Annotated in this window: 58 protein-coding genes (2 of these 58 cut by a window edge); 37 read left to right on the top strand and 21 right to left on the bottom strand. The window is 63.4% G+C overall.

Annotated elements, in window-relative coordinates:
* Positions 1-2101 carry the 5' portion of a LuxR C-terminal-related transcriptional regulator gene (locus HHL26_RS02030; RefSeq protein WP_237230092.1) on the bottom strand. It extends 581 nt beyond the left edge of the window, so only the first 2101 of its 2682 coding nucleotides appear in the window; it begins with the start codon at positions 2099-2101; its stop codon lies beyond the left edge, outside the window.
* A gap of 222 nt (positions 2102-2323) precedes the next feature.
* On the opposite strand from HHL26_RS02030, the gene HHL26_RS02025 reads away from it, so the two are divergent.
* The 3 genes from HHL26_RS02025 to HHL26_RS02015 are packed head-to-tail and all read left to right on the top strand — an operon-like array spanning position 2324 to position 4658.
* Complete coding sequence (locus HHL26_RS02025) at positions 2324-3325, top strand: zinc-binding dehydrogenase (RefSeq protein ID WP_066562984.1); 1002 nt, start codon at positions 2324-2326, stop codon at positions 3323-3325.
* Positions 3322-4098, top strand: coding sequence for an SDR family oxidoreductase (locus HHL26_RS02020; protein WP_066562986.1), 777 nt, complete (start codon positions 3322-3324; stop codon positions 4096-4098). The genes HHL26_RS02025 and HHL26_RS02020 overlap by 4 nt, the downstream gene beginning before the upstream one ends.
* Before the next feature lie 53 nt (positions 4099-4151).
* A complete protein-coding gene (locus HHL26_RS02015; protein WP_066562987.1) occupies positions 4152-4658 on the top strand; it encodes a nuclear transport factor 2 family protein in 507 nt (168 codons plus the stop codon).
* Positions 4659-4693: 35 nt separating this feature from the next.
* On the opposite strand, the gene HHL26_RS02010 is transcribed toward HHL26_RS02015, so the two are convergent.
* Genes HHL26_RS02010 through HHL26_RS01990 form a run of 5 tightly spaced genes read right to left on the bottom strand, consistent with a single transcriptional unit; the run spans position 4694 to position 10978 of the window.
* Positions 4694-5521, bottom strand: coding sequence for an SDR family oxidoreductase (locus HHL26_RS02010; protein WP_066562988.1), 828 nt, complete (start codon positions 5519-5521; stop codon positions 4694-4696).
* Positions 5518-6396, bottom strand: a complete 879-nt coding sequence (locus HHL26_RS02005) for a MaoC family dehydratase (protein WP_066562989.1) — start codon at positions 6394-6396, stop codon at positions 5518-5520. Before HHL26_RS02005 ends, HHL26_RS02010 begins: the two co-directional genes overlap by 4 nt.
* A gap of 23 nt (positions 6397-6419) precedes the next feature.
* Entirely contained in the window at positions 6420-7577 is a 1158-nt protein-coding gene (locus tag HHL26_RS02000) for an acyl-CoA dehydrogenase family protein (protein ID WP_066562990.1), read from the bottom strand.
* Positions 7574-9742: a 3-hydroxyacyl-CoA dehydrogenase NAD-binding domain-containing protein gene (locus tag HHL26_RS01995; protein ID WP_176598278.1), complete on the bottom strand. Its 2169-nt coding sequence runs from the start codon at positions 9740-9742 to the stop codon at positions 7574-7576. Before HHL26_RS01995 ends, HHL26_RS02000 begins: the two co-directional genes overlap by 4 nt.
* A gap of 33 nt (positions 9743-9775) precedes the next feature.
* Positions 9776-10978 carry an acetyl-CoA C-acetyltransferase gene (locus HHL26_RS01990; RefSeq protein WP_066562992.1) on the bottom strand — a complete coding sequence of 401 codons (1203 nt, stop codon included), beginning with the start codon at positions 10976-10978 and terminating at the stop codon, positions 9776-9778.
* 154 nt (positions 10979-11132) lie between these two features.
* Between HHL26_RS01990 and HHL26_RS01985 the strand changes: the two genes are divergently transcribed.
* Positions 11133-12803, top strand: a complete 1671-nt coding sequence (locus tag HHL26_RS01985; protein ID WP_066562994.1) for a class I adenylate-forming enzyme family protein — start codon at positions 11133-11135, stop codon at positions 12801-12803.
* 43 nt (positions 12804-12846) lie between these two features.
* The gene (locus tag HHL26_RS01980; RefSeq protein WP_102999846.1) at positions 12847-13629 is read left to right on the top strand and encodes an SDR family oxidoreductase; all 783 of its coding nucleotides are present in this window, start codon (positions 12847-12849) and stop codon (positions 13627-13629) included.
* A gap of 7 nt (positions 13630-13636) precedes the next feature.
* Here the strand turns inward: HHL26_RS01980 and HHL26_RS01975 are convergent, their stop codons facing one another.
* Positions 13637-14347: an FCD domain-containing protein gene (locus tag HHL26_RS01975; RefSeq protein ID WP_102999845.1), complete on the bottom strand. Its 711-nt coding sequence runs from the start codon at positions 14345-14347 to the stop codon at positions 13637-13639.
* A gap of 129 nt (positions 14348-14476) precedes the next feature.
* Between HHL26_RS01975 and HHL26_RS01970 the strand changes: the two genes are divergently transcribed.
* The 11 genes from HHL26_RS01970 (at position 14477) to HHL26_RS01920 (ending at position 22675) form a co-directional block, all read left to right on the top strand.
* Positions 14477-15328: a fumarylacetoacetate hydrolase family protein gene (locus tag HHL26_RS01970; RefSeq protein ID WP_066562999.1), complete on the top strand. Its 852-nt coding sequence runs from the start codon at positions 14477-14479 to the stop codon at positions 15326-15328.
* A 54-nt stretch (positions 15329-15382) separates the two neighbouring features.
* Complete coding sequence (locus HHL26_RS01965; RefSeq protein WP_066563000.1) at positions 15383-16339, top strand: VOC family protein; 957 nt, start codon at positions 15383-15385, stop codon at positions 16337-16339.
* 5 nt (positions 16340-16344) lie between these two features.
* A complete protein-coding gene (locus HHL26_RS01960; protein ID WP_102999844.1) occupies positions 16345-17085 on the top strand; it encodes an alpha/beta hydrolase in 741 nt (246 codons plus the stop codon).
* On the top strand, positions 17082-17858 hold the full coding sequence (locus HHL26_RS01955; RefSeq protein WP_066563001.1) for an SDR family oxidoreductase: 777 nt from the start codon (positions 17082-17084) through the stop codon (positions 17856-17858). Before HHL26_RS01960 ends, HHL26_RS01955 begins: the two co-directional genes overlap by 4 nt.
* Position 17859: 1 nt before the next feature.
* On the top strand, positions 17860-18414 hold the full coding sequence (locus HHL26_RS01950; RefSeq protein ID WP_066563003.1) for an NADPH-dependent FMN reductase: 555 nt from the start codon (positions 17860-17862) through the stop codon (positions 18412-18414).
* 62 nt (positions 18415-18476) lie between these two features.
* The gene (locus HHL26_RS01945) at positions 18477-19640 is read left to right on the top strand and encodes an acyl-CoA dehydrogenase family protein (RefSeq protein WP_066563004.1); all 1164 of its coding nucleotides are present in this window, start codon (positions 18477-18479) and stop codon (positions 19638-19640) included.
* A gap of 10 nt (positions 19641-19650) precedes the next feature.
* Positions 19651-20109 (top strand): hypothetical protein, encoded by a 459-nt coding sequence (locus HHL26_RS01940; RefSeq protein WP_102999843.1) that lies wholly within the window; start codon positions 19651-19653, stop codon positions 20107-20109.
* Complete coding sequence (locus HHL26_RS01935; RefSeq protein WP_066563007.1) at positions 20106-20495, top strand: MaoC family dehydratase; 390 nt, start codon at positions 20106-20108, stop codon at positions 20493-20495. Before HHL26_RS01940 ends, HHL26_RS01935 begins: the two co-directional genes overlap by 4 nt.
* 18 nt (positions 20496-20513) lie before the next feature.
* Positions 20514-21068, top strand: a complete 555-nt coding sequence (locus tag HHL26_RS01930) for a VOC family protein (protein WP_226869702.1) — start codon at positions 20514-20516, stop codon at positions 21066-21068.
* 15 nt (positions 21069-21083) lie between these two features.
* On the top strand, positions 21084-21923 hold the full coding sequence (locus HHL26_RS01925) for an alpha/beta hydrolase (protein ID WP_226869703.1): 840 nt from the start codon (positions 21084-21086) through the stop codon (positions 21921-21923).
* The gene (locus HHL26_RS01920) at positions 21920-22675 is read left to right on the top strand and encodes an SDR family oxidoreductase (protein WP_066563013.1); all 756 of its coding nucleotides are present in this window, start codon (positions 21920-21922) and stop codon (positions 22673-22675) included. The genes HHL26_RS01925 and HHL26_RS01920 overlap by 4 nt, the downstream gene beginning before the upstream one ends.
* 22 nt (positions 22676-22697) lie before the next feature.
* On the opposite strand, the gene HHL26_RS01915 is transcribed toward HHL26_RS01920, so the two are convergent.
* On the bottom strand, positions 22698-23756 hold the full coding sequence (locus tag HHL26_RS01915) for a hypothetical protein (protein WP_066563014.1): 1059 nt from the start codon (positions 23754-23756) through the stop codon (positions 22698-22700).
* An 87-nt stretch (positions 23757-23843) separates the two neighbouring features.
* Complete coding sequence (locus tag HHL26_RS01910; protein ID WP_066563017.1) at positions 23844-24368, bottom strand: ester cyclase; 525 nt, start codon at positions 24366-24368, stop codon at positions 23844-23846.
* Positions 24369-24523: 155 nt separating this feature from the next.
* Between HHL26_RS01910 and HHL26_RS01905 the strand changes: the two genes are divergently transcribed.
* The 5 genes from HHL26_RS01905 (at position 24524) to HHL26_RS01885 (ending at position 29682) form a co-directional block, all read left to right on the top strand.
* Positions 24524-24979 (top strand): nuclear transport factor 2 family protein, encoded by a 456-nt coding sequence (locus HHL26_RS01905; RefSeq protein WP_066563020.1) that lies wholly within the window; start codon positions 24524-24526, stop codon positions 24977-24979.
* Positions 24980-25022: 43 nt separating this feature from the next.
* Positions 25023-27362 (top strand): membrane-bound PQQ-dependent dehydrogenase, glucose/quinate/shikimate family, encoded by a 2340-nt coding sequence (locus tag HHL26_RS01900; RefSeq protein ID WP_066563022.1) that lies wholly within the window; start codon positions 25023-25025, stop codon positions 27360-27362.
* A gap of 128 nt (positions 27363-27490) precedes the next feature.
* Entirely contained in the window at positions 27491-27940 is a 450-nt protein-coding gene (locus HHL26_RS01895; RefSeq protein WP_226869704.1) for a nuclear transport factor 2 family protein, read from the top strand.
* Positions 27933-28934 (top strand): NADP-dependent oxidoreductase, encoded by a 1002-nt coding sequence (locus HHL26_RS01890; RefSeq protein WP_066563024.1) that lies wholly within the window; start codon positions 27933-27935, stop codon positions 28932-28934. The genes HHL26_RS01895 and HHL26_RS01890 overlap by 8 nt, the downstream gene beginning before the upstream one ends.
* Before the next feature lie 22 nt (positions 28935-28956).
* Positions 28957-29682: an SDR family oxidoreductase gene (locus HHL26_RS01885; RefSeq protein WP_066563026.1), complete on the top strand. Its 726-nt coding sequence runs from the start codon at positions 28957-28959 to the stop codon at positions 29680-29682.
* A gap of 30 nt (positions 29683-29712) precedes the next feature.
* Here the strand turns inward: HHL26_RS01885 and HHL26_RS01880 are convergent, their stop codons facing one another.
* A complete protein-coding gene (locus HHL26_RS01880; protein ID WP_082749139.1) occupies positions 29713-30861 on the bottom strand; it encodes an NADH:flavin oxidoreductase in 1149 nt (382 codons plus the stop codon).
* A gap of 115 nt (positions 30862-30976) precedes the next feature.
* A complete protein-coding gene (locus HHL26_RS01875; protein WP_066563029.1) occupies positions 30977-31183 on the bottom strand; it encodes a ferredoxin in 207 nt (68 codons plus the stop codon).
* Between the two features lie 99 nt (positions 31184-31282).
* On the opposite strand from HHL26_RS01875, the gene HHL26_RS01870 reads away from it, so the two are divergent.
* From HHL26_RS01870 to HHL26_RS01830, 9 genes are all read left to right on the top strand, one after another.
* A complete protein-coding gene (locus HHL26_RS01870) occupies positions 31283-32668 on the top strand; it encodes an aromatic ring-hydroxylating dioxygenase subunit alpha (RefSeq protein WP_066563031.1) in 1386 nt (461 codons plus the stop codon).
* Between the two features lie 28 nt (positions 32669-32696).
* Positions 32697-33272: a 3-phenylpropionate/cinnamic acid dioxygenase subunit beta gene (locus HHL26_RS01865; RefSeq protein ID WP_066563033.1), complete on the top strand. Its 576-nt coding sequence runs from the start codon at positions 32697-32699 to the stop codon at positions 33270-33272.
* 14 nt (positions 33273-33286) lie between these two features.
* Positions 33287-34456: an FAD-dependent oxidoreductase gene (locus HHL26_RS01860; RefSeq protein ID WP_066563038.1), complete on the top strand. Its 1170-nt coding sequence runs from the start codon at positions 33287-33289 to the stop codon at positions 34454-34456.
* Entirely contained in the window at positions 34453-35265 is an 813-nt protein-coding gene (locus HHL26_RS01855) for an SDR family oxidoreductase (RefSeq protein WP_066563040.1), read from the top strand. Before HHL26_RS01860 ends, HHL26_RS01855 begins: the two co-directional genes overlap by 4 nt.
* The gene (locus tag HHL26_RS01850; RefSeq protein WP_066563041.1) at positions 35262-35894 is read left to right on the top strand and encodes a TetR/AcrR family transcriptional regulator; all 633 of its coding nucleotides are present in this window, start codon (positions 35262-35264) and stop codon (positions 35892-35894) included. Before HHL26_RS01855 ends, HHL26_RS01850 begins: the two co-directional genes overlap by 4 nt.
* A gap of 4 nt (positions 35895-35898) precedes the next feature.
* Positions 35899-37125, top strand: coding sequence for an acyl-CoA dehydrogenase family protein (locus HHL26_RS01845; protein ID WP_206377303.1), 1227 nt, complete (start codon positions 35899-35901; stop codon positions 37123-37125).
* 101 nt (positions 37126-37226) lie between these two features.
* The gene (locus tag HHL26_RS01840) at positions 37227-38147 is read left to right on the top strand and encodes a zinc-binding dehydrogenase (protein WP_066563045.1); all 921 of its coding nucleotides are present in this window, start codon (positions 37227-37229) and stop codon (positions 38145-38147) included.
* A 4-nt stretch (positions 38148-38151) separates the two neighbouring features.
* On the top strand, positions 38152-38736 hold the full coding sequence (locus tag HHL26_RS01835) for a gamma carbonic anhydrase family protein (protein ID WP_066563047.1): 585 nt from the start codon (positions 38152-38154) through the stop codon (positions 38734-38736).
* 10 nt (positions 38737-38746) lie between these two features.
* Positions 38747-39346 carry a malonic semialdehyde reductase gene (locus HHL26_RS01830; protein ID WP_066563049.1) on the top strand — a complete coding sequence of 200 codons (600 nt, stop codon included), beginning with the start codon at positions 38747-38749 and terminating at the stop codon, positions 39344-39346.
* Between the two features lie 44 nt (positions 39347-39390).
* Here the strand turns inward: HHL26_RS01830 and HHL26_RS01825 are convergent, their stop codons facing one another.
* From HHL26_RS01825 to HHL26_RS01815, 3 genes are all read right to left on the bottom strand, one after another.
* The gene (locus HHL26_RS01825) at positions 39391-40614 is read right to left on the bottom strand and encodes a cytochrome P450 (RefSeq protein ID WP_066563051.1); all 1224 of its coding nucleotides are present in this window, start codon (positions 40612-40614) and stop codon (positions 39391-39393) included.
* Between the two features lie 80 nt (positions 40615-40694).
* Positions 40695-41858, bottom strand: a complete 1164-nt coding sequence (locus HHL26_RS01820; protein ID WP_066563055.1) for an acyl-CoA dehydrogenase family protein — start codon at positions 41856-41858, stop codon at positions 40695-40697.
* Between the two features lie 2 nt (positions 41859-41860).
* Positions 41861-42604, bottom strand: a complete 744-nt coding sequence (locus HHL26_RS01815; RefSeq protein ID WP_066563056.1) for a GntR family transcriptional regulator — start codon at positions 42602-42604, stop codon at positions 41861-41863.
* 175 nt (positions 42605-42779) lie between these two features.
* Here HHL26_RS01815 and HHL26_RS01810 point away from each other — a divergent pair, with 175 nt between their 5' ends.
* On the top strand, positions 42780-43136 hold the full coding sequence (locus HHL26_RS01810; RefSeq protein ID WP_066563057.1) for a hypothetical protein: 357 nt from the start codon (positions 42780-42782) through the stop codon (positions 43134-43136).
* Positions 43137-43191: 55 nt separating this feature from the next.
* Here the strand turns inward: HHL26_RS01810 and HHL26_RS01805 are convergent, their stop codons facing one another.
* From HHL26_RS01805 to HHL26_RS01795, 3 genes are read right to left on the bottom strand one after another with little or no spacing between them, the layout of a single operon-like run.
* Positions 43192-43899 (bottom strand): TetR/AcrR family transcriptional regulator, encoded by a 708-nt coding sequence (locus HHL26_RS01805; protein WP_066563063.1) that lies wholly within the window; start codon positions 43897-43899, stop codon positions 43192-43194.
* Positions 43900-43906: 7 nt separating this feature from the next.
* Positions 43907-44272, bottom strand: a complete 366-nt coding sequence (locus tag HHL26_RS01800; RefSeq protein WP_066563922.1) for a hypothetical protein — start codon at positions 44270-44272, stop codon at positions 43907-43909.
* A gap of 14 nt (positions 44273-44286) precedes the next feature.
* Complete coding sequence (locus tag HHL26_RS01795; RefSeq protein WP_206377302.1) at positions 44287-45537, bottom strand: acyl-CoA dehydrogenase family protein; 1251 nt, start codon at positions 45535-45537, stop codon at positions 44287-44289.
* Between the two features lie 226 nt (positions 45538-45763).
* Here HHL26_RS01795 and HHL26_RS01790 point away from each other — a divergent pair, with 226 nt between their 5' ends.
* The 5 genes from HHL26_RS01790 to HHL26_RS01770 all read left to right on the top strand — a co-directional run bounded on the left by HHL26_RS01790 (position 45764) and on the right by HHL26_RS01770 (position 51769).
* On the top strand, positions 45764-46600 hold the full coding sequence (locus tag HHL26_RS01790; protein WP_066563066.1) for an SDR family NAD(P)-dependent oxidoreductase: 837 nt from the start codon (positions 45764-45766) through the stop codon (positions 46598-46600).
* Positions 46601-46626: 26 nt separating this feature from the next.
* Positions 46627-48204 (top strand): NAD(P)/FAD-dependent oxidoreductase, encoded by a 1578-nt coding sequence (locus HHL26_RS01785; RefSeq protein WP_066563924.1) that lies wholly within the window; start codon positions 46627-46629, stop codon positions 48202-48204.
* 12 nt (positions 48205-48216) lie between these two features.
* The gene (locus HHL26_RS01780) at positions 48217-49311 is read left to right on the top strand and encodes a phosphotransferase (protein ID WP_066563067.1); all 1095 of its coding nucleotides are present in this window, start codon (positions 48217-48219) and stop codon (positions 49309-49311) included.
* A 16-nt stretch (positions 49312-49327) separates the two neighbouring features.
* Positions 49328-50470: an epoxide hydrolase family protein gene (locus HHL26_RS01775; protein WP_066563068.1), complete on the top strand. Its 1143-nt coding sequence runs from the start codon at positions 49328-49330 to the stop codon at positions 50468-50470.
* Between the two features lie 150 nt (positions 50471-50620).
* Positions 50621-51769, top strand: a complete 1149-nt coding sequence (locus HHL26_RS01770) for a phosphotransferase (RefSeq protein WP_102999824.1) — start codon at positions 50621-50623, stop codon at positions 51767-51769.
* 81 nt (positions 51770-51850) lie between these two features.
* Here the strand turns inward: HHL26_RS01770 and HHL26_RS01765 are convergent, their stop codons facing one another.
* Positions 51851-53065 (bottom strand): aromatic ring-hydroxylating dioxygenase subunit alpha, encoded by a 1215-nt coding sequence (locus tag HHL26_RS01765; protein ID WP_066563070.1) that lies wholly within the window; start codon positions 53063-53065, stop codon positions 51851-51853.
* Between the two features lie 143 nt (positions 53066-53208).
* On the opposite strand from HHL26_RS01765, the gene HHL26_RS01760 reads away from it, so the two are divergent.
* Positions 53209-54303, top strand: a complete 1095-nt coding sequence (locus HHL26_RS01760; protein ID WP_066563072.1) for a phosphotransferase — start codon at positions 53209-53211, stop codon at positions 54301-54303.
* Positions 54304-54318: 15 nt separating this feature from the next.
* On the opposite strand, the gene HHL26_RS01755 is transcribed toward HHL26_RS01760, so the two are convergent.
* The 3 genes in view from HHL26_RS01755 to HHL26_RS01745 are tightly spaced (at most 59 nt apart) and all read right to left on the bottom strand, a layout consistent with a single transcriptional unit that may run on beyond the window.
* Entirely contained in the window at positions 54319-55146 is an 828-nt protein-coding gene (locus HHL26_RS01755; RefSeq protein ID WP_066563074.1) for an SDR family oxidoreductase, read from the bottom strand.
* Positions 55147-55205: 59 nt separating this feature from the next.
* A complete protein-coding gene (locus HHL26_RS01750; protein WP_066563076.1) occupies positions 55206-55586 on the bottom strand; it encodes a VOC family protein in 381 nt (126 codons plus the stop codon).
* Between the two features lie 16 nt (positions 55587-55602).
* A protein-coding gene (locus HHL26_RS01745) for an SDR family NAD(P)-dependent oxidoreductase (protein ID WP_226869983.1) crosses the window boundary here: on the bottom strand, positions 55603-55856 show its 3' portion. It continues 559 nt past the right edge of the window; 254 of the gene's 813 nt are visible here — the last part of the coding sequence; its start codon lies beyond the right edge, outside the window; it ends in the stop codon at positions 55603-55605.

The raw sequence follows: 55856 nt of genomic DNA, 5'->3' as shown, positions 1-55856 counted from the left end.
AGGCGATCGCGATGCTTTCGTTGCGCCGCGTCGGGTGCAAGGTCGGAATGGGTTCGCCGTCCAGCTGCGGATCGCCCGCCAGAAAATGCTGCTCGGCCTCCTCAATCTGCCCCGCCTTGATCAGCAGCCGCACTTCCTCTGCCACGATGAAGGAGCGCAGGCGATCAAGTCCACATTCGATCGCCACGAGATGGGCGTCGTTGAGCGTCGAAAGCGCTCCGGGCAAATCGCCCCGTGCCGCCCGCAAACGCGCGCTGACCAGATAGCCGGACGCCATCTGATCGGAAAATCCCCATTGCCGCACGACCGGCAGATACTGCTCCGCCAGATCCGCCGCCTGTTCAAGATCGCCTGCATCGTAAAGCAACTCGGCCAACGGCAAGGCAGGAAGCGCAGCCAGGCCGGAACCCGGACCATGGATCTCAACCGCAAGCGCAAAGGCTTCTTCCAGAAACCGTTGGGCAAAGGGGGTCTTGCCCTGCGCCATCATGGTGGGCGCGACTGAGGCCTTCAGCGCGATGGACGCAAAAGCCGATCCGGGGCGCGAGAGGGCGCGGCTGGTTTCCGCCTCAAGCTTGAGCATGTCCTGAAAATGATAAAGTTCCCGCCGCGCCGACATGAGCTGCGCCAGCAAGGTGCAGCTGAGGTAGGCGTGACTGTCGGCCAGTTCGGCGAGCAGCGGCTCGGAGTCCGCCTCGACCCTGACCATGTCGTCGCGCGCCGCCGCCAGCATCACGAAGCGATGGCGGATCAGCAGGTCAAGCTGCTCGATTTCATGTGCGGGCAGGGACTGCGCCTCGCGCCGGGCTTCACAGGCCTGCCTCGCGGCGGAAATCAGTCTGTCCGCCGAAGAAAATGCCAGTTGGCGGATACGTCTCCACGCCAGCGCCAGCAGCAGGTTGGGACGTTCGGCCAGGATCGGCCAGGGCAGTTCCGCGCCCAGTTCGTCGATGCGATACAGATATCCCGAATAGGTCAGTCCTTCGGCCAGACGATCCAGCTGGTCGGCGAGAAACGCCTTATCGCCGCTCAGCCGCGCATGTTCGATCGCCATGATAAGCTGCCCATTTTCCGCAAAATGGTCGCTCGCCCGTCGATGCATGACGGCGGCACGGCCAGGCGCGCGTTCCATGAGCCTGCCGAGGACCATTTCACGAAACAGCCGGTGATAGGAATAGCGGCTATGTTCCTGATCGATGGCATGCAGAAACAGACCTTCGCGGAAGACATGGTCCAGCATCGCCCGGGAATTTTCATCCTCCATTACTGCCGCGCAGGCGGATGGGGTCAGTTCGTCGAGTATCGAGGTGTCGACCAGAAAGCGACGGACATCGTCCGGCTGCAGGCTCAATACTTCATCATGAAAATATTCGGCGAATTCCGGCCGGAGGCCCGTCAATCGAAGATTTCCAGCGCCTTCGCCGGCACGACGATAGAGGTCGCATGCGATCACAATACCGGAAACCCAGCCCTGTGTATCACCCACTATGTCCTGTAGATCGCGCGAATCCACCGGCGTTCCGATCGACCGGGTGACCAGCTCGGTCGCTTCGGTCAAAGTGAAGGACAGGTCAGCGACCCCCACTTCGACCAGAAATCCGAGCGCGCGCATGCGCGCCAGCGACAGTCCGACCGTCCCACGCGCGGCAATGATGATGGTGAGCGCATCCCGCGCGCTGGACGACAATTGCGCCACAAATTCAAGGATCGGTTTGGCCAGCAACTGCGCGTCATCAATGATGATGACGGGTCGCACATCCCCCATCATCGCGATGATGGACAGCCAGCTTTCATCGGATGCATTACTTTTCAGGTCTTCCCACGGCAGGCCCGCGACGATCCCGGCGGCCTTCAATGCCTGGAGAAACGACTGCTTGCTTCCTAATCCCGCCCGCGCCGCCAGCCAGAGAACGGGACGCCCCCGGGCCTTGAGTTCATCCGCCCAGAACAGCATGGCCGTTGTCTTCCCGCTTCCGGCGGGGGCGGACACCGCCGTCATGCGCGACTGAGCCACTTTGTCGGTCAACGCCACCAGCGCGGCGCGCCGGATTGGGCTATGCGTCGACCGGGGCGGCAAGATGGTTGTCGGCACAACGGTCATGCTGTTCTCTCCTGAGCACGCGCCTTCGCACGATTCGTTTTATTGTGTGAAATATATTCTGAGCGATGAATCTATAAACGCAATCCCTTTTTCCTATCCACAGATAGGTTCCCAATGAGCCGGAAAAATGTCCAGCTTCGGAACGGAAAAGCCGGGGCCGTCACGCAAGGGTTGTTGCCACGCAGCTCGCGGCGCCAGGCAGGATATTAGGAAAGGTTGACCATGAAGGCCCTTTATCTCGAACGGACCGACGGCCCTGAATCCGTTGCGGTGACGGAAGTCGAAACGCCGGTGCCCGGTCCGGGAGAGGTGCGCGTCGCACTGCGGGCGGCGTCGATCAACCATCGCGAACTGTTCATCACGCATGGTCAATATCCCGGCATGACTGTGCCGATCACGCTGGGCTGCGATGGCGCGGGCGTCGTCGACATGATCGGTGAGGGCGTGACCGGCGTCAGCGAAGGCGATGAGGTCGTTCTGTATCCCGCGCGCAACTGGGGGCCGAACCGCCATGCGCCGGCCGCCGATTTCGGCCTGCTCGGCATGCCCTTTGCCGGCACGATCGCTGAATATATCTGCGTGCCGGTCGACAATCTGGCGCCCAAGCCCGCCTTCATGAGCTTCGAGGAAGCCGGGGCCATGCCCCTGACGGCGTTGACATCCTGGCGCGCGCTGATGTTCAAGGGCCGGCTGGAGGCGGGGGAAACCTTGCTCATCAGCGGCGTGGGCGGCGGCGTTGCGACATTCGGCCTTGCCTTCGCCGTCGCCAAGGGCGCCAATGTCTATGTCACCGGCGAAAATCAGGACGTGATCGATCGGGCCGTGGCGATGGGGGCCAAGGGCGGCCTGCTCTACACCGATCCCGACTGGCGCAAGCAGGTCGGCAAGCTGACCGGCGGCATCGATGTGGTGCTGGACGGTGCGCCCTCGCCCAGCTTCGCCAATTATGTCCGCGCCATCAATCCGGGCGCGCGCATCGTCATCTATGGTTCGACCGCCGGCAATGAGATCAAGTTCAACGCGACCGACATCTTCCTGAAGAGCGCCAGCATCGTCGGCAGCCAGGTCGGCGACCCGCAGGACTTCAAGGACATGCTCGCCTTTGCCGAGCGATATGAAATCAAGCCGGTGATCGAGGCGACCTATCCGCTCGCACAGGCGAAGGAAGCGCTTCTGCATCTGCGCGACCAGCATAAGTTCGGCAAAGTCGTGGTGACGATGTGAGCGATCTGTTCAGCCTGACCGGCAAGAAGGCGCTGGTCACCGGCGGCGCACAGGGGCTGGGCCGCATGATCGCCGAAGGTCTGCTGCGGGCCGGGGCGACGGTCGCGATCACATCGCGCAAGGCCGACATCTGCGAAGAGGCCGCCCGGGAAATGGCGGCGCTGGGACCGTGCATCCCCCTCCCCGCAGACCTGTCGACACCCGAGGCGGCGGTCGATCTCGTCGCCCGTTATCGCGATGCGGTCGGCGCGTGCCACATATTGGTCAATAATGCGGGCAAGACCTGGGGCGGGCCGATCGACAGCTTCCCCGACAAGGCCTGGCCCGGCGTGATGGCCGTGAATGTCCAGACGCCCTTCACCATGATCCGGGAACTGCTGCCTGAACTGGGCGCTGTCGGGACGCTGGGCGATCCGGCGCGGGTGATCAACATCGGTTCGGTCGCGGGCATGAAGACGGAGCGGCTCAGCGCATACAGCTATGCCGCGAGCAAGGCCGCGGTCCATATGATGACGCGCGATCTGGCGGGCGATCTGGCGGAACGCAACATCACCGTCAATGCGGTCATTCCCGGCTTCTTCCCAACCAAGATGACGGCGCATATGCGGGACGAGGATCAGGTCGATCCTGCCCTGCTGGCGCATATTCCGCTCAAACGTCTGGGTTCGCCGGACGATATTGCCGGCATCGTCATTTTCCTGTGTTCGCGCGCGGGCGCCTATGTCACCGGCGCCCAGATTCCGGTCGACGGCGGGGTGGTCGGCTGCGGTTGAAAGGAACCAAAGATCACGACCACCCTCGCGGTCGGTAAAGAAGGGTATTTGCCATGACGATCGACCTCCCCATGCTGGCGGATCGCCTCGCGATCGAGGAATGCATCTACCGCTACGCCCATCTGGTCGATTCGATGCAATATCATCGCATCGCGGAGGAAATATTCACGGAAGATGGCTCGATCGACTTCGGCAGCGCGCGATCCGTAGGGCGCGAAGCCATCCATGCCCAGTGCATGGGCTATCAGGGCGCAATGATGGGCTGTTCGCATAATATCACCAATCTGGTGATCGAAGTGCAGGGCGACGAAGCCCGCGCGGCCAGCCGCGTCATGGCCTGGCAGTGGTTCGCGATCCCCGGCGCCGATCCCCTGCGCCCGACAGACCTTCTGGCGGTGGGCGGCTATGAGGACAGGCTGCGGCGCACGGCCGAGGGATGGCGGATATATGAGCGACGGGGCATCAATTTCGGCACCGGCATCGGGGCGGGATCAGTGCCCGATCCGATGCGTCCCATCTTCGAAGGCATGCAGGGCCGAACGCCGAGCTGGCCCGCCTGAACAAGGGCGGGCGCAAGGGCCCGCCCCGCTTCCACTCAGAGTTTCCAGCCCCCGCCCGCGACAATCACCTCGCCCGTGATATAATCCGCTTCGGGCAGGCACAGCAGGTAAACGGCCCCGGCCGCTTCTTCCGGTGTTCCGGCACGGCCCAGCGGGATGCCCTTTTCCATGGCTTCCAATATTTCGTCGCTGACGCCGGCCTTGATGTCCCGGCCCTTGACGTTGATGGTCGAGCTGCCCGCCTCGCCGGCGGTCATGCGGGTCATGATGGCGCCGAAAGCCACGGCATTGACGGTGACATTGTACCGCCCCCATTCCTTCATCACCGTCTTGGTGAGGCCGACAATCCCCGCCTTGCCCGCCGCATAGCCCGACTGCCCGGCATTGCCGCCAAGCCCGGCGACAGAGGATATATTGATGACCGTCCGGCGCTTGGCCCGGCCGTGCTCCGCAATCTCGTTCTTCGCCGCGGCGGCGATCACCGGCTGCGCGGCGCGCAAAATGCGGAATGGGGCATTGAGATGCACGTCGAGCATGGCCATCCACTGCTCGTCGCTCGTCTTCTGAAGCACGGAATCCCACGCATATCCCGCATTGTTCACGATGATGTCGATCGTTCCGAAATGCGCGATCGCCGTTCCAACAAATTTGTCGCCGAAATCGGCTTCCGTCACATCGCCCACGCACACCACGGTGCGGACGCCCAGGCTTTCGATTTCGCTTGCCGTTGCCTTCGCCACATCCTCGTCCAGGTCGTTCACCACGACATGAGCCCCGGCGCTTGCAAGTTTCAGCGCAATGGCCTTGCCAATGCCACGCCCAGAGCCGGAAACCAGTGCAATCTTACCGTCCAATATCTTCACTTCAATGCGTCCCGTTCTTCCTTGAAACCACCGATGCGCGCATGTCCGCCATCGATCACAATCCTGTTCCTGTCGGGCACGCTCGCCCGGAACGATATTTCGTCGCCGTGGCGCCAGACCTCCGTCCGGACCGTTTCCCCCGGCCAGACCGGCGCGGTAAACCGGACCCGCATTTCGGTCAATGAAGCCGGATCGCCGTCACAGCACAGATGGGTCAATGCGCGGCCGACCAGCCCCATGGTGGCAAGCCCATGCAATATCGGCCGATCGAAACCGGCCGCCTGCGCCGTGCCCTGATCAATATGCAGAGGATTGCGATCGCCGGTCAGGCGATACAGCATTGCCTGATTGGACGCCGTCGGCAGGTCGAGGAACGCGTCCGCTGGCCGCTCCGGCATGACGACCGGCTCCGACCCGTCAAGATTGCGCGCGCCGCCAAAACCACCTGCATCCCGCAAGACCCACACTTCCTCCATTTCGGCGATCAGCCGGTCGGTGGGCGTGGTGAGCACGCGTTTCGCCCGCACAAGCGCGGGCTTGCCCACCCCCTTGTCTGCGAGACCGATAATCTCGATCCGGCCATTGACCAGTTGCCCCAGTTCGAGTGGACAAAACAGTTTCAGCGTCTGCTCGCCATGCAGAATGCGCGGCCAGTCCCAGCCAAGTTCCGGCGCCATGGGCCAGAATCCGGGTGTCCCCAGAACCAGCGCCATGGTCGGCAACACGGCCAGATCACGCTCGAAGATCAGATGCTGCTCGGCTATGGCTCCGAGCCCCGCGCCGACCCCCAGCGCATAGAGGATCGCCCCGCGCGGATCGCAGACATCCTGTGCTTCGGGCACCCGGAAACGGCGCAATTGTTCGACGTTCAGCATCCGACTTATCCCCGGTTCAGCCGTCAGGACAGCTTGCGCTCGTCAAGCCCCAGCCCACGACCGATGATTTCGCGCATGATTTCCGAAGTGCCGGCAAAAATGCGACTGATGCGTGCGTCGGTATACATGCGGGAAATGCGATATTCCTCCATATAGCCCGCGCCGCCGTGCAGCTGAACACACTCGTCCATCACCCGGCCTTCCAGTTCGCTCGCCAGCAGCTTGGCCGAAGATGCGTCCTCCGCCGTCAGCTCCCCGGCATTGAGCAGCAGCACACACTGGTCGACATAGGTCTGGATCGCGTCCAGTTCGGCCCGCATCGACGCCATCTTGAACCGGTTGTTCTGAAAGGCCCCGATCGGCTTTCCGAACGCCTTGCGCTCCTTCACATAATCCAGCGTGATGTCGAAGGCTGTCTGCGCAGTCGCCATGAATCCGATCGCGGCCACCAGCCGTTCCTGCGCAAGAAAGCGCGCCAGATATTTGAAGCCCTGCGTCGGATCGCCCAGCACATTCTCCTTGGGCACCTTGACGTCGTTGAAGAAAAGCTCCGCGGTGTCCTGCGCCTTCATGCCCATCTTGGCGAGCTTGCGGCCGCGCTCGAACCCTTCCATGCCGCGCTCGACGACGAAGAGGCCGAGGCCGTGACGGCTGTTCGGGTCGGTCCGCGCGGCAACGATCACCAGATCGCTGAGGATGCCGTTGGAGATATAGGTCTTCGCGCCATTGAGCAGCCAATGATCGCCCTTGTCGATTGCGTTGCTGCGCATGCCCGCAAGGTCGCTGCCGGTCGACGGTTCGGTCATCGCGACGGCGAGGATCTTCTCGCCGCTGACGATGCCGGGCATCCAGCGGTCCTTCTGCTCCTCGGTTCCCAGCTTGGCGATATAGGGCGCGACCAGATCATTATGGAGATTGATGTAGAAGCCTATGTCGCCATGGCGCATATTCTCCTCGATGATGATCTGTTCGAAGCGGAAATCGTCGATACCCGCCCCCCCATATTTCTCATCCGCCCAGGTGCACAGCAGCCCCTGCTCGCCGGCCTTCAGGAACAGCTCCCGATCGACCATGCCCTGTTCACGGAAGCGTTCGGCATGGGCGCCGACTTCGGCGCTCATGAACTTGACGACGCTGTCACGGAATTGCTCATGTTCCGGCTCGAAAATCAGGCGTCTCATGCCGGGATCGGCTCCTTGGCCGTCGCGCCCTTGGCGGACGCATAAAAGGGTTCGGCTTTCGCCGCCTTGTCGCGCAGCCATGCCGACGGCAGGAAGCGCGGGCCATAGAGCTGGGCGAGACGGTCGGATTCCTTGACGAAGGCTTCGATCCCCACCGTATCGATGTAACTGATCGTGCCGCCGGTCCAGCTCGGGAAACCCCAACCATAAATGGCGCCCAGGTCGGCATCCTGCGGCGTCTCCAGCACATTTTCCTCAAGACAGCGCGCCGTTTCCATTGCCTGGGCGTAGAGGTAGCGCGTCTTGAGCTCCTCGACATCCCAGCCGTCCTTGACCGGGAAATGTTCGGCCAGCCCCTTCCAGAGATGCTTCTTGCCGCCCTCGGGATAGTCGTAAAAGGCGCCGCCGGTCTTGCGCCCCGACCGACCGATCTCGTCCTTCATCCGGCGCATCACGGGGACGCCCGCCGGCGGCGTATATTTCTCACCTTCCTCGGCGATCGCCTGATCCACGATCTTGAGCGGCAGATCGAGGGTAAGTTCGTCCAGCAGCGCCAGCGGGCCGACCGGCATTCCGACCGCCTTGGCGGCATTTTCGATCACCGCCGGCGGCACGCCTTCCGCCAGCATGGCTGCGCCTTCGTGGATCAGCATCTGGAAGACGCGGCTCGTGTAGAAGCCACGGCTGTCATTGACGACGATCGGCGTCTTGCGCAGCTGCGCGATGAAGTCGAGCCCCTTGGCCAGCGTTTCCTTGCTGGTCTGCTTGCCCATGATGACTTCGACCAGACCCATGCGGTCGACCGGCGAGAAGAAGTGCAGACCGATGAACTGGTCGGGGCTCCGCGACGCCTGGGCGAGCTGCGAGATCGGCAGGGTCGAGGTGTTGGACGCGAAAATGGCCTGCGTCGGCAGCACCGCTTCAGCCTTCTTCGTGGTTTCGGCCTTGATCGCCGTATCCTCGAACACGGCTTCGACCACCATGTCGCAGCCATCGAGCAGCGCGAAATCGTCGGTCGGGGTGATGCGGGCGAGAACGGCGTCCGCCTTGTCCTGCGTCAGCTTGCCCTTTTCGACCAGCTTGCCCAGCACCTTGGCCGAATAGTCCTTGCCCTTCTGCGCCGTCGGGACGTCGCGGTCGATCAGCACGACCTCGATGCCCGCATTGGCCGACACGAACGCTATGCCTGCCCCCATCATGCCCGCGCCCAGCACGCCAATCTTCCTGGCTTCGAACTTGGGGAAGCCTTCAGGGCGACGCGCGCCCTTTTCGGCCGCCTGCTTCGAAATGAAAGTGGTGCGGATGATGTTGCGTGCGACCGGATCGGTCAGCAGCTTGGCGAAATATTTGCCCTCGACCGCGAGCGCCTTGTCGAAGGGCAGTTGCATTCCGTGGAACACCGAGTTCAGGATCGCGGCCGGCGCGGGTTGGTTATAACCCACCTTGGCGAGACCGCCGGTATACATCATGTATGCGCCGGAATCCTCGGGCACGGTCAGGCCCTTTTTCTGCGGCGGCGTCCACCCCTTGACGTCCCAGGGCTTGACCGGATCCGGGCCGGTGGCGAGCCAGCTCTTGGCCGTGTCGATCAGCCTGTCGGCGGGGACAATCTCATCCACGATCTTGAGCTTGAGCGCTTCCTGCGGACCGACCGAGCGCCCCGACAGCAGCAGGTCGAGCGCGGTCTTCATGCCCGCGATGATGCCGAGCCGCACCGTACCGCCCGATCCGGGCAGCAGGCCGACATTGACTTCGGGCAGGCCGACCTGCGCCTTGGCATCATCCACCAGGATGCGGCGGTGGCAAGCCAACGCCAGCTCGAACCCACCGCCCAGCGCCAGGCCGTTGATCGCCGCCACCCAGGGCTTGCCTGATTGCTCGATGGCGCGGTGCATGTCGGTCGCGCGCTTTGAAAAGGCATAGGCTTCCTGCGGCGTCAGCGTGCCGAACCCGTTCACCAGTTGCTTGAGGTCCGCACCGGCCATGAACGTCTTCTTGCCGGACGTCAGGATGACGCCCTTGATGCTGTCGTCCTCGGCAATCTGCTTGGTCGCCGCTTCCATGTCGGCGATGAAAGCATCGTTGACGACGTTCATCGAGCCTTCGGCGTCGAGGGTCAGGATCGCAAAGCCGTCCTCGGCCTTTTCCAGTCGCATAGTCTTCATGGGATGTCCCGCTCTATAGTTTGGTGTGCGCGCTCAGACGCGCTCGATGATGGCAGCCGTGCCGAGGCCGTTGGCCGCGCACAGGGTGATGAGGCCGGTTTCCGCGTTCCGCCGCTCCAGCTCGTCCAGCACGGTGCCCAGAATCATGGCGCCGGTCGCGCCCAGCGGATGGCCCATCGCGATTGCACCGCCATTGACGTTGATCTTGTCGTCGGGGACGTTCAGTTCCCGCTGGAAGCGCATGACGACACTGGCGAAGGCTTCATTCAGCTCCCACAGGTCGATGTCCTTCTCGGTCATGCCGGCCGCCTTGAGCGCCTTGCGCGACACCGCCCCCGGCGCCGTCAGCATGATCGTCGGCTCCGACCCGATATTGGCGTAGGAACGGATGCGACCACGCGGCTTGAGCCCAGCCTTTTCCCCAAATTCCTTCGACCCGACGAGAACCAGGCCCGCGCCGTCGACGATGCCCGAGCTGTTGCCGCCATGGTGGACATAGTTCAGATCTTCGATTTCGGGATATTTGGCCTTCGCCACCGCCTCGAACCCGGCCTTGCCGAACCCTTCGAAGGCGGGCTTGAGCTTGGCAAGGCTTTCCACCGTGGTGCCGGGGCGCATATGCTCGTCATGGTCGAGCACGACTTCGCCCAGCACATCCTTGACCGGCACGATCGAGTTTTTGAAAAAGCCGTTTTCCCACGCATGGGCGGCCTTGCGCTGGCTCTCGACGGCGAAATTGTCGACATCCTCGCGCGTGTAGCCATCGAGCGTCGCGATCAGGTCCGCGCCGATGCCCTGGGGCGCATAATAATTGCTGAAGGCAACCGACGGATCGGACGTCCACGCTCCCGAGTCATAGCCCATGACAGTGCGGCTCATCGACTCGACGCCGCCGCCGATACCCGCCTGGATCATGCCGGAATGCACCTGCGCCGCGATCAGGCTGACCGCATCGAGACCGGTTGCACAGAAGCGATGGATCTGCTGCCCCGCGACGGTCTGGGCATAGCCTGCCTGCAACACCGCCGCGCGGGCCAGCACCCCGCCCTGCTCGCCGACCGGCTGGGCCATGCCGATGATCACATCGTCGAGCAGCCCGGTGTCGAGATCGTTGCGGCTCTGAAGCGCCTTCAACAGCTGCGTCGCCATTTCGACCGAGGTGATCTCATGCAGCGCGCCATCAGGGCGGCCCTTGCCGCGGGGCGTCCGTACATGATCGTAGACATAGGCTTCCATCGTGAATTCCCGACCAGTGATGCAAAAATCTCTGCACCTGCTCTTGGAGCCGGAAGACAAAGCTGCACCTATCCAACGAAAGGCGCAGACAGGAGCGATGGCTGCAATCTGATCGTCATCGACAGCTGACCGGCATTTTTAGGAGCGGACATCCGTGGTCACACAAGGCGAAGATTGCGCCCCATTCCGTATCTCTGCAACCACCCTGGGCGATCTGCTTCTCAAAGGATGGGACAAGGCGCCCGACAAGGAAGCATTGGTTTTTCCGGGGGAACGCAAGACATATGACGATGTCGTACAAAGCGTCCTAAGACGCGCGCGCGGGCTGAAGGCGCTCGGCATCCAGCGCGGCGACCATGTCGGCATCCTGCTGCCGTCGAGCATCGAATTTGTCGAAACGCTGTTCGCCAATGCGATGTGCGGCGCCGTCTCCGTGCTGATGAACGCGCGCTACAAGGCGCCCGAAATGGCCTATGTCGCGGAAAATGCCGATCTGGCCGCGATCATCACCAATGACATGGTCAGCGAGCATATCGATTTCGGCCACCGGCTGGTGGAGGCCTTCCCCGACCTGCCCGATGCCACCGACCCTGCCGCCCTGACGCTCGCCGGCGCGCCTCTGCTCAGGCGGATCGTCATGCTGGGCGGGCGTTCGGTCCCCGGCTTCATCGATCAGGCAACCTTCGACGCGGCGGTGCAACAGGTGGACGAGGCCGATATCCACGCCTCCCGCCTGACCGTCAGAGTCCGCGATACCGCGATGATCCTTTATACGTCGGGCACCTCGGCCAATCCCAAGGGGTGCCTGCTCAGCCACGAGGCCGTCACCCGGGAGGCATCGAATCTCGCCCGCTATCGCTGGTCCTTCCAGCCCGACGAGCGCGCCTGGTCGCCGCTGCCGCTGTTCCATATCGCCGCGATGCTGTGCATGCTCGGCGCGATCGACGTGGGGGGCACGTTCATCGGCCAGCCGCATTTCGATGCCGGAGAGAGTCTCAGGCAGATCGAGGAAGAAGGCGTGACGATGATGTTCCTGCCCTTCGTCACCTTCCATCAGGCCATGATCACCCATCCCGATTGGACCAGGACCGACATGTCGTCGGTGCGCCTGCAAAACAGCTGCTTCGCCTTCATGCCGGATCGCGTGGGTCAGGCCTATCGGGAGAAGGCGCCCAACATGCTTCAGGTCGGGACCATGGGCATGACCGAGGCGGCCGGCATCGTCACCACCGGCGGCTATACGATGGACCCGGAAATGGGCTTCAGGAAGCTCGGCTTCCCCCTGGCCGGTATAGAGATGAAGATCGTCGATCCCGAGACCGGCGAGGAAAAGGGCGTGGACGAGCGCGGCGAAATTCTCATTCGCGGCTACAATCTGTTCGACGGCTATTACAAGGATCCTGAAAAGACGGCGCAGGCGCTGGACGCCGACGGCTGGTATCACAGCGCCGACATCGGCTCGATCGACGAACATGGCCATGTCATGTTCCACGGCCGGTTCAAGGATATGTTGAAAGTGGGCGGGGAAAATGTTGCCGCGGCCGAAGTCGAGGCGGTGCTGGCGACCCATCCGGCGGTCCGTCTGGCGCAGGTGGTCGGGCTGCCGGACGAGCGGCTGGCGGAAATCCCCGCCGCCTATGTCGAACGCGAAGGCGATGTCGAAGTCGAGGCGGAGGAACTCATCACCTATACCCGCCAGCGCCTCGCTTCCTTCAAGGTCCCGCGCCATATACGTTTCATCGACGAATGGCCGATGTCGGCATCGAAGATCCAAAAGTTCAAACTGCGCGGTGCGTTGATGGACGAACTGGGCCTGAAGGACTGAAACACTGCGCATCGACGCCATGGATCTATGTAGGGAGAGTGACATGCGGGTGATCATTACGGGTGCTGCAAGCGGCATCGGCAGGGCCTGCGCCGAACTGCTGGCGGCCGGGTCCGTGATACCGGGCGAACATCAGATGCTGCTCGCGGATCGCGATGCGGCCAATCTGCAGGTCGTGGCCGATGCGGTCGGCCCCGCCGCTGCGACCTGCGTGGTCGATCTCGCCGAACCGGATTGCGGCGACAGGATCGTGGCTGCCGCGCTCACCCATATGGACGGGATCGACGCCGTCATCAGCAATGCTGGCGTCATCATGGGCGGCGCACTGGCCGAACTGCCGATCAGCGATTTCGACCGCATCTTCGCCATCAACACCCGCTCGTCCTGGCTGCTGGGAAAGGCTGCCCATCCGCATCTCAAAGAAAGCAGGGGCGCCTTCGTCGCGACTGCATCCATGTCGGCCACCCAGCCCACGCCCGCGCTCGGCTTCTATTCCTCCAGCAAAGCCGCGCTGCTGATGATGATCCGTCAGCTCAGCATCGAATGGGGTCCGGACGGCATCCGGTGCAATACGGTGTCGCCCGGCCCCACTTACACGCCGATGACCGCTGCGGGATATAAGGACCAGTCGCGGCGCGACCAGCGGGAAGCCAATATCCCCCTGCGCAAATTAGGCGTGGCCGAGGATGTCGCTCAGGCGATCCTGTTTCTGATCGGCCCTCATGCTGGCCATATCAGCGGCGTCGACCTGCTGGTCGATGGCGGCATGAGCAATATGCTGATGCCTGCCAGCGGCGGTGGGACCGGTCAGAACAGGCAGAGCTGAAATGGGATCAAAGGGCCTGATCCGCGACGACAGCCAGTTCGGCATGGGTTCCGCTCTGGCCATTTTGCGGGTCGATAAGCATCCGCGCGGTAGCCATCAGATGGTCCGTCAGCAGCGCCACGGCGCGGTCGGCGTCCCGCGCAAGCGCCGCGTCGACGATCTGCGCATGTTCGTGAACCAGGTCCCGGTCACGATGGGCCAGAGGCACGGTGAGATAGCGGTAACGTTCCGACTGGGCATAGAGCCAGTCGCGCATTTTGAGCAGCCATGGACTGTCGCACGCAGCGACCAGGGCGTGGTGAAAGGCCGCATGCGCGTCGGCATAATCTTCGTTCAGACGGGCCGCCTCCTGCGGGTCGCGCGTCGGGGTCTTGCTCAGCCTATGGGCCGCGCTGACGATGGAAGTTTCCCAGTCCAGGCCACCTTTCTCGATGGCGCGCCTGAGGCATTGTCCCTCAATGTCGCTGCGGACCCTGACCAGATCGGTCAGATCGCTGATCGATATCGGCGTCACCCGGAATCCCCGGGCATCGTCCTGCGTCACAAAGCCTTCGGACGTCAGCCGGGACAGGGCTTCACGAACAGCCCCAAGGCTGAAGCCCTGGGTTTCGGTGATATCCTTGATGTTGATCTTCGCGCCGGGCACCAGCCGGCAGGTCAGAAGATCGTCGCGCAACTGCCGGTAGGCGCGTTCGGTCAGGCTCAGCTTCTTCGTCATCGAATGAACTATATCAGCTTCGCTACCTGTGGCAATTCGATTGAATGTATTTTGTAACTTGAAATATATTTCACCATGACCCATGCCATCGGCTCAGCGGTTTGAAAAAGATTCTCAGGAGGTTTGAATATGCGGTTGGCCAAGGTGACAAGGAATGGCGCGGTGGGTCTGGCAGTGGACACGGGCGCGGGCGTCAAGGCGCTGTTCGGTGACGCTGCGCTCTATGATCTGGACGCGCTGATCGCCAGCGGCGGCAGTGCCCTGACGGACGCTGGCGCCAAAGTCAGCGGCGAGGGCGAAGATGTGAAGGTGGAAGACCTCATCTTCCTACCGCCGCTGGTCAAGGCGCCGAAAATTCTCTGCCTGGGTCTCAATTACAAGGATCACGCGGCCGAAGGCGGCTTTGACGTGCCGGAATTTCCGACCGTGTTTGGCCGATTCAATTCGAGCCTCATCGGACATGGCGCGCCGATCATCAAGCCGGCCTGCTCCGATCAGCTCGATTATGAAGCGGAAATGGTCGCGGTCGTCGGCAAGGGCGGGAAGAATATCAGCAAGGACGACGCGCTGTCGCATATCGTCGCCTATTCGGTGTTCAACGACGGTTCTGTCCGCGACTATCAGCTCAAGACGCCGCAGTGGACGGTCGGCAAGAATTTCGACGATACCGGCGCCTTCGGCCCCTGGCTGGTCACGGCCGATGAACTGCCGGCGGGCGGCGCCGGTCTCAAGATCGAAACCCGCCTGAACGGTCAGGTGGTGCAGAGCGCGAACACCTCCGACATGGTGTTCGACGTGGTCGACACGGTCGCCCTGCTCTCCACCTGCTTCACGCTGGAGGCGGGCGACGTTCTGGTGATGGGAACGCCGTCGGGCATCGGTCTTGCCCGCAATCCTCCGCTGTTCATGAAGGATGGCGATGTGTGCGAAGTGGAAATCGAGAAGATCGGCCTGCTTGTGAACCCCATCAAAGCAGCCTGAACGAAAGGCCGGGTGCCGTCCCATGTCGGCGCCCGGCCAGCCAAGGAGGGAAGGATGAACCAGAAAAGCCCGTCGGGACGCCGCGCCAATGTTTTGGGCGTCCATTCCATCGATCATTTCGCGGTCGAAGTGCCCGATCTGGAGGCAGCGCGGACATTCTACACGCTCTTCGGGCTTGAAGTCCGGGACAGAAATGGCACGCTGGAATTATATGCAGCCGGCAATCCGCATCGTTGGGGCGTGCTGAGCCAGAGCGGCGACACCAAGCGCCTGCGCTATCTGAGCTTCGGCATCTATCCCGATGAGATGGAAGCGTTCGCCGCCCATCTCGACAGTTGCGGCGTCACCCGCATCGACGCGCCCAAAGGCGCCGAAACCGGCGGCATCTGGTTCGCGGGCTTTGATGGCCTGCCCACCAATGTCCGCGCCGCCGACAAGGCGACGCCATCGGAAAAAAGCCATTTCACCTTCACCAGCGCGGCGCCCGGCCAATCCGGCGCCATTCCCAACAGCAAGGCGCCGAAGGTCCACCCCCGCCGCCTTTCGCATTTCGCGATCTTCACGACCGACGTGAATGCCGCGATCGATTTCTATGAAAAAACGCTGGGCCTGCGCCTGTCGGACAAGAGCGAACCGGCCGTCGCCTTCCTGCATGGCGTCCATGGCAGCGACCATCACCTGCTTGCCCTCGTCCTTTCCGATCGGCGGGGCATGCATCACAATAGCTGGGACGTCGGGTCTGTGATGGAAGTGGGGTTGGGCGGCGCGACCATGGCGCGGGCGGGCTATGGTCCCAATTGGGGCGTCGGCCAGCATGTGCTGGGCGCCAATTATTTCTATTATGTGCGCGATCCGTGGGGCAGTTTCAGCGAATATTCGGCCGATATCGATTTCATCCCGCATGATGTCGACTGGCCGGCCGCCAATCATGCGCCGGAGGATAGCATGTTCCTGTGGGGGCCGGACCCATTCCCCGAATTCATCCAGAACACAGAACCGGCGGAGGCCTGATCGTCATGACCACATTCCTACTTCTCCATGGCGGCGGCATGGGCGGCTGGACATGGAAATATGTCCGCGAACTGCTGGAGGCCAGGGGACACAAGGTCTACACCCCGACATTCACCGGCTTTGGCGAGCGCGAACATCTGATCGGCCGCGATGTCGGCAATGCGACCCATGTGCGCGACATCGTCAATGTCTTCAAATATGAGGATCTGCGCGACGTTGTGCTGGTGGCGCACAGCTATGCCGGAACCGTCGCGCCCGGCGTCATTGCCGAGGTGGGCGACCGCATCGCCAGGATCATCTATCTCGACGCCATCGTGCCCCGGTCGGGGGAACGGATCGCGTCCCTCATGGGCTATGTTCCCGAAGATCAGCTCGCCGCGCTGGATGCGATGCTCGAAGCGGGCGAAGGCCCGATCGGTTCGGGCGTGCATGACATGCAGCGCGCGGCCGCCAAGGACCATCCGCATCTCATGGACCCGGCGCGGGAGAAATGGCTGCTCGACAATCTGTCGGACCAGCCGATGAAGGCAACCGCCTGTGTCATCCCCGTGGGTGCCGAGACGATCACCCAGCCCGTCGACTATATCGCGGCGGCCGTCACGGTGATGACCGCCATGCACGACCGGGCGCGCGAACTGGGCTGGACCATCCATGACCATCCAGGCGATCACGCCCTGCTGGTGGGCGATCCGGAGGGTACGACCGACCTCATTCTGAAGATTGCCGCCGCGGGAGCAAAAGCATGAATGCGGCCGAACTGTTCTCGGTAAAGGACCGCGTCGCCATCGTCACGGGCGGGTCGACCGGCATCGGCCGCCATATCGCAACCGGCTTTGCCGCTGCGGGCGCCAAGGTCTATATCTGCGCCCGGACGGAGGCCAAGGTGATGGCGGCCGCGGCGGAGATTGCGGCCACGACGGGCGGCCACTGCACCGGCCTCGTCGCCGACCTGTCGACGCTCGTCGGGATAGAGGCTCTGGTCGCGGCGGTGTCCGCGCGGGAGCAGGCCGTACACGCCCTCGTGAACAATGCAGGGACCATGGCGGACGCGCCCATCGACGAATATGGCGAGGGCGAATGGGACCCGGTCATCGACCTGAACCTGAAGGCACCCTTCTTCACCCTCCAGAAATTCCTGCCCCTGCTCCGCGCGGGCGGCACGGCGGACCGCCCCGCATCGATCATCAACATCGGGTCGGTCGGCGCGCTCAAGGTGGGGCCCAAGGAAAATTACGCCTATCAGGCCTCGAAAAGTGCCATCCACTGGATGGCCAAGAGCCTCGCCAAGCGGCTTGGCCGCGACAATATCACCGCCAATGTGATCGCGCCCGGATTCTTCGAATCCGAGATGACGGTCATCACCTCCGACGAGATGCGCAGGATGGTGGAATCGATGGTCCCCCGCGGCCGCGTCGGCACGCCGGAGGATCTGGCGGGGGCAGCCATCTATCTCGCCTCGCGCGCGGGCGCCTATGTCACCGGATCGGTCATTCCGGTCGAGGGAGGATTGTCGATCTGATATGACCCAGCTTCATGTCGTCGCCATTGGCGGCACCATGCGCGCCTATTCCTCCACCGAGCGGGCGCTTCGCAAGGCGCTTGCCATCGCAGAGGAACGCGGCGCGCGCACGACGCTGCTGGCCGGGGAGGATATCGACTTCCCGTCTTACGCGCCTGAAAATCCGGACCGTTCGGATGCGGCGCGACGCTATGTCGACGTCCTGCGGTCGGCGGATGCCGTCATCATCGGCTCACCGGGTTATCATGGCGCGATCTCCGGCTTCGTGAAGAATGCGCTCGATTATGTCGAGGATATGAGCCGCGACGAGCGCTGCTATTTCGACGGCCTTCCCGTAGGCTGCGTGGCAACGGCGGCCGGCTGGCAGGCAGCGGTCGCCACGCTCCAGCAACTGCGGGTGATCACCCACGCGCTTAGGGGCTGGCCGACGCCGCTGGGCATCGCCATCAATACCATCGGCGGTGAAGGCGACCCGATCGAAAACGCGCCTATCCCCGATCAGTTGGGGATGATGGTGGGCCAGCTGTTCAGTTTCTGCCGACGGCCCGCCCTATAGTTGGATAGGTTCGCAACGCGTCCGACAGGCGCTTAGTCGTAGGGCCACTAACGGGAACGACGATGGATTTTTCACTCACCGAGGAACAGCAGGCGTTCAGGGACATTGTCCGCCGCTGGGTCGATGCGGAAGCGCCCAAGGACTGGATGCGCGCGCTGGAAGCCGACGAAGAAAATTATCCCTACGCGCTGTGGGACAAGATCGCCGAGCAGGGATTTTTCGGGATAGGCATTCCGGAGGAATATGACGGGCTGGGCGGCGACGTCATGATGCAGATGATCTTCGCCCGCGAATTTGCGCGAACGGCCGGTGGCCTGCTGTGGGTCTGGGGCCTCACCTCCTTCGGCGGCGCGAAGACGATCGGCGCGGTCGGCACGGAGGAGCAGAAAAATCGCTGGCTGCGTCCCATGGCACAGGGCAAGCTGCGCGTCTCGCTGTCGATGACCGAGCCCGATGGCGGCACCGATGTTCTGGGCGCGATGAAAACCCATGCCGAAAAGGTCGAGGGCGGCTGGAAGCTGAACGGCGCCAAGATGTGGACGACCGGCGCCAAGGCCGCCGACAGGCTGCTCGTCCTCGCCCGCACCGACAAAAATGTCGAGAAGAAGCATCATGGCCTTACCATGTTCTTCGTCGACGCCAAATCGCCCGGCATCACCGCCTCGCTCCTGCCCAAGCTCGGCATGCGCGCCATGGGCTCGTGCGAGGTCCATTATGAGGATGTCTTCGTCCCCGACGAGGACGTGCTGGGTGAACCCGGGCAGGCCTGGTACGCGATGCTGCCCACGCTCAACAATGAGCGGATCATGGTCGGCGCGCAGTGTCTGGGCGCGATCGACGGGGTACTGGAAGACGCGCTGGAATATATGCTGCAACGCAAGGCGTTCGGCGGCATTATCGGCCGCTTCCAGATTTTGCAGCATTATGTCGCGGACATCGCGACCTGGCAGAAGCTCACCGAATTGCTGCTCTACAATGTCGCCTGGATGCAGAGCAACGGCATGCCATGCGGAACCGAGGCGAACATGCTCAAGATGGTCGCCACGGAAAATGCCGTGAAGGCTGCGGACCTCGGCATCCAGATATTGGGCGGCATGGGTTATTCGGCGGAAACCGACATGCAGCGTTACTGGCGCGATCACCGCATCCTGCGGATGACCCCGATCAGCAACGAAATGGTGCGCAACACGATTGCCGAAAGCCTCGGCCTGCCGCGTTCTTTCTAAGGGACCCGCCATGAGCGATCTTGACGATCTTCCACCCGCACCCGACGCCGCCGGCACATCGCTGGACGGCACCAGGGTCTTTACCATCACGGCTGAGGAAAATGCCGCCCTGTGCCGCTCGACCGGGATCGAGCCGGCCGGGGACGGAAGCGCGCATCCGATCTATTATTATATCGCCACCCAGGTCGCGATGGGCAAGACGGTGGCCGGCGTGTGCGAAGCGTGCGAATTCGATGTCGAGGATGGCCCGATGATGGGCAGCAGCGGCGTGCGGTTCTATGCGCCGCTGAAGGTCGGCGAAAGCTACAGAGTGACGGGAGAGATTCTCAGCCTCGTCCGTAAGCGCAGCCGCAAGCTCGGCGTCATGGATGTGATGACCTATCGCCTGCGCCTGCACCTGCTCGATGGAACGCAGGTGCTGGAAACCGATAATGTGTGGGTTCTGCCCCGCAAGGAGTTCGCCGCATGAGCTACGCCATCGGAGATGCGCTGCCGCCCTTCACGATCGAGAGCGTCAGCCCGCAAGCCATGAAGCAGTGGGCCGTGTTTCTCGCCGATCCCAACCCCATCCATCTCGATGTCGAGGTGGTGAAGGCGAAGGGGCTGGGTGACCGGGTCATCAACCAGGGTCCGATCAACGTCGCCTATATGATGAACATGCTGATGCGCGCCTTCCCCGGCGGACGGATCAAGGCGATGGATTCGCGCTTTCTGGACAATGTCTATGGCGGCGACCGGGCGGTGGTGACGGGCAGGGTCGCGGCGATCGAAGGCAATGTCGTCACCTGCGAATTCTCGCTGGATGTGGATGGCCGGGGCACGGTCAATTCCGGCACGGCCACGGTGGAATTATAAGAGATGAGGAGAAAGTAAATGCCTAGCGGACCTTTTGCCCATGTATGCATGGTCGTCAGCAATCTGGAAAAGGCGATCGAAGACTGGACCAAAATCCTGCGCGTGCTCGATCCGGCATCGCTGGAAGAACGTCTTGTCAAATATGATGAATTTTCCAGCGGTGCCGATGCGGGCATGAAGTGGGCGACGTTCGTCAACAATGGCGGCACGGAAATCCAGTTCATTCAGCCGGCCCCCGGCACGCCCATGGGCGATCGCCTCGAAAAGGTCGGCGAGCATGTCCATCATCTTTGCTATGCCACCGACGACGTGCCGGGCGCGATGGAGAAATTGCGCGCCGAAGGGCTGCACCTGCCCGGCGGCGGTCAGACCTTCAACGATCCGGACATGACATGGCAGAAGTGGAGCTGGGTCGGCCATAAGAGTACCCATGGCTGCCTGATCGAGGTCGCCTCGCCCTATGAGAGCCGCAACGACGGCAAGTGGCACCACGCGCCGGGCAAATTCGCCTATAAGGGCCCCGGCGAACACCCGTCTTTCGCGGAAATGGTGCCGCCGGTGGCCGCCGGGTAAATGCATGGCTCCGGCATGACGCCCCCCACACAGATAAGCCTGCCGGGTGACGGGCTGGAGATGGTCGCGGACGCCTATGGCGACCCGGCCGCTCCGCCTGTCTGCTTCTTCCATGGCGGCGGCCAAAGCCGTCGTTCCTGGGCGGGTTCGGCCCGGCGAGTGGCGCAAGCCGGCTATTATGGCCTGACCTTCGATCTGCGGGGCCATGGCGACAGTGGCTGGGCCAGCGACGGCGACTATCTGCTGGAAGCTTATGGCCGCGATGTCGAAGCCATCATCCATGCCCTCGGCAGGCCGATCGCCCTGGTGGGGGCTTCGCGCGGCGGGCAATCGGCGCTGGTGGGCGGGTCGCGCCACGCCGATCTGGTGCGCCTCATCATGCTGGCCGACGTCGCGCCCTATATGGTCGATACGGGGGTGGAGGACATTCGCGGCTTCTTCCGCGCCAGCGATTCCGGTTTCGCGTCGCTGGAGGAAGCGGCCGATGCGCTGCACGCCCATCTTGGCCAGCCCCGCCTGCCAGACGTTTCCGGCCTCGCCAAATCGATGCGCGAGGAAGATGGACGCCTGTTCTGGCACTGGGACCCGCGCACGACGGCGCCGGAATTTCTTCATCCCCCCTCGGAAGGGGAAGCGCTCATTGCCGCGGCCCGGCGCGTAAAATCACCGCTTGTCCTTGTGAAGGCGGAACTGAGCGAGATCGTTTCGGACGAGAGCGTCAGGCAGTTTCGGGCACTGGCCCCGCAACTGGAGATCGAGATCGCCCATGGTGTCGGCCACATGTTCACCGGCGACCGCAATGATGCCTTTGCCGATCGCCTGCTCCACCATCTGGCTCATCATTTGCCGTTATGATGAAGGGCGCGGCCTTCGTCGTCGGTGGCACCGGCGGCCTTGGCAGCGCGATCTGCCGACGGCTGTCGACCGAATGGGATCATCTAACCATCGGCTACCGGTCCAGCCGTGAAAAGGCGCTGGCGGTCGCGGCGTCTCTGCCCAATAGTTCTTGTGAGACGCTGTCCGTTACCTGCGATCTTTCCGATCGCGCCTCGATAGAGACCGGCATTCGCGAGACGGTCGAGCAATTCGGCGCCATCGGCACGATGGTCTTCGCCAGCGGGGTCGAAATAGCCCAGCCCTTCGTCAGCCAGATCAGCGAAGACCAATGGCGCGAAGTCATCGAGATCGAACTGGTCGGCTTCACCCGCATCGTATCCGCCACGCTTCCTCATTTCCGCGCTCAAGGCTTCGGCAATTTCGTTACCGTCGTTTCGGTCGCGAACTACTGCTTCCCACCCGGCGACGCCCTCTCCTCCGTACCCAAGGCGGGGATGGAAGCCCTGGGCCGCGCGATCGCCAAGGAGGAAGGCCGCTACGGCATCAGGGCGAATATGGTCGCTCCGGGAATCATCGATGCCGGCTTGGGCGCCGACTTCCTGAGATCGCTTTATTCGCCTGAAATCTGGGAAGCACAGCGCAAACGCATTGCCCTGCAACGCTTCGGCAGCGGCGAGGATATCGCCGAAGCCGTGGCCTTTCTGGCCTCGGAAAGGGCGCAATATATGACCGGCCAGACCTTGATCGTCGATGGGGGCTTCAGCCTCTAAAAGTCGGCGGTAAGGGTTCCGCTCAGCCCAGCAGGCGCTGCGCCGCCACGCCATCGCCCCAATTATGGATGCGCTCCCAGAAGCGGACGCGGGTGGGCGCGAAATTGTGCATATGCGCCATGCGGGGACACACGAAGAGTTGAATGTCTTCCGCGCTCTTATAGGCTCTGGGTTCGGCTAAAGGGTCTGGCACGACATCGCGTTCGCCCATGGCGATCAGCACAGGCACGCGTATGGCGGCCGCTTCCAGCGCCACCGCGCCCGGCGCGACCATATATACACCGCATGGGGGCGTGGTCGCCGAACGCCATTCGGGCAGCGGATCGACCAGCCCTGCGGACGCCATCATGTCGAGCGTGACGATGTCCGCAGGTTCATCATCATGGTGAAAAGACCATTGAAAGGGATGCTCACCTGCCCGTGCCGCCGCCTGAAGCGCCTCGGCGTCGCCCAGCGTCACGCCCGGCGCTTGCGCCAGCGCGGCCGCGTTCAGGACATGCGGCGCGTCGAGCGATGAGCGGCGCGAAATCCAGGGCCATGCGGCCGGAGGCTGTCCCGGCCGGGTCGGCACGACGGTATGGATGCCGCTATAGCCCAGCACGCCGATGCCGTGAAATGTGTCGTGATTGCCCTGCGCCACGATGGTGAAGCATCCGCCCATCGATTGGCCTATGCCAAGGCATGTGGCATCGACGACCGGGGGCAGCCCATCGACGAGGGTGCCCGCTTCCAGCCGTCTCATGACCTGCCGCACCATGGCGTCGTTGGCCGCCGAGACATTATCGAGATTGAGGGCATTGCCTTCGGCGATGGTCGACTCGCCAAATCCCAGATGGTCGCAGGTGACGAAAATCCATCCGCGGTCGCAATGGAAACCCGCCTGTCCGCCGCCGGACCCATCCGGCATGTCGAAACTGAAATAGCGTCGGCAATAGCCCCCGCCGGGGAAGGCGAAGCAAACGGTCATGCGGTTGGTCAGTGTCGCAAGGTCCGGCAGATGGACCGTGACCGCCATGTGCGCCGCCATGCCGAGGTCCACTGCATCGCTGACATCGATCCTGAGGTCGACAGACCGCTTCATGCCCTTATCTTCCCTTTCCGGCCGAATTCCAGACCAGCCCCCTTCATCGATCCGGCGCGCCCTCGCCGCGCCGGATCGGCCTGTTGGTCACTTATAGGGATCGACGGGCTGGGGAACGTCGATGACTTCCAGATCCTTCAGCATCGTCAGCACGTCGGAGATCGAATAGATGTGATCGATCTTGTCGCCGCGGAATCGCAGCCACGAGAACCACAGCACGTTCAACTCGTTCCCGGTCGGCTGGACACCCATATAGGGACCGCCGGTATGCTTGCCATGATGGTGACACAGGACGCAGATCTCGTCCTCGCCGCGGCCCCAGGCCTTCAGCGTGCGATAGATGCTGGGCGGAAAAGTCGTGTAGAGGCCCTGCGGCGAGGTCTTCCAGACATGATAGGTTCCCAGGTCAGGCCGGTTGGGATTGTCATAGGTCATGCTGTCGGTGTTGAAAAACTGGTCCATGCCGTCCCAGTCGCCGCGGTTGATGACCTCGTGCAGGTCCATCCAGTGATTGACCATGTACGCCTGCCGCTCGGTCAGCCCGGCGGTGATTTCTGCCCGCTTCTCCTTCGACAGGACGAAATCGGCTTCCGTGAACGGGGCGAGGCCCATAATAGTCTCCTTGATTAAAAAACGGTCCACGGGATCGATCCCGGGAGTGACGTTTCATTCCCCTTAGCCGCCGCGCTCGGCACCTACCCAATGGAAGGCGGCGCGCCTTCCGCACTGTGTCAGCAGCCATTCTATAGAATGAAGGAGGAGAGGCCATGACACTGACCCTGCAGGAAATGTCGGACAGGTTCGAGATTCAGGATCTGATCGTGGGCTATTGCTACGCGGTGGATACACGCGACTGGGACGCACTGGACCGCTATTTCACCGAAGACGCCGTGATCGACTATTCGGAAATGGTGGGCGTCGTCGGGGGCCTTGCGGAGATAAAGTCCTTCCTGGCGGAAAGTCTGACGCTGATCCTCGCCTTTCAGCATGCCGTGTCCACCACCCAATATCAGATCGCGGGCGACCGGGCGAAGACCAAAACCGCCTGCTATAATCCGATGACGGTCAGCAACGGCGAAACGGCCGATACGCTGGTCTTCGGCCTCTGGTACCATCATGATTTCGTCCGCACCGGGCAAGGCTGGAAGATCAGCCGACTCTATGAGCAGAAGTGCTACCGGATCAATGTACCGGACTGGCTTGCGGCACAATTGCCTGCCTGATTCTCCCCTCACAGCTTTTGCCGGATTCCAAGGGGGGAGCCTGATGCGCCGCTTTCTGAACATGATTTTCATCCTGTCGATGCTTCTTGCCGGCCTGTCGCTGCTGTGGCTGGGGGGACGGCTCGCCCTGCTCGGCGGGTCAAGCTGGTATTGTGTGTCCGGCCTCATGATGGTGAGTGCGGCCTGTCTCGGCTGGCGCCGTTCGCCCCTCTCGGTCACCCTCTATTGGGCCTTTCTCGCGGCCAATCTCTGCTGGTCGCTTTGGGAGGTCGGACTGGACGGCTGGGCTCTTGCGCCCCGGCTGGCCATGCCGGTCGCCATGGGCCTCTACATGTTCACCCCCTATTACCGGCGGCATGTCGGCCTTGACCGCCCCCTGCCCGGCGCACGCATGCTGTGGCCCGGTCTTCTGCTGCTCCTCGTCGGCGCGATCGGCGCCGCCTTCTGGGCGGATCGTTCGCCGCCGGCGGGCAGCGCTCTGTGGGGCGCGGGACCGGCCCGCGCCGCCGATGGCGACTGGGTGGCCTATGGCAACGACCGGGGCGGATCGCGCTATTCGCCGCTGGCGCAGATCACGCCCGCCAATGTCGGCCATCTGGAAAGGGCATGGACGTACCACACCGGCAAACTCACCGATGGCAAGCAAGGCACGGCCTTTCAGGTCAATCCGCTCAAGGTGGGCAATCGCCTGTTCCTGTGTGCGGGCAATAATGATGTGATCGCGCTCGATCCGGAAACGGGGCGACAATTATGGCGGCACCGGCCCAAGACCGATCTCGCGGGTGTCTATGGCCTCGTCTGCCGCGGCGTCACCTATTATCGCATCCCGCAGGCCCATGGCTATTGCGCCGAGCGCATCTACACCGCGACGCTCGACGCCCGGCTGATCGCGCTCGATGCGGTGACCGGCGGACTTTGCCCCGGATTCGGACAGGGCGGTCAGGTGGATCTGAAGGCGGGACTGGGAACGGTCGACAAGGGCTATTATTTCGTCACCTCGCCCCCCGCCCTCGTGCGCGGCCGCCTCGTTCTGGGCGGCTGGGTGATGGATGGTCAGAAAATCAGGGAGCCTTCCGGCGTCATCCGGGCGTTCGATGCCGTCACGGGCGCTTTTTCCTGGGCCTTCGACATCGGTCGCCCCGACGATCACGGGCTGCCGCCGCGCGGCGGCGTCTTTACGCCGGGCACGCCCAATAGCTGGGCGCCCATGAGCTCGGACGAAGCGCTGGGCCTCGTCTATGTGCCGACAGGGAATGCAACGCCCGATTATTTCGGCGGGCATCGCACCGTCAATGATGACCTCTATTCCAGTGCCGTGCTGGCGCTGGACGCGGAGAGCGGGGCGGTGCGCTGGTCCTTCCAGACGACCCATCATGACCTGTGGGACTATGATGTGCCCGCCCAGCCCACGCTGGTCGATCTTCCCGGCGGCGTGCGCGGCCTGCTCCAGCCGACCAAGCGCGGGGAGATATTCTTCCTCGACCGGGCGACCGGCAAGCCGCTGTTGCCGGTCGAGGAACGCCCAGTCCCGCAGGGCGCCGTTCCCGGCGAACGCCTGTCGAAGACCCAGCCCTATTCGGTCGGCATGCCCAGTTTCGGCGGGCCGCGTCCGGCGGAAAAGAGCATGTGGGGTCTGACGCCGATCGATCAGGCGATGTGCCGCATCCGCTTCCGCCAGGCCCGCTTCGACGGGGACATGACCCCGCTGTCGACTGAGCATCCCACCCTCACCTGGCCCGGCTATCTCGGCGGGATCGACTGGGGTGGGGTATCGGTCGATCCCCGGCGCGGGTTGATGATCGTGAACAACAACCAGGTCGGCAATTACAATCGCCTGATCCCCAGAGCCGTCGCGGACCGACAGGGCATCAGGCCGATGAACGCCGCCCATATGAGCGATGTCGGTGGGCCGGTCGCCCAGATGGGCGTGGCCTATGCCGCCCATATCGCGCCCTTCCTCTCCCCGCTCGCCATTCCGTGCCAGCAGCCCCCCTATGGCCGCATCAACGCGGTGGACCTCAAGACCGGAAAACTGGTCTGGAGCAGGATATTCGGCACCTCGCGCGACAGCGGCCCGCTGGCCCTGCCAACGTTCGTGCCGATTCCCATGGGCGTGCCCAATATCGGCGGGTCGGTGGCTACCGCGAGCGGCGTCACCTTCATCGGCGCGACGCAGGAGCATATGTTCCGCGCCTATGAGACGACGACCGGCCGGCTGCTCTGGAAGGCGCGACTGCCCGCCGGCGGCAATGCCTCTCCCACCACCTACTGGTCGAACGCGAGCGGACGCCAGTTCGTGGTGATCGCGGCGGGCGGACATGGCGCAATGCTGTCAGGTGCGGGCGACGCGTTGATCGCCTACGCACTGCCCAACCGGAAATAGAGGCGGCCGCCCGTTGGTGGCTGGGCCTGCCGAGGCTATAAATCGCCGGAAGATGACAGTCGATCCTATCCTTTGGCGGGCAAGTTTAGCCGGCGCCTCTTTATGTTTTCAGCCGAAACTAGGGGAGGATGAACATGCCCGCACATGGCAGTCTGGTGAGACGCTTGCCCGTCGGCGCCGATGATGAACGTGCGATCGAACATGTGTTGCTGCGCTACGCCACCGGCATCGACACGCGTGACTGGCCGCTGTTCCGGACCTGCTTCGCGCAGGATTGCGAGGCCGATTACGGCAGTTTCGGGCATTGGCGCGGCCCGCGCGAAATCGCCGAATATATGGCCGACGCCCACCGCCATATGGGGCCGACGCTGCACCGGATCACCAATATCGTGATAGAGAAGCGCAACGATGAGGTGCACGCGCGCAGCTATGTCGATGCGCTCCTGCCGGAGGCGACCCAAGGCGGCGTGACCCATCGCGCGGCGGGCTATTATGAGGATTGCCTGGTCCGCACCTCGGACGGATGGAAGATTTCCCGCCGGAAATTCACCATGGTCAAAGCGGGGCTGGATGGCTGATCTCAACCGCCAGGTCCTGTTGACCTCCCGCCCGTCGGGAATCGCGCAGGCGGAAAATTTCGCGATCCGGCAGGCGCCGGTCGAACCGCCTGCGCCGGGTCAGATTCTGGTGCGCAATCACTATCTTTCGATCGAACCGGCGATGCGCGGCTGGATCGCCGATGCGGGCAACTATGCCGCGCCCGTCGCCATCGGTTCGGTCATGCGCAGCCTTGCCGTGGGCGAGGTCGTGGCCTCCGCGCATCCCGACTATGCGGTGGGAGAGCATGTGTCCGGCTGGTTCGGCTGGCAGGACTATGCCTGCCTCGCAGCCGATCAGGTCGTCCAGCGCACCACCGCGCCGGAGATGCGGGCATCGCTCGGCATTCTGGGCATCAACGGCATGACGGCCTATCTGGCCCTTACCCTGATCGGCCAGCCGCGCGCGGGTGAGACCATCGCGGTATCCACGGCGGCCGGCGCGGTCGGTTCGGCCGTCGGCCAGATCGCCCGCATCCTTGGCTGCCGCACGATCGGCATCGCGGGCGGGCCGGTCAAGGCGCGACGCTGCGTGGATGAGTATGGCTATGACTGCGCCATCGATTATCGCGCCGGGAACATAAGCGCGGCGATCGCCGAGCATGCGCCCAAGGGTATCGACATTTATTTCGACAATGTCGCCGGGGCGATCAGCGACTCGGTTCTGCCGCATCTGGCACAGCGCGGGCGCGTCATTGTGTGCGGAACGGCATCGATCGACCGCTGGGAGCCATGGCCCACCGGGCCGCGCGTCGAACGCCATCTTCTGGTCAAACGCGCCCGTATGGAAGGCTTCGTCATCTTCGACCATGCCGATCGCTATGCCGAAGCGACAGCGCAATTGCGGACATGGATCGCGCAGGGCCGGCTCACATGGCGCGAGGATATATTGGACGGCATAGAATCCTGCCCCGACGCGCTCGCTGGTCTCTATCGCGGCGAAAATGACGGCAAGAGGCTGATCCGTCTTATCTGATCTGAAAAGAGGAAGTCACGTCATGGATCATCTGGAAGGGCAGATTGCCATCGTCACCGGCGCATCGTCGGGCATCGGCGCGGCCAGCGCCCGCACGCTTGCGGCAGCGGGCGCGACCCTGGTGCTGGTCGCCCGCCGCGCCGACCGCCTCACCGAACTGGCAGAGGAACTGGGCCGCGGCAGCACGGCCTTTGCCGCCGACATGGCGGACCCGGACGCGCCGCAAAGGCTGCACGATTTCGTCCTCGACCGCTTCGATCGGGCCGACATATTGGTCAACAATGCCGCCATGTTGCACGCCGCGCCGATCGACGCGTTCGACCTCGATCAGTTGCGCCCGATGATCGCGATCAACTATGAAGCGGTGGTGCGCGCCAGCACCCTTTTCGCGCGGACGATGAAGGCGGCCGGCAGGGGCCAGATCATCAACATATCCAGCATCGGCGCGAACATCACCGCCCCCGGTGTGGGTGTCTATGGCGGCCTCAAGCGCGCGCTGGAGGCGTTTACCGACTGCCTGCGGGTCGAACTCGCCGGGTCGGGCGTCAAGGTCGGCATTGTCGCGCCCGGCACGACCAGCACCGAGATTTTCGAGGATATGAAGGCCAGGGGGCAACCGTCCTGGGACAGCTTCATCCCGCCGATGCTGCCCAGCGACATCGCCGACGCCGTCGCGGTCATCGCGCAGCAGTCCGAACGCACCAACATCGCCCGCATCCAGGTCTATGCCGCAGCGGACAGCCATTGACGCCCCGGCCGGAGCCGGAGTGTCCGGCGATCAGTCCAGCGTGGCGTAGGCGTCCAGCCGGAACGGATTGACGTCGCCGCCATTGCGCATCTTGGCCACCCATTGGGCATCCATCAGCAGCGCGCGGCCGACCGCGATCAGGTCGAATTCGCCGCGCACCATCCTGTCGGCCACCAGCGCCAGATTGTCGGTCATGACGGTCGGCTGCGCGAAGGAGGATTGCAAATCCTTGCTAAGGCCCACCCCGCCGACCGCGATGGTCGGTTTACCGGTCAGTTTCCTGACCCAACCCGCCAGCCCCATGTCGGAGCCTTCGAAGGCCGGTGCCGTGAAGATGCGCGTGCTCGCGTCGAATATGTCGACCCCCGCCTCGACCAGGGGAGCCAGCATCGCTTCCAGCTCGCCGGGCGTTTCTGCATTGCGTGCCTCATAATCCTGAAGCTTCCACTGGGAGAAGCGGAAAATGACCGGAAAATCGGGCGCGGTCGCGGCCCGGATCGCCCGCACCAGCTCGACCGCGAAGCGCGCGCGCTCGGCAATCCCGCCGCCCCAGCGATCTTCCCGCATATTGGTATGACGCCACAGGAAACTGTCGATCAGATAGCCATGCGCCCCATGCAGGGCCACGCCGTCGAAACCCACCGCCTTCGCATTGGCCGCGCTGCGGGCGAAGGCGGCGATCAGGTCGCCGATTTCGCTGTCGGTCAGCGGCGCGGTGGGTGCCCGCACCTGTTCCAGATAATCGGGCGGCACGATCGCTTTGTCGGTCGGGCCCCAGATGCCGGACGGACGGGCTGATGGCGCATCGGGATGATAGCCCGTGCCCGGCACGCGAATGACGCCCTGATGCCATAGCTGGGGGATGATGAGGCCGCCAGCGTCATGCACGCCGGCCACGATGTCGCGCCAGCGCGCCAGCGCTTCCTCGCCATGCAGGACGGGCGAAGCGCCGCCGCCCATGGTTTCGCGTCCCACTGCGGCGGGATGGTCGACCCCCACCCCTTCGGTGATGATCAGCCCCACATCGGCTTCGGCCCGCCGCCGATAATAGCCGGCCACCCCTTCCGAGGGGATGCCGCCCGGCGAGAAATTCCGCGTCATCGGCGCCATCACGAACCGATTGCGCAGGTGGAGCGAGCCGATCGTGAACGGTGTATATAAAATCTCGGCCTGCCCCATCAACGCGATCCTCTCATCTGCCTGTCAAACGACCGTGCCGCAGGGAACGAGCGCCAAAAACCTATCGAGCGACAGGATATCCGCCCCCCCGGACCCGCGCATGGTCACGCCGACTTCAGACTTCTTCGATGGCAAGGGCGGACTGCGGACAGGCTTCGGCCCCTTCCCGGGCCAGTTCCTCCAGTCCTTCGGGGACGATCTCGTCGTCCACATACACGATACCATTGGCATCGAGCTTGTAAATTTGGGGGCATATCTCGGCGCAAACGCCATAGCCACAACAGGCCGCCTTATCGATCACAACTTTCAGTTTCTGGCTCATCCAGCCTCTCCTTCCTCTTTAAGCGACATTACACCTTGAACAGATTTAGTTCAATATGTATAACACGACTCAATCAAGGAAATCCTCCAGGAGAGCAAGATGCTGCACAATGCCGGGCTGACGCTGAGCGACGGAACGACGCTTGACGACCTCATCGACCGCGACATGAACGAAGTGTCGTTGCGGGTGATGAACGACAAGGAACTCTATGAGCTGGAGATGGAGCGCATCTTCGCGCGCACCTGGCTGCTCCTTGGCCATGAGTCGGAAATTCCCAAGGCGGGCGACTATGTCATGCGCGACATGGCGGAAGATAATGTGATCGTCTCGCGCGACCGCAGCGGCGAAATCCACGTCATGCTGAACGTCTGCCCCCATCGCGGCATGAAGGTCTGCACGGCGGAAGCGGGTAATGCCCACGCCCATCGCTGCATCTATCATGGCTGGGCCTTCCGCGCGGACGGCAGCTTCATCGGCGCGCCGATCGAAAAGGAGCAGATGCACGGCAACAAGCGTTCGAAGGACGAGCTGGGCCTCAAAAAGGCCCGCGTCCATCTCTATGGCGGCCTGATCTTCGCCACCTGGAACAAAGATCTGTCGTTCGAGGATTATCTGGGCGACGCCAAATTCTACCTCGATCAGCTTTTCTGCCGCACCGACAATGGCCTTGAGATGCTTGGCCCCCCCCAGCGCTTCGTGCTGCCGTGCAACTGGAAGATCCCCGGCGAACAATCCGGCTCGGACGGCTTCCACACCCTGACGCTGCACCGTTCGCTGATGGAAGGCGGGATCATGGGCGGCACCGCGGAGTCGATCTACGACACCGCGCCGGGCATGTATGGCGTCGACCTTTCTGTGCCGCAGGGCCACACGCTGCGTTGCCTGGAAGCGGCGCAGACCTTCAAGATGTTCGCAGACGTCAGCTTCGAGGGAAAAACCACGGAAGAACGGCTGCATCTGCTGCCGCCGCCCGGCATCACCAAGGAATTGATCCCTCAGCTGTTCGAGAATCTGTCGGAAGATCAGGTCAAGCAGCTGGCGAACATCCCGCCCCAGGTCGGCGGCATGTTCCCCAACATACTGATCGCCTTCATCTTCGCGCCCCGCACGGATGGCGGCGCTTCGGGCGCCCTGTCGCTGCACACCTATGTCCCCAAGGGGCCGGACAAGGTGGAGTTCGTGAACTTCATCTTCGCGGAAAAGGACGCGCCGGAAGATGTGAAGCGCGACATGCTCCAGAACGCCATCTGGTCGACCGGCACGTCGGGTACGATCGAGCAGGACGACGCCGACACCTGGCCGCAGATCATGCGCAATTCGCGTGGCCATATGAGCAAGACCATCACGCTCAAATATCAGGCGCTGCACGGCCATGAGCGTCCCGAAGGCTGGGTCGGCGGCGGCGATCTCTATCCCGGCTTCACCAAGGACGACACGCAATGGGCCTGGTGGATGGCCTATTATAATCTGATGGCCGAAGCCTGAGCCGCGGCGACGAGAGAGGACAGATATCATGGTGAACTACGCGACCGCCGCCATCGACAAGACCAGCGTCCTGCGCGGTCTTGTCTCCACCAAGCGAGTGCCGCTCGGGTCGGAAGTCTATAACCGCCTGCTCGAAACCCTCTATGACGAAGCCGCCGCGCTCGACGAACGCCGGTTCGACGACTGGGTGGCTTATCTGGAACAGGATTTGAGCTACACCGCTCCCCTCCGCCTCACCCGCAACGGTCCGAACAAGGACCGGGACGTGGTGCGCACGATGAAGCATTTCGACGAGAATTACGGCTCGATCCTGATGCGGACCGGCCGTCTGGCGAAGAGCGCCTGGGCCGAAGATCCGCCGTCGCGCACGCGCCGCTTCGTCACCAATGTCCGCATCGCCGAAAGCGAAACGGCCGGCGAATATGAGGTTGTGAGCTACCTCTATGTCGAGCGCAGCCGCATGGACAATCCGGAGAATGAGACGATCAGCGCCGAACGCCGCGACATCTGGCGGCTGGTCGACGGCGCGTACAAGCTGGCGAGCCGGGAAATCATCGTCGACCAGTCGACGCTCGGCATGTCCAACTTCGCCATCTTCCTCTGACCGGAGCGGCTTCGGTGACGGAAACCCCGCATATCGTGGTCGTCGGCAGCGGCCTTGCCGGCTATGGCGTCCTGCGTGAGCTTCGCAAGCTTGCGCCGGACGCCCGGCTGACGCTGGTCACGCAGGATGACGGGCATTTCTATTCCAAGCCCGCTTTGTCGACCGCGCTCGCCAAGGGCAAGGTTGCCGATACGCTGATCACCACGCCGGCGGAAAAGATGGTCGCGCAGCTGAAGCTCGATCTGCGGGCCGGCCGTATCGTCGAAGCGATCGACCGGCAGGACAAGGCCGTTCTGACCACCGGCGGGCCGATCTTCTACGACCGGCTGGTGCTGGCGATGGGCGCCGATCCGGTCCGGCCGCCGATCGACGGGGACGCCGCGCACCGCGCGCTCGCGGTCAACAATCTCGACAATTATCGCGACTTTCGGGAGGCCTTGCCAGATGGCGCCCGCGTGCTCGTCATGGGCGGGGGCCTTGTCGGCACCGAATTTGCCAACGACCTTTCCGCAAGCGGCTATCAGCCGGTGGTCGTCGACATGCTCGGCCATCCCCTGGCCCAGCTCGTGCCGCCGGGCGTCGGTCAGATGATCCGCGACGCGCTGTCCGAAAAGGGCGTGGAATGGCATCTAGGCCGCAAGGTTCTGGCCATCCATAAGGGCGAAAGCGGAATCAGGGCCGAACTGGACGACGGCTTGGTGATCGAGGCGGCGGCGGTTCTTTCCGCCGTCGGGCTGCGTCCGCATATCCAGCTCGCACAGGAGGCGGGGCTGGAGGTCGCGCGCGGCATCAAGGTCGATCAGACGGGCTGCACCAGCGATCCCGCCATCTATGCGATCGGCGATTGCGCCGAATATCCGCAGGGACTGGCGGCCTATGTGACCCCGATCATGGCCGCCGCCCGCGCCATCGCGCCCAGCGCGCTCGGCACGCCGACGGATATCCGCTTCCCGCCGCTGTCCGTACAGGTCAAGACCACCGCCTATCCCGTCGTCCTGCTGCCCGCGCCCATGGGCGTGGAAGGACAGTGGCAGGAAATCGCCAATGACGAGCGCGGCATCAAATATCATTATCACGACGCGGACGGGGCGATCCGCGGCTATGTTTTCACAAAAGACTATTGCCAGGAACGCATGGACATGGACCGTGCCCTGAGCGAGCAGATGACAGGAGCGGTAGCGTGACGGGATTGGTGAAGGACAAGGTCGCAATCGTCACCGGCGGCGCCAAGGGGCTGGGCTACGGCATTTCCCGCTGCCTTGCAGAGGCAGGCGCGCATCTGCTGATCACCGGCCGGGACGGGGCCGCCGCTGAAACCGTCGCGGCGGAAATCACGCAAAGCTTCGGCGTCCGCGCCGTCGGCATGTCGGCCGACATGGGCGTCAAGACCGAAGTGGAGGCGATGATCGATCGCGCCGTCAGCGAATTTGGCGGGCTGGACATATTGGTCAACAATGCGTCGCAGCTTTCGCCCAATGTGCTGCTGGAGCAGAAAACGGACGAGATGCTTCAGCGGACACTGGAGATCGGCACCTGGGGGAGCTGGTGGGCCATGCGCGCCGCCTTCCCGCATATGAAGGCGCGCGGCGGCGGCTCGATCATCAATTTCTATTCGATCGACGCCCAGACCGGCGCATGGCTTCACGCCGACTATAATATGAACAAGGGCGCGATTCTGGGGCTTACCCGGACCGCGGCGGTCGAATGGGGCCGGTTCAACATCCGCACCAACGCCATCGCGCCGACCGGCATGGGGCAGGTGTTTGCGGACCTAGCCGAAAACGTCCCCGGCTTTCTTGAGATGGCGACCGCCAGCAACCCGCTCAAGCGCGCGGGCGACCCGGAAAAGGATATCGGCCCGGTCGTCCTGTTCCTCGCGTCGGAAATGTCGCGCTTTGTGAATGGCGAGTTGATCAATGTGGATGGCGGTCAGCATCTGCCGGGCTATGTGAGCGTTCCGCACAATCTGGCAGAGATGGAAGCCCAGACATGAAACTGATGCCGCACGCCGACTGGAACGAAATCGTCGCCACCGATCAATCGGGCAGCGTCCAGAAGATCATGGACGGCACGTTGCGCGCGATCAACTCTATTGGCGCGCGCCGCCTGTCGATGAGCGACATCAGCGAGAGCAGCGGCGTCTCGCGCGGCACGCTCTACCGCTATTTCGCCTCCAAGGAGGAAGTGCTGGCGGCCTTCAGCGAATATATCTGCAGCAGCTTCGAAAAGGGCATTGTGGAATCGGGCGAAAGCATTGTTGAGCCGATCGAGCGCTTCCGCGCGGTGATGCGTTTTTACGGCCGCTTCACGATCGAACGCTCGCCCGAAGGCATTTTCGAGGTCGAACCGGCCTTCCATCTCAATTTCCTGCGCAGCCATTTCGGTCGCCATAAGGCCGCGGTCCAGCGTGCGCTGGATCCGGTACTCGACTATTTCGACATGCTCATCGACAGCCGGATCAACCGGGACGCGTTCTGCGACACGATGGTCCGCCTGCAACTGAGCACTCTCATCATTCCCGCCACTCCGGAGTGGCTGGCGATCTGGAACAGCGCGCCCGATCGGTTGTGCGAATGGGCATTGCAGATCGCCGGGCACCATAGCGAACATAAGAAAGGATGAACTGATGGCTACTGCCCCCAAGGTGGATAATGAAATCCAGTGCGGCTTTGCCGAAAAGGCTGTCGCTGACGCGATGGTGGAAAAAGCGCGCGGCTTTCGCGCCTTCCTGCAAAGCGAGGCGCCCGAGGGCGAGAAGCGGCGCAATCCTACCCCCGCCGTGGACAAGATGCTGAAGGAAGAAGGATTCCTGCGTATGCTCCTGCCGCAGCGGCTGGGCGGCATGGGCCTCTCCCCCACGGATTTCTGCCGGGTGCAGATGGAAATCGCCAAGGGCGATCCCGCTATCAGCTGGGTGATCCAGATCGTCAACGGAACGAGCTGGATCACCAGCCTCGCGCCCGATGGCGTGCAGGACGCGGTGTTCGGCGGCAGTCCGCAGTCGGTCTGCGGCGCCTACAACCCTCCCGGCAAGGCGCGCAAGGTCGACGGCGGCTGGATCATCAACGGCAAATGGCCCTATATGTCCGGTTCGCGGCAGTCGAACTGGGCGCAGCAGGGCGTGGTGCTGGAAGGATATGACGGTCCCGTCGTTCCCGGCATCAGCATGTGCTATCTGCCGATGGACAGCATGACCATCGAAGACACATGGTTCGTTTCCGGCATGCAGGGCACCGGGTCCGACACGGCGGTCGCCAAGGATGTTTTCATTCCCGACGCCCAGATGGTGCTCATGGATGAGCGCGCCGGACAGATCGACCGGACGAAGCGCCATTTCGGCGCCCCCTCCGATCTGCTGCCCGCCGTGCCCGTCGTCCGCACCACCGGCATCGCCCAGCTGATCGGCGCGGTTGAGGCCATGCTGGAAATCGTCACCGCCGAGGCCCCCAAGAAGCCGGTGCTGACGACCATCATCGGCCCGCGCACCAGTTCGGGCGCCTATATGCGCGATCTGGGCGAAGCGGCAGCGATGATCGATACCGCCAAGCTGATCCTGTTCGACCTGACCGCCAAGCTGGACCGCGTCGGTCTGGGCGAGGAATTCACCCTTGCGGAGAAGGCGAGGCAGCGTGCAGGCGGCGCGCAGATGATCGAACTGGTTCATGGCGCCAGCGAATCGCTGATGTTCCAGGCCGGGTCCTCTGGCTTTGCGCTGGACAAGCCGATCAACCGCTACTGGCGCGACATTTCGATGGCGCTGCGGCATATCCAGAATATCCCGACCATCGGCTATGAAATCTATGGCCGCAACCTGACCGGCGCCGATCCGATCTCGCCGCCGGGCGCCTATTGAGGTCGATAAGCCATCGAAAGGAGGGTTGCCCGGTCGAAAGAATGGGCAACCCTCCTTCCTCCGCGGCCCGGCCGCATCCATCACGACCATAGGGGAACGCCATGCGGACCGCCCTGATCGACAGCGATGGCGGCTTCGCGCTGGCCGATCATCCCGAGCCAGCCGCCCAGCCCGGCTGTCGCGTCATAGAGGTTGCGGCGGCCGGAATCGGCCCCACCGACCTCATGCGCGCGAAGGGCTTTTTCGGCCCCGTCAGCGCGCCCTATGTGCCGGGCGGCGAGGGTGTCGGGCGCCTGGATGACGGCAGGCGCGTCTATTTCGGCCATAGCAGAGCGCCCTTCGGTGCCATCGCGGAACGCACGCTCGTGGCCGAAGAGGAAATCTGGCCTGCCCCCGACGGCCTTTCGGACGACCAGTTGATCGCCCTCGCCATCTCCGGCACCGGCTCACTGATCCCGCTGGAAGAGGCGCGGATAGCCAGAGGCGAGTCCGTCCTCATTCTCGGCGCGACCGGCCCGGTCGGGCAGATCGGCGCGCAGGTCGCGCGGCTGCTGGGCGCGGGCCGCGTCGTGGCGGCGGCGCGCAGCCGCGAACGGCTGGAGGCCATGCAGGCCGCCGGTCATGCCGATGCGATCGCCCTATTGGGCGAAGGCGATGATGACGCAGCGCTGAAGGCGGTTTCGCAAGGCGGCTATGATGTCGTGCTCGACATCATCTACGGTCCGCCCGCCGAAGCGGCGATGCGCGCCACCCGGCCCGGCGCGCGCATGATGAGCATCGGCGTGCAGGCCGGGCCAACGGTCACGCTGTCCCTGCGCGATCTCGTCTTCCGCAGCCATATCGGCGTCGGCACCGGGCAACGGCCGGCCAGCGAGCGCCGCGCCGCCTATGACCGGCTGATCGACATGGCAATGACCCAGGGCCTGACCGTCGACACATGCCGCTATGCCTTTGCGGATGCGGCCGACGCGTGGGCGGCGCAGGCCGGCAGTCCCCATGGCAAGATCGTCATCACCCGCTGATCGCATGGGAAGCCCCGCTTATATCGACCCCACCGTCCGCATCTTCGGCGATGTGCGGCTGGGCGACGATTGCAGCCTCTGGCCCTATGCCGTCGTCCGTTCCGAACGAGCGCATGTATCGATCGGGCGCTGCGCCAGCGTGCAGGACCATGCGATGGTCCATATCGGATGGGATGATCCCACGATCATCGGCGACTATTGCACTATCGGTCATGGCGCAGTGGTCCATGGCTGCATCATCGAACCCGCCTGCCTGATCGGCATAGGCGCGACCATCATGGAACGGTGCGTCATAGGGCGCGGCTCGATCATTGCCGGACACAGCTTCCTGCCGCCCGACAGCGTGATCCCGCCGCATTCGCTCGTCATGGGTACGCCCGGCCGCGTGGTGCGCCGCATCGACAAGCTGCGCGCGAACATCGTCGACGCGCTGCTCTATCGGGACAATGGGCGCGCCTATGCCACAGGCGGCCATCGCATCTGGGAAAATGCCGACATGGCGAAGCTGGGTGAAGAGGCCGACGCAATCCTTGCGCAGGACGCTGCGGGCTGGAATGACCGGGGCATCGCCCAATCCAACGCAAAATAAGAGAGCGATCATGCCCGACACGCCCGTCTTGACCGAAGATGCCATGCTGGACCTGCTGTTCCGCGACGCCCGCACCCATAATCAATGGAGCGACCGGCCCGTCACCGCTGAGACTGTCCGAACCCTTTACGACCTTGCCAAATGGGGACCGACGACCGCGAACAGCAACCCCGGCCGCTTCGTCTTCCTGCGCTCCGCCGCCGCCAAGGCTCGCCTGAAACCCCATCTGAGCGCGGGCAATGTCGACAAGGTGATGCAGGCGCCCTGCACCGTGATTATCGCGGGCGACACCCGATTTTACGAATTTTACGGCAAGCTTTTCCCGTCGCGTGACATGCGCAGCACGTTCGAGGGCAAGGACGCGCTGATCGCGGACACGGTGGCGCGTTCCTCGACGCTTCAGGGCGCTTATCTCATCATGGCGGCACGGGCGCTCGGGCTCGATTGCGGCCCGATGTCGGGCTTCGATCAGGCGGGCACCGACGCGGAATTTTTCCCGGACGGCCGGTGGAAAAGCAATTTCCTGTGCAATATCGGCTATGGCGATCCGGCAGGACTCTATTCCCGCAACCCCCGGCTTGATTTCGAAGAGGCCTGCCTCGACCTATGATGCGGGGTGAGGCGTCCGCCACAAGGCGAACGCCCTCCCATTTTTCAGCTTGCGGGCGTCCACACCAGCGGCAGTGCGACCGGCTGGATCATCCCCAGATGGCATTCCACCTGATGGCCGGGTGCGATGCGGAAGTCGGGAATGCGCGAGAGAAATTCCTCCATCGCGATCCGCAGCTCGCGCCGCGCCAGATGCATGCCCACACAGGTATGGATGCCGAAACCGAAACCGACATGACGCGGCCGCCGGTCGAGCCGGACCTCGGCAGGCGCGTCGAACTCGGCCGGATCGCGGCCGGCGAGCGTGGTGGACATCGCCACCTTGTCGCCGGGCATGAAGCGGATGCCCGCCACTTCCGTCTCCTTCTTGCATGTTCTGAAGGTGGTGACCGCACCATAGGCCCGCATCAGCTCGTCTATGGCGTGCGGGATTTCCGACGGATTGGAGCGCAGATAGGCCTGATCCTCCGCATGGCTGCCCAGATGCCGGAATTGCAGGCCCATATTGGTCGAAACCGTATCCAGCCCGCCAATGAACAGATTGAACATGAAGCCCAGCAGTTCATCGTCGGTCAGCGCCCGGCCATCGATCCGCCCCTGCACACCGAAGGTGATGAGGTCATTGCGTGGGTTGGCTCGCCTGTCCTCTATCTCCCCACCCAGATAGGCAAGCACGCTGCGCGTCGCCTCGGCAATCTTGGACAGGTCGTGATTGTGGAGCAGGTTCATTTCCCACTCCATGAACTCGCTCACCCGGTCGTGCGGCAGGCCCATCAGTTCCATGAACACCTTGATCGGAAATTCAAAGGCGAATTCGCTCATGAATTCGCACTGGCCGCGTAGGGCGAAGGCGTCGATATATTCCACCGCATAGTGCCGGATCTTGTCTTCCAGCGCCGCCATCGCCTTGGGCGTGAAGGCAGGATTGACCATCTGGCGAAAGGGGCCATGGGCGGGCGGATCGAGCTCCGCTGGGGAATTGATCCAGTTGCCCCCCACCAGCTTGGAGAAAGGCGAAAAGTCGGTCGAGGAAAAATGATCGGTGTCGAGATAAATTTCGCGCAGATGCGCCATGCGCCGCGGCACCCAGGCGCCGGTTCCGCCGGGATAGGCGTGGGCGGCATAGATGATGTCAGGCCCCTCATGCACCTGCATCGCCAGATCGTCGAACGGGTCCTTTGCCGTCGTCATGCCGAAGATGAAGGGAAAATCCTTGCTCACCAGCTCGGGCGGCACATGATCGGGAATCGGCTGCTCCGGAAACATCATCGCACTTACTCTCCTTATATTTTTTGCCGGGAATTTCGGGTGGACATTGGGACACCGTCCACCCGCCAGGCACCTGTCTTTCAGAAGGATCGCGGCAGGCCGAGGCTCTCCGCAATGCCATTGCGCACCATTTCGTTGGTGATGGGGCCAATGCGCCACAGGCGGCTGTCGCGCCAGTAGCGCTGCATGTCGGTTTCCGCCGAATAGCCCATGCCGCCCAATATCTGGATGCCCATATCGGCTGCGGCATTGGCGTTTTCGGACGCCATGAGCTTGAGCATATTGGCCTCGACGCCGACATTCTCGCCCCGGCTCTGCTTGTCGGCGCAGTAATGCAGCATCAGTTCGGTCGTCTTCTGCATGGTCGCGATGTCGGCGATATAATGTTGCAAGCTCTGGAACCGGCCGATGATCCCGCCAAAGGCCTTGCGCTGCTTCATATAGTCGAGCGCGTCTTCCAGCACGCCGTCGATGACGCCCAGGCAGAAGGCGCCTACCATGATGCGCTCATTGTTGAGCGTGGGCAGCAGCATGTACCAGGCCTTGTCCGCTTCACCCAGAACATGCTCGTCCGCGACGAACGCATCCTCGAAATGAACGGAGCAGCTGCCCATCGATCGCATGCCAAGCTTGGCCAGCGGCGTGATCTTCACGCCCTGCGTATTTGTCGGCACCCAGAAGAGGGTCAGGCCCTGATGCTTCTTCTCGACGGTCCTGTCGCTGCGCGCAATCACCAGCAGATAGTCGGCGACATGCGCGGAGGAAGACCAGATCTTCTCGCCATTGAGCTTCCACCCGCCATCGACCCGATCCGCGGTGGTGGCCATCGCGCCCAGCAGGTCCGTGCCGCCGCCCGGCTCGGTAAAGGCGATTGCGGCCTTCAACTGGCCTGTCGCGATCAGTGGCAGATATTTCGCTTTCTGTTCGGCCGACCCATAAAGCCCGATGGATTTGGACCCGGCGAAGCTGGTGATGCCCCATATCCACGCCAGCCCGCCCAGCGACCGGGCCAGTTCCCGCGCCAGTAGCATCTGCATGACGACGTCGCCGCCCTGCCCGCCATAGTCTTCCGATATGCCGACGCCGTGGAAACCCGCTTCGGTGAACTTGTCCCAAAGGGCGAAGGGATAGTGATGCTCGTCCTTCTCCAGTGCGCGCGCCCAGTCCTTGGGCACTTCCTTGTCCACCCAGCGGCGCACCATGTCGCGGAAGGAACGATATTCTTCGGGCAGTTCGAAATCCATTGTCAGTCCTTTTGGTGTTGATCTTGATCGTCGCCCGGCACGGCTTCGCTATCACATAGGGCGATCAGACGCGCCGCCATCCGGTCGAGGCAGGCCAGCACGCCGTCCCGATCACCCTCCAGGAACGCCTGCAATATTGCCTCATGGTGGCGCAGACCGCTTTCGCTCAGAGTTGCAATGCCGTGCAGGAAAATGAAGCGGGCGATCAGCCCGCGCCGGTCCAGCGTCGAGCGCAACAGTTCGCGGCTCTCCGAGGCCTTGATGAAAATGGTATGGAAATCGAGGCTGGCCATGACCGCGGCCATATATTCGCCGCTCTCCACTGCCGCCCGATAGCGCGCGATCGCCCGCTCCAGTGCTACGATCTCCGCCGCGCCGATACGGGGCATGCCCCAGCCATAACCCAGCCGCCACAGTTCGGCCTGCACGCGGATCAGGTCCCGGGTCACGTCAGGGTCGATCGGTGTCGCCCGCTTCAGCCGGTGCGTTTCGACCTCGACCAGCCCCTCCGAGGCCAGCGTGCCCAGCGCCTCCCGAATGGGTGTCGCGCTCACATTCAGATCCTGCGCCAGCGCCGTTTCCCGCAGCAGAGCGCCGGGCGGAATGGCGCCGGACACGATCCTTGACCGCAGCACGGCCGCCACGGCCTGACGCCGCGTCGCCGGGGACTGTAACGGCTCGGCCGAATCGCGCCAATCCGGGGTCAAACCCCAATAGGGTTCGGAATATATGTCCTGCGATTCCATATTCTATAGAATGGAGCAGCGCAGAGCGGTCCGTTCCTCTCCAAGGATAGGGTGTCGTTGGGCCGGGCGCCTGTAGAGCGGCATGATGAAATGTCCCAGATGCAAAACGCCGCAGGAAGGTTATGGAGGGTGGTGCCGCGCATGCGGCCATGCCGGCGGTAACATTCGTCGCGCGATGCTGTGGACGCTGCTGCCCACAGCAATGATCGCGGTCATATTGCTCGTCCGGATCGGCTATGCCGAAATGACGCGGCAGGGCAGCAGCCGCAACATCTACAGCAACGCCATCGAAACCCAGAGTGCGACCGGCCGGAGCGCGGCCTTCGCCAAGCTCATGCATGATGCGGGACAGACATGCACGCGCACGTCCAAGGCTCTGTTCAGGGGCGATATCGGTCCCAATGCCGCCTGGGCGCTGCGGTGCGAGGATAGCGGCGACTGGCTGATCCTGATCGCTTCCAACGGCGCGACGCGCGTGGCCAGTTGCGGTCCGCTGGACAAGGCCGGGACGCCTTGCTGGACCCGGCTCTAGGGCATCGGCCACTCCTGGAGCCAATTCCTCTCCGATTGCATTCGGGGTCCGTCGGTCAGCCCAGCCCCTCCCCACTTCGCCACCAGCCAAGGCCGGGCGCGGCCTGTATCATCACATCCCATGCCCGCACGCTTGCCGCTTCGATGGCGGCAGGGTCCGCCCGAAGCCCGGCGAAGGTGCGTTCAATCATCTCGTCAATATAGGCGCGTGGCTCGACCGATCGGAGCATCAGGCGCCGCCGCGCCTCGATCGTCATGCCGACGATCAGATCCACCGCCACGTCGAGCGACCGGAACGTCATCTGCCCGCCATTCCGCGCGGCATCCAGCGCGTCGCGCACCAGCAGGTCGAACATGCTCGCCCGCGCGAAATAATCGACATAGTCGACGCGGCAGGTAAAACCGCCCCAGCGCGGATCATGCCATCCCCGCGCCATCGCCATGGCCGCGCCGCCGACCGCCCGGACCAGCGGGTCCGTCACATCGTCGAACAGCCTGCGGAAATCGGCGATCAGGTCCGCCGTCATCCGCTCGCCCAGTTCATTCACCGCAGCGTCAAGGGAGTCGAAATATTTGTAGAAACTGCCGCGCGACACGTCCGCGGCGCGGATCACGTCGTCGATCACCAGACTGCCGCTGCCCTGCCCCGGCTGATACAGGTCGAGCACGGCGTCCAGCAACCGCTCACGCATCCGTGCACGCCTGATTGCCGCCGCCGCCGTGCGCGGATCGACAGTGGGGGAAGCAGGCACGGCGTTGGTCATCGCCTCCCTATTGCATCGGGTGGAAATAGCGCGCAAGCAGGCTGCCATCCTCGCCGAATATATAATGTTCGATGCTGTGCACGCTGACAGGATGCCCGTTATAGTCGCCTTCATTGCGGACATAGATGACCGCTTCGTTGCCGCTCACCTTCACATCCTCGACGATCAGCTTCCATCCGACATATTGCCCGCACAGCGCCTCCAGCTTGTCCCAGCCTTCCTGCACCGGGCCGGTGGCCGGGTCCTGCACCTTGAAGCCGCCCGGCGCGATCGCGCGGAACGCCGCAATGAAATCGTCAATACGGCCCTCGCTGAACAGGTCGGCCTGCGTCTTCAGGAATGTCGCCATCTCCTGCGCGGTCGGTTGTGCCATGATATGTCCTCCTGTCATTTCGGTTCCGCCCAGACCGGGGCCGGCGTGATGTCGGGCAGCAGGGCGATATTGGACGGAAGGCCCGTGATCGCCCGGCCGTAAAGCTCCAGCGAAAGCTGACCGTTCAGTGCATTGTGGCGGGTGCCGACGCTCAGGTCGCGCCACATCCGCTGCAAGGGGCTGGAAAGGGCGAAGGCGCCCGGCCCGGCGACATCCATCAGCCGGTTGCCCGCCGCGCGCAGCAATTCCATCGCATAGCCGCAATCGGCCTGGAGCTGCGCCTTGTCAAAGCCCGTGAGCACGCGGCGTTGCGCGGTTTCGTCCAGCATCCCGGCGGCCCGGCGCACATGCAGCCAGGCCGAATCGATCTCCATCGCCGCGCGGCCGGTCATGCCGACCAACGCCTCCGAACCGCTCTGCCCGGCATAGGTCCAGCCCACCACCTGCCGCTTGGGCATCGCCTGCACCACACCTTCGAGCAGCGCCGTCGCCGCGCCCAGCATCGGCGCGAGCACGCCGAGGGGAAATAGCGGCTCCATTGGCCAGCGGTCGCGCGGCTCCAGCCCCTCCATCGCCAGGATCGCCTCGGCGGGCGGCCTGCGCGACGACCAGAGGATCAGTTCCTCCGGCACGAACAAATCCTGCGCGACAATCATGTTGCTGCCGGAGCCGGCCATGCCCGCGACATGCCAGTTGTCCTCGATCGAACAGGCCGCATCGCGCAGGTCCAGAAACGCCAGAGCCTGTTCGGCGCCCCGATCCGTATCGATCATGACGCCGTTCAGCGCCCAGTCGGCATGCAGGCATCCCGATCCATAGCCCCACCGCCCCGAAACGCGATAGCCGCCCGGCACCGCGACCGCTTTGCCAGAAGGCGCGGAGGCGCTGCAAAACAGTTCCTCGCCGGTTCGGAACAGCCGCCCAGTCATGGTCGGCGGCAGTGCGAGCGCGGTCCCGGTGATCCCCGACAAAAGACCATAGGCCCAGGCGGTGCCGACGCAGCCTTTGGCCAGTTCGACCACGGTCTCGATATGGGTGGTCAGCCTGTGTCCGGGGCCGCCCGCGCGCTGGGGCGCCGTGATATGGAACAGGCCGGACGCGCGCAACGCCGCCATCACCGGCGGAACGATCCGCCGCTCGCGTTCGCAGGCGGCGGCATGGTCCTCCAGCAAGGACCGCAGCGATGCGGCGATGCCCACGGGATCAGCGACGAAGGCCACAGGCCGCTTGTCCGCCATGCGCTTTTCCACTGCTTCAGATCGCATCCGAATCACCTCCTCTCATTAGCATTTTCATTTAATGACGTTTTTGTCATTATACGACAAGCACCCCTCCGACATTCTTTTGCCATGTGCCTCCCCATGGGCCGTTTCATTCCGATTTGATGCGGCCCTGCCTCCCGATAGGCTGTCGCGGGGCGCTCCTCTTCTAGGGTCCGCGCAATCGCCGACAGCGCCGATAAGGCCGGCACCAAGAGAGGACTTGCACGCGATGCGTAAAATCGACCTTCCGCCCTTCGACCGCGCCGCTTTCGCCGAAAAATACGGTCCCTGGGCCGTCATCGCCGGCGCTTCCGAAGGGACCGGCGCCTGCTATGCGGAACAGCTCGCCGCCATGGGCATCCATCTGGTACTCGTCTCACGCCGGCAGGAGGCGCTCGATGCGCTGGGCCAACGGCTGGCGGCCGAACATGGCATCGAATATCGGGCCATCACCGCCGACCTCACCGAACAGGGCATGGGCAGCCGACTGGTCGAGGCGACCGCCGATCTCGACATCGGCCTCTATATTTCCAATGCCGGCGCCGACGGCGCGGGCAACAGCTTCCTGGGCGCACCGGTCGATCGCTCGTTGCGGCTGCTGACGATGAACGCCGCCAATGTGCTGGAGGCGGTCCATGGTTTTGGCAATCGCTTCCTGAAGCGCGGCAAGGGCGGCCTCGTCGTCATGTCATCCGGCGCGGGCCTTGGCGGGCAGCCCTGGCTTGTCATGTATTCCGCAACCAAGGCTTTCGAACTCAATTTCGTCGAATCGCTCTGGGCGGAACTGGACGGGCAGAATGTCGACATCGTCGGCATGGCCGCGCCGATCATGGACACGCCGACCCTGCGCCGCGCCACCGAGGGGCTGGGGATGGATTATTCCATTGCCTATGATCCCGCCGAGGTCTGCGCTCTTGCCCTCGCCAGCCTCGGCAAGGAACCGCTGGTGATCGTGCCCGATGGTCCGGATGAGGGGAAAATCCCGCAGATCCAGGCCGATCGCAAGACCCGCCTCGTTGCGCTGGCCGAATGGGGCAAGGCCTATACCGCCGCCGCGAAGGGCTGACCGGGCACGAAGAAGGGGAACAGGAAATGACGGATCAGGTCGACGTCGTCGTCATCGGCGCAGGGCATAATGGCATGGCCGCCGCCGGATATCTGGCGAAGGCAGGCAAGAAGGTCGTCGTGGTCGAGCGCCTGGCCAAGGTCGGCGGCATGACCAGTTCGGGCTATATGATTCCCGAAGCTCCGGAGCATATGGTGACGCCCTGCGCCGTCGAACTGCTGTTCGCGCGCAAATCCGGCATCATTGAGGACTTCGACCTGCACAAATACGGCCTGCGCACTGTCGATCCCGATCCGACCTACGCCTATCTCCATCCCGACGGCAGCTCCATCGCGCTTTTCTACGACTATCATCGCACGGCCGAGGATATTACGCGCATCAACCGCAATGACGGCAAGGCCTATCTGGAGTTCATGAAGACACTGAACGTCATGATGGACATTGGCTTTCCGCTCATGATGGCCGAGCCGGGGCGGCCGGACGTCAGAAATCTCTCCAAGATGATCGGCAGCGCGGTCCGCAATGTCCGGTTGAAGGACGAGCTGATCGCCATGTCGAAGGCGACGGCCGACCAGATCGCGTGCGAGCGGTTCGAGCATCCGGCAACGATCGCCCTGCTGCTCGGCATCGCGGCAGGGGCTGGCCCCGTCGACGATGACGGCAATGCCGCCGCCTATATGATCTTCGCCGTCACCCATAAATATGGCACCGGCAAGCCGATCGGGAGCCTGCAATCCTTCTCCGACGCGCTCGCGCGCAGCATCGAGGCTTCGGGCGCGACGATCGAACTCAATGCGCCCGTCGCCGAGATCATCGTCGATGACGGCGCGGCAAAGGGCGTGCGGCTGGAGGACGGTCGGGTCATCCGCGCCAAAATGGTGATCGCGACCTGCGATCCCCGCACGGCCATGCGCCTCACGACGCCCGGCGGCGTGCCGCGTGCGCTGACACAGCGGATCGAACATGCCCCGGCGAACCGGTCGAACGCCGCGCCCTTCCTCGCCAACATCGCCATGTCGGGTCCGCTCAGCCTCAAGAAGCATCAGGACCTGCGCCATGATGACGCCGATCTCAACAAGGCGGTCGGCCTGATCGGCACACCGGAGGAAGTGCGCCAATCCTTCGCCATGGCGCGGCGCGGCGACATTCCCGACCGGCATGCCATGTCGCTCAGCCCGCTGTCCAATTCCGATCCGACGCAGGCGCCTCCCGGCGGCTCGCTCGCCTATGTCTACCTGCCGGGCGTGGCCGTGGATGCGCGGGAAGGCTGGTCGCCCACGCTCAAGGACAGGACCATGGCCTCTGTCATCAGCCATCTGGGTGAATTTTACGACGGTCTGGACACGGAGGTCGGCCGCTTCGTCGAGACCGCGCGGGAACGCGAAACGCGCCTCAACGTCACCAATGGCTGCGTGACCCATATCGACTTCGGCGCGCTGCGCTCGGGCGTCCATCGCCCTGCCACCGGCTTTGGCGGCCCCAAGCCGCCTTTCCCCGGCTTCCTGATCGGTGGCGCGGGCGCGCATCCGGGCGGCGGCGTATCGGGCATTGCCGGGCGGATCGCAGCCAACCGGGCGCTGCGCGAACTCAAGAAAATCAGATAAGGAACTTCCCGCATGTCGAGCATGCCCAATCCGGTCGGCATTCCCGCCCATCTGGACGATGTGACAGCGCAATGGCTGACGCAGATCATGCAGCCGCGCTATCCCGGCATCGTGGTCGAGGGGATGGAGGAGGTGTTCCTCCGCAACAGCCACACCACCAAATATCAGGTGAGACTGACCCTCAACGATGTCGGCAAGGCGGCGGGCATTCCCGAAAATGTCTGCCTCAAGGCCAATTGGGCGCAGTTCGACAGTCAGGGCATCTGCCGCCTCGAAGCCCGTTTCTATGAGGATTTTCGCCGCCACGTCGCCTTCCCCGCCCCGCGATCCTATTTCGAGGCATGGGACCCGCGCCCCGACAGCGGTCAGGGACTGGTCGTGATGGAGGATCTGTCCATTGAGGGCGGCCATTTCGGCATCAGCACCGACCATATGGGCGTGGAGGAAGCGGCGCACGCGGTCGCCAGCCTCGCCCGCATTCATGGCGCCTTCTGGGACAGCCCCGTCCTTCACGCGGCTGACTGGCTGCCCGTCTCCATGGCGACGCCGGTGGACACGCAGCAACTGACCATGATGTACGGCTTTGCCGAGCAGAACCATGCCAAGCCTGACTATCAGGCCTTCCTGCCGGGCTGGATCAAGGGCGATCTCTCCCGCCTGCATCACGTCTACAACGCCCTGATCGATTTCGCGCGGACCAAGGAACAGGGGCCATGGTGCCTCGTCCATGGCGACAGCCATCAGGGCAACAGCTATGTCCGCCCCGATGGCGAGCGCGTTTGGCTCGACTGGCAGCTCGTCCGCAAGGGACGGCCGATCCGCGACTTCACCTATTTCGTGCTGGGCGCCCTCACGATCGAGGAACGGCGCGCCCATGACCGGGAATTGCTGCGCCACTATCGCCGCTGCCTGGTCGAAACGGGGGCGCTCGGCGTGCCGGACGACGACACGCTGTGGGAATATTATCGCCGCTGGCCGCCCTATGCGATGCAGGCGTGGATCGCGAACATGGACGAATGGGGCCAGAAGGGCACGCATATCGTCGAGCGCATCTTCGTGGCGGGCGAGGATCTGGGCACCGTCGCGGCGCTCGGCATCCAGTTTTGACGAGGGGGGTGATCGGATGACCGCCGCCATCACCGCCTTCCGCGCCAATGTTCCACAGGAGGCTCTGGACGATCTGCGCCAAAGATTACGCCGCACCCGCTGGCCCGAGACGCAGACGGTCAGCGACTGGAGCCAGGGGGTGCCACTCGCGGCGCTGCGCGATCTGTGCGCCTATTGGGCGGAGGGCTATGACTGGCGGCGGTGCGAAAGGACGCTCAATGCCCTGCCCCAGTTCACCACCCCGATAGACGGTCTTTCGATCCATTTCATCCATGTGCGCAGCCCCCGGCCGGATGCGCTGCCGCTGATCCTGACCCATGGCTGGCCGGGATCGGTGCTGGAGTTTCTGAAGGTGATCGGACCACTGACCGATCCCGCCGCCCATGGCGCGCCGGATGCCCCGGCCTTCCATGTCGTCATACCCTCCCTGCCCGGCTACGGCTTTTCGGATAAACCAATGGCCACCGGCTGGGGCGTCGAGACAATCGCGGATGGCTGGATTCAGCTCATGCGCCGGCTGGGCTATGACCGCTTCGTCGCGCAGGGCGGCGACTGGGGCGCGGCGGTCACGACCGCCATCGCCATGGCGGCGCCGCCGGGATGCATCGGCGTCCATCTCAACATGCCGCTCGTCTTTCCGGTGGAAAGCGACTTTGCCGATCTGACCCCCGCCGAGGCCAAAACGGTCGAGCGGATGCAATATTATCAGGATCATGATTCCGGCTACGCCAAATTGCAGGGCACCCGCCCGCAGACGATCGGCTATGGCCTTGCCGATTCACCCGTCGCGCAGGCCGCCTGGATCTACGAGAAGTTCCAGGCGTGGACCGACAATCAGGGTGTGCCGGAGGATGCCCTGACGCAGGACGAAATGCTGGACGTGATCAGCCTCTACTGGTTCACCAACAGCGGCGCCTCATCGGCGCGGCTTTATTGGGAAAGCGCCAGTGCGTTTCAGGCCCGAAAACTGGACCTTCCGGTGGGCGTGAGCATCTTTGCGCAGGAAATCTTCCGTCCATCGCGTCGCTGGGCGGAACGCAGCTACCCGCGTCTGATTCACTGGAACGAACTGGATGCCGGCGGCCATTTCGCGGCCTTCGAGCAGCCGGCGCTTTTCGTCGAAGAATTGCGGACCTGTTTCGGCGCGATGCAAGGCTGACGCCCCCACGCAACGGCGGCTCCAATCGACCTACCGCCCGGCAGGCTCGATTTCCGTTCGGGCGACCAAAATCGCCTCTGCACCAGGATCATGCCGGATGACTGCATCGATGCAGAGCTGCGGCACGGTCCCCAAGAGAGAGGACATTGCATGAGCGAGCCTGCCGTCGCCCCCGTTGCCGTCATCGACCGGCATCTTGTCCCCCGTCCCTATCCCGCCCGCGCCGCCGCCCTGCCCCGCGGCCGGTTCACGCCGGACGCCGCGTGGCTGGGATCGTTGCTGGCCAACAAATATCCGGGAGTCGTCGCGCAATCGATGGAGGTCGTGCAACTGTTCGACAGCCACACCACGAAATTGCGCGTTGCCGTGGACTGGAACGAGGCCGGGCAGGCCGCCGGATTGCCGCGCAATCTGTGCATCAAGTCGAACTGGTCGGGCATGTTCGATGATGTCGACATCCATGCGCTTGAAGCGCGCTTCTATCATTTCCTGACGGACAAACTCACCGCCAACACGGCCAGCTGCTATTATGCCGACTGGGATGACGACGGGTCGGCGCAGGGCGTCATCGTGCTGGAGGATCTCACCGATCGGGGCGGGAAGTTCGGCCATTCGACCCAGCATGCCGGTGTCGAAGGGGTCGCGACCGCGCTGGCGGATCTAGCAAAACTGCATGCGGGTCTGTGGGACAGCCCATTGATCACCCCTCAAGCGGCGCCCTGGCTGCCGACATCCATGGCGGTTCCGGTCGATTATAATCAGGTTCGCATCATGTGGCACTGGATCGGCGAGAATCTGAAAGACCCCAATTTCCGCGCCATCGCGCCCAGACATTATCTGGACGACGCACGCCGGGTCGAGCGCGCCTATGACCGGCTGGTGGAATTCGAACGCGCCTTCGATGCCCCCTATTGCATCATCCTGGGCGACTGCCATCAGGGCAACACCTATATCCTGCCCAATGGCGAGCGCATGTGGGTCGACTGGCAATTGGGCCGGCGCGGGCGGCCATGGCGCGACCTCACCTATTTCACCGTCGGATCGCTGACGATCGAGGAGCGCCGCCAAAATCATCGCGACCTGATCGCCCATTATCGCGACTGCCTGATCAGGGAAGGCGCGACCAACGTCATCGATCTCGACACCATCTGGAATGAACAGGTACCGCGCTGGGTGATGTACGGTATTCAGGCCTGGGTGGCGAACATGGACCATTGGGGCCAGAACGGCCTGCCGATGAACGAGCGGTTCTTCGCCGCGGGCGAGGATCTGGGCAGCTGGAAACTGCTGGGCGAATGACGGTCATGGCCCCCTGCCGCGCACGGGCCGCGGCTGGGGGCCATCGATTCTAACGCCGCCGCCCCGCCTCGACCGGCGCGATCATGCGCTGCGCGGCGCCATGAAGGACGCGATGCGCGGCTGGACACGCAAGTCGGCGGGCACCCGGTCCGGCCCGATGCGCCGATCGATTTCTTCCTCGAACCAGTAAAGCGCGCGCTCCTGATAGCCCGCCCAGATTGACGGGATCGTCCCGTTCCTCAGCGATTGCTGGATATTTTCGAACAGGCACAGATCTTCGGACAGGATATGTTCGGTCGCCTCGCGCATGCCCTGCCAATAAAGCCTGTCATCCTCACTCTCGGTTGCCCACCCCATCTGACGCACTTCCATGATCGACCGATCGGAACCCACCGGCCAGAAGCATTGCAGGTTGAACCCCACCGGATCGAGCGAGAAAAACGTGTTGGGGAAGGTCGGCAGCGCAACCGTATTTTCCAGAAAAACCGGCGCGATGTCGTCCGGTTTGATCGGCGGGGTCTTGAACAGCGACTCCCCGCCCTTTTTGCGCGTGCCGAACCGCATATGACCGCCTTCATAGAGGGCAATCACGAAACTGCGGGAATCCAGATGCGGTGCCAGTGTTTTAGGATGAACCGTATTGACGTGATAGATCTCAAGGAAATTATGATAGGCGATTTTCCAGTTGCACGCCATTTCGATGAAGAAATGATCCTTCACCACCATTCGATCCAGCGGATATCCTTCGGTCAGCGCGACGAATTCACCCAGAAACTCCTGTAACGGTTCCGCGTCATCATCGAAATTGATGAAGATGAAACCGCGATAGGTGTCGCATCGCACTTCGATCAGGCCGTTCTCCGCCTTGTTGAGACAGGCGAAATCATGCTGGCTTGGCACCGATTTGAGTGTTCCTTCCAGATCGTAACCCCAGGCATGATAGGGGCAGATAAAGCGCATGGCCCGCCCCTGCGGTTCGAGCAGAAGCGGCGACCCCCGGTGACGGCAGGCATTATGGAACGCCCGTATCCGGCCATCCTTGCCGTGCGAGAGAATGACCGAGCGGTCCAGATGCTGGAACAGACGATAGGAACCCGGCTCCGGCAGGTCGGACGCAATGCCGGCCAGCAGCCAGGTCCGATTCCAAAGCCCGTCTTTTTCCAGCGCCTCGAAACGCGGGTCGGTGTACCGGCCGGCGGGAATCGGGGGAAGGGCCGGAAAATCGCTGGGATGCTCGGATCGCTTCAACTGCTCGTCCATCGTCCGGTTGAGCAGTTCCAACGCAGCTTCACGCATAGCTCTCTCCTGTACCAAAAGCCCGCAGGCTCCGTTTCGGTCAGACTGGCCACGTCGTCGATCAAGGAACCTGCAATTGGATAGGGTCGCTGTTGTCACGCCCTCGGCAAGCTGAACCGCCCTCTGTTCCGATGAGTATCCTTATGGCCTTGAAACATCCCACATCCACGGACGGGATCACCGTCGATTATATCAACCAGCTGCTGGCCACGACCGTAGCGGGCGCAACCGCCGTCGGCCTGCGCATCATCGATGCCAAGACCTATGGCGAGCAGATGGTGTCGACCGCCGGGCGCGTGTCGATCGAGGTCGATTATACCGATGACACACCCCCTGACCTGCCCAACCGCCTGGTGCTCAAGCTGACCCGGGCGGTCGATGAGATCATGGCGCCCTTCTACGCCAATGAAGTGGCCTTCTACCGGGGAATCCGGCCGGAACTCGCGATGGAAGCGCCGCGCTGTTTCGGTGGCGACTTCAATCCGTCCACCACGCATTTCGGCCTGTTGCTCGAAGAGCTGAGCGTGCGGGGCGCGACCTTCCCGAATACGACCGTGCGGACCGGGCCGGATGATGTGCGCTCCCTGCTGGATCAACTGGCCCGGCTGCACGCCCGCTTCTGGGAGTCGCCCCGCTTCAGCGCGGATCTGGCCTGGGTCGAAACGCATGTCGAAGGCGCGGTCGCAACGATGATGAATGAACTGGCGCCCGCCTATATCGCGCATGAGGTCGAGACCGAAAATTTCAAACGGGAGATGGTGCAGCGGCTGCGCACGACGCCGGACCGGCTGCTTGCCGGCGTGCAGGCGGTCCAGCGGCATCAATCGACCCTGCCCCAGACGCTGCTGCATGGCGACACTCATCTCGGCAACAGCTACCGCCTGCCCGACGGAACAGCGGGCCTGCTCGACTGGCAGCTCATGGTGCGCGGTTACGCGATGCACGACGTCAACTATATCGTGACCACCGGCCTTTCCATCGCGGACCGGCGGGCGCATGAGCGCGATCTTCTGGGCTATTATCTGGACCGCCTGGGACAGGAAGGCGTGGCGCGCCCTCCCGCCTTCGACAGTGCCTGGGAAGAATATCGGCGGACCCTGATATGGGGCGTCTATATCGGCTGGCTGACGACGCCCGTCGTCAATTATGGCTGGGAGATCAACGTCATGAATCATCTGCGGCTGACCACCGCCTATGAAGATCTCGAAACCGCGAAGCTTGTCGACGCGCTGCTATGACGGCGCGCTGGTCGGCTACAACTGATTGCTCCCCGATGCCTCGAACAGGCGTTGGAAATCGACCATTGTGGGCTGATGCGCGGTAAAGCCGCCGTCCACCGGGATCATCGCGCCGTTGATGAAGCGGGACTCGTCCGAGGCCAGAAAGGCAACGACATGGGCGATATCGCGAGGGCTGCCGAGGTCGGGATTGAGATGATGGTCGCGCAGTACGTCCTTGACCGCCTGCGGTGTGGTTTCGACGGCCGTATCACTGAGGACGAAGCCGATGGCGATCACATTGGACCGGATTCCCTGCTTGCCATATTGGGTCGCGAGAAAGCGGCTGAGATTAATAAGCGCCGCCTTGGACGCGCCATAGGCCGTCAGCGTCATTTCACCCAGCAGGCCGAAACCGGATGCGGAATGGATGAGCGAACCACCGCCCCCCGCGATCATGGCCGGCAGCGCATGTTTGCACAGCAGCATAGGCCCCCGCGCATTGACGGCAAAGGCCTTGTCCCAGGCGCCGGTGTCGAGATGGACGACATCGCGGTCGAGGGCGCGCTGCTCGATCGTCTGATAGGCGGCGTTATTGTGGATGATGTCGATCCGCCCGTGCCGGCCAGCGATCCGCGCGACCGCAGCGCAGACGCTGTCCTCATCGGTCAGGTCGAACGTCTCCGCCTCGGCACGAAGACCCTTGCCGCGCAGCGAATCCGCCGCCGCCTCCACCCGATCTGCCAATATGTCCGCCAGAATCACGGTCGCGCCGCGCTCCGACAGCACTGTCGCCACCTCCCGTCCGATGCCCTGCGCCGCGCCCGTCACGATCGCCACGCGCCCCTCCAATGATCCCACCATTCCATATCCTCCTGTTTCCCTGATGAGCGCCGGGCGCCCGACTATCGATAGCTGTGCGCCTATGGCGGGTCGAAGCAGTAGGCGCAGATCTTGTTGTCATCGGGGTCCAGCAGATAGGCGCCATAGGCATGGGGCACCGCTCCGCGCGGACCGGGCGGCCCGGCATCCTTGCCGCCCGCGGCCAGACCCGCGCGATGAAAATGATCGACCGCGCGGCGATCCGGCGCCTTCAATCCCAAAGTCGCACCGTTGGCGCATGTCGCCCGACCGTGGAGCGGGCGCAGGATAAGCAATTCGGGCACCCGTCTCCCATAGCCGATGCCCTGATCCAGAAACGGGCCAAGATTGACGATCCCCAACGGCGCAAGCACCGCATCGTAGAAACGGGCGGACCGTCCCAGATCGTTGCTGCCAAGGCAGACATGCGTGAATATGCCCATCCCGCCCTCTTTCCGGTCAGTGCGCCCGGTTCATGCTTTCCAGCATATCTGCGACATAGGGCGTGTGGTTAACGATACCGCCGTCTACCCCGATCACCTGCCCGGTGATGAAGGCCGCGCCATCCGATGCCAGGAACAGCACCGCGCCGGCAATATCCTCCGGCACGCTCTCGCGCGGCAGAAGGACATGCCGCTGGACCATGGCGATCTGATCGGCGGTCATCATCTCCCGGGCAAGGGGGGAGAGCACGAGGCCCGGCGCGACCGCAT

The sequence above is a fragment of the Sphingobium sp. TB-6 genome (assembly GCF_012927365.1).
Classification (GTDB): domain Bacteria; phylum Pseudomonadota; class Alphaproteobacteria; order Sphingomonadales; family Sphingomonadaceae; genus Sphingobium.
Note: the sequence above shows the minus strand (reverse complement) of the source record. Positions and strands in the feature narration are given on the sequence as shown.

Excerpts from the sequence above, each read along its gene's own strand:
- HHL26_RS01785 (WP_066563924.1), top strand. The coding sequence starts at position 46,627 with ATGACGGATCAGGTCGACGTCGTCGTCATCGGCGCAGGGCATAATGGC.
- HHL26_RS01800 (WP_066563922.1), bottom strand. The coding sequence starts at position 44,272 with ATGGCACAACCGACCGCGCAGGAGATGGCGACATTCCTGAAGACGCAG.
- HHL26_RS01990 (WP_066562992.1), bottom strand. The coding sequence starts at position 10,978 with ATGGAAGCCTATGTCTACGATCATGTACGGACGCCCCGCGGCAAGGGC.
- HHL26_RS01830 (WP_066563049.1), top strand. The coding sequence starts at position 38,747 with ATGCCCGACACGCCCGTCTTGACCGAAGATGCCATGCTGGACCTGCTG.
- HHL26_RS01935 (WP_066563007.1), top strand. The coding sequence starts at position 20,106 with ATGAGCTACGCCATCGGAGATGCGCTGCCGCCCTTCACGATCGAGAGC.
- HHL26_RS01925 (WP_226869703.1), top strand. The coding sequence starts at position 21,084 with ATGACGCCCCCCACACAGATAAGCCTGCCGGGTGACGGGCTGGAGATG.
- HHL26_RS01845 (WP_206377303.1), top strand. The coding sequence starts at position 35,899 with ATGGCTACTGCCCCCAAGGTGGATAATGAAATCCAGTGCGGCTTTGCC.
- HHL26_RS01795 (WP_206377302.1), bottom strand. The coding sequence starts at position 45,537 with ATGCGATCTGAAGCAGTGGAAAAGCGCATGGCGGACAAGCGGCCTGTG.
- HHL26_RS01750 (WP_066563076.1), bottom strand. The coding sequence starts at position 55,586 with ATGGGCATATTCACGCATGTCTGCCTTGGCAGCAACGATCTGGGACGG.
- HHL26_RS01970 (WP_066562999.1), top strand. The coding sequence starts at position 14,477 with ATGCGGTTGGCCAAGGTGACAAGGAATGGCGCGGTGGGTCTGGCAGTG.
- HHL26_RS01975 (WP_102999845.1), bottom strand. The coding sequence starts at position 14,347 with ATGACGAAGAAGCTGAGCCTGACCGAACGCGCCTACCGGCAGTTGCGC.
- HHL26_RS01905 (WP_066563020.1), top strand. The coding sequence starts at position 24,524 with ATGACACTGACCCTGCAGGAAATGTCGGACAGGTTCGAGATTCAGGAT.
- HHL26_RS01840 (WP_066563045.1), top strand. The coding sequence starts at position 37,227 with ATGCGGACCGCCCTGATCGACAGCGATGGCGGCTTCGCGCTGGCCGAT.
- HHL26_RS01965 (WP_066563000.1), top strand. The coding sequence starts at position 15,383 with ATGAACCAGAAAAGCCCGTCGGGACGCCGCGCCAATGTTTTGGGCGTC.
- HHL26_RS01950 (WP_066563003.1), top strand. The coding sequence starts at position 17,860 with ATGACCCAGCTTCATGTCGTCGCCATTGGCGGCACCATGCGCGCCTAT.
- HHL26_RS01885 (WP_066563026.1), top strand. The coding sequence starts at position 28,957 with ATGGATCATCTGGAAGGGCAGATTGCCATCGTCACCGGCGCATCGTCG.
- HHL26_RS01770 (WP_102999824.1), top strand. The coding sequence starts at position 50,621 with ATGAGCGAGCCTGCCGTCGCCCCCGTTGCCGTCATCGACCGGCATCTT.
- HHL26_RS01815 (WP_066563056.1), bottom strand. The coding sequence starts at position 42,604 with ATGGAATCGCAGGACATATATTCCGAACCCTATTGGGGTTTGACCCCG.
- HHL26_RS01955 (WP_066563001.1), top strand. The coding sequence starts at position 17,082 with ATGAATGCGGCCGAACTGTTCTCGGTAAAGGACCGCGTCGCCATCGTC.
- HHL26_RS01755 (WP_066563074.1), bottom strand. The coding sequence starts at position 55,146 with ATGGTGGGATCATTGGAGGGGCGCGTGGCGATCGTGACGGGCGCGGCG.
- HHL26_RS01880 (WP_082749139.1), bottom strand. The coding sequence starts at position 30,861 with ATGGGGCAGGCCGAGATTTTATATACACCGTTCACGATCGGCTCGCTC.
- HHL26_RS02025 (WP_066562984.1), top strand. The coding sequence starts at position 2,324 with ATGAAGGCCCTTTATCTCGAACGGACCGACGGCCCTGAATCCGTTGCG.
- HHL26_RS01980 (WP_102999846.1), top strand. The coding sequence starts at position 12,847 with ATGCGGGTGATCATTACGGGTGCTGCAAGCGGCATCGGCAGGGCCTGC.
- HHL26_RS01890 (WP_066563024.1), top strand. The coding sequence starts at position 27,933 with ATGGCTGATCTCAACCGCCAGGTCCTGTTGACCTCCCGCCCGTCGGGA.
- HHL26_RS01850 (WP_066563041.1), top strand. The coding sequence starts at position 35,262 with ATGAAACTGATGCCGCACGCCGACTGGAACGAAATCGTCGCCACCGAT.
- HHL26_RS02015 (WP_066562987.1), top strand. The coding sequence starts at position 4,152 with ATGACGATCGACCTCCCCATGCTGGCGGATCGCCTCGCGATCGAGGAA.
- HHL26_RS02005 (WP_066562989.1), bottom strand. The coding sequence starts at position 6,396 with ATGCTGAACGTCGAACAATTGCGCCGTTTCCGGGTGCCCGAAGCACAG.
- HHL26_RS01940 (WP_102999843.1), top strand. The coding sequence starts at position 19,651 with ATGAGCGATCTTGACGATCTTCCACCCGCACCCGACGCCGCCGGCACA.
- HHL26_RS01760 (WP_066563072.1), top strand. The coding sequence starts at position 53,209 with ATGGCCTTGAAACATCCCACATCCACGGACGGGATCACCGTCGATTAT.
- HHL26_RS01865 (WP_066563033.1), top strand. The coding sequence starts at position 32,697 with ATGGTGAACTACGCGACCGCCGCCATCGACAAGACCAGCGTCCTGCGC.
- HHL26_RS01900 (WP_066563022.1), top strand. The coding sequence starts at position 25,023 with ATGCGCCGCTTTCTGAACATGATTTTCATCCTGTCGATGCTTCTTGCC.
- HHL26_RS01835 (WP_066563047.1), top strand. The coding sequence starts at position 38,152 with ATGGGAAGCCCCGCTTATATCGACCCCACCGTCCGCATCTTCGGCGAT.
- HHL26_RS01810 (WP_066563057.1), top strand. The coding sequence starts at position 42,780 with ATGCTGTGGACGCTGCTGCCCACAGCAATGATCGCGGTCATATTGCTC.
- HHL26_RS02000 (WP_066562990.1), bottom strand. The coding sequence starts at position 7,577 with ATGAGACGCCTGATTTTCGAGCCGGAACATGAGCAATTCCGTGACAGC.
- HHL26_RS01780 (WP_066563067.1), top strand. The coding sequence starts at position 48,217 with ATGTCGAGCATGCCCAATCCGGTCGGCATTCCCGCCCATCTGGACGAT.
- HHL26_RS01820 (WP_066563055.1), bottom strand. The coding sequence starts at position 41,858 with ATGGATTTCGAACTGCCCGAAGAATATCGTTCCTTCCGCGACATGGTG.
- HHL26_RS01945 (WP_066563004.1), top strand. The coding sequence starts at position 18,477 with ATGGATTTTTCACTCACCGAGGAACAGCAGGCGTTCAGGGACATTGTC.
- HHL26_RS01775 (WP_066563068.1), top strand. The coding sequence starts at position 49,328 with ATGACCGCCGCCATCACCGCCTTCCGCGCCAATGTTCCACAGGAGGCT.
- HHL26_RS01765 (WP_066563070.1), bottom strand. The coding sequence starts at position 53,065 with ATGCGTGAAGCTGCGTTGGAACTGCTCAACCGGACGATGGACGAGCAG.
- HHL26_RS01910 (WP_066563017.1), bottom strand. The coding sequence starts at position 24,368 with ATGGGCCTCGCCCCGTTCACGGAAGCCGATTTCGTCCTGTCGAAGGAG.
- HHL26_RS01825 (WP_066563051.1), bottom strand. The coding sequence starts at position 40,614 with ATGATGTTTCCGGAGCAGCCGATTCCCGATCATGTGCCGCCCGAGCTG.
- HHL26_RS01995 (WP_176598278.1), bottom strand. The coding sequence starts at position 9,742 with ATGAAGACTATGCGACTGGAAAAGGCCGAGGACGGCTTTGCGATCCTG.
- HHL26_RS01960 (WP_102999844.1), top strand. The coding sequence starts at position 16,345 with ATGACCACATTCCTACTTCTCCATGGCGGCGGCATGGGCGGCTGGACA.
- HHL26_RS01915 (WP_066563014.1), bottom strand. The coding sequence starts at position 23,756 with ATGAAGCGGTCTGTCGACCTCAGGATCGATGTCAGCGATGCAGTGGAC.
- HHL26_RS01790 (WP_066563066.1), top strand. The coding sequence starts at position 45,764 with ATGCGTAAAATCGACCTTCCGCCCTTCGACCGCGCCGCTTTCGCCGAA.
- HHL26_RS01870 (WP_066563031.1), top strand. The coding sequence starts at position 31,283 with ATGCTGCACAATGCCGGGCTGACGCTGAGCGACGGAACGACGCTTGAC.
- HHL26_RS01875 (WP_066563029.1), bottom strand. The coding sequence starts at position 31,183 with ATGAGCCAGAAACTGAAAGTTGTGATCGATAAGGCGGCCTGTTGTGGC.
- HHL26_RS01930 (WP_226869702.1), top strand. The coding sequence starts at position 20,514 with ATGCCTAGCGGACCTTTTGCCCATGTATGCATGGTCGTCAGCAATCTG.
- HHL26_RS01805 (WP_066563063.1), bottom strand. The coding sequence starts at position 43,899 with ATGACCAACGCCGTGCCTGCTTCCCCCACTGTCGATCCGCGCACGGCG.
- HHL26_RS01920 (WP_066563013.1), top strand. The coding sequence starts at position 21,920 with ATGATGAAGGGCGCGGCCTTCGTCGTCGGTGGCACCGGCGGCCTTGGC.
- HHL26_RS01895 (WP_226869704.1), top strand. The coding sequence starts at position 27,491 with ATGAACATGCCCGCACATGGCAGTCTGGTGAGACGCTTGCCCGTCGGC.